General features: G+C 67.5%; 53 protein-coding genes and 2 pseudogenes. 31 read left to right on the top strand and 24 right to left on the bottom strand.

The window, feature by feature from the left end:
- The 3 genes and pseudogenes from AC27IO_RS03385 to azu all read right to left on the bottom strand — a co-directional run.
- Positions 1–2,458 (bottom strand): YgiQ family radical SAM protein (locus tag AC27IO_RS03385; RefSeq protein ID WP_498737297.1); only part of this gene is annotated, 2,458 nt, incomplete at its 3' end.
- A 167-nt stretch (positions 2,459–2,625) separates the two neighbouring features.
- Positions 2,626–2,835: a hypothetical protein gene (locus tag AC27IO_RS03380; RefSeq protein WP_284401284.1), complete on the bottom strand. Its 210-nt coding sequence runs from the start codon at positions 2,833–2,835 to the stop codon at positions 2,626–2,628.
- A gap of 131 nt (positions 2,836–2,966) precedes the next feature.
- Positions 2,967–3,418: pseudogene (gene azu, locus AC27IO_RS03375) on the bottom strand (azurin).
- Positions 3,419–3,604: 186 nt separating this feature from the next.
- Here azu and AC27IO_RS03370 point away from each other — a divergent pair.
- From AC27IO_RS03370 to AC27IO_RS03345, 6 genes and pseudogenes are all read left to right on the top strand, one after another.
- Positions 3,605–4,192, top strand: coding sequence for an IMPACT family protein (locus tag AC27IO_RS03370; protein ID WP_284403990.1), 588 nt, complete (start codon positions 3,605–3,607; stop codon positions 4,190–4,192).
- A gap of 98 nt (positions 4,193–4,290) precedes the next feature.
- Positions 4,291–5,704 (top strand): annotated as a pseudogene (locus AC27IO_RS03365) (dihydrolipoyl dehydrogenase).
- 99 nt (positions 5,705–5,803) lie between these two features.
- Positions 5,804–6,019: a YjfB family protein gene (locus tag AC27IO_RS03360; RefSeq protein ID WP_498737295.1), complete on the top strand. Its 216-nt coding sequence runs from the start codon at positions 5,804–5,806 to the stop codon at positions 6,017–6,019.
- Positions 6,020–6,152: 133 nt separating this feature from the next.
- Entirely contained in the window at positions 6,153–6,461 is a 309-nt protein-coding gene (locus AC27IO_RS03355) for a helix-turn-helix domain-containing protein (protein WP_272569110.1), read from the top strand.
- Between the two features lie 20 nt (positions 6,462–6,481).
- Entirely contained in the window at positions 6,482–7,795 is a 1,314-nt protein-coding gene (locus AC27IO_RS03350; RefSeq protein WP_317357998.1) for a type II toxin-antitoxin system HipA family toxin, read from the top strand.
- A 16-nt stretch (positions 7,796–7,811) separates the two neighbouring features.
- Entirely contained in the window at positions 7,812–8,855 is a 1,044-nt protein-coding gene (locus AC27IO_RS03345) for a phytanoyl-CoA dioxygenase family protein (RefSeq protein ID WP_498737292.1), read from the top strand.
- Between the two features lie 16 nt (positions 8,856–8,871).
- Here AC27IO_RS03345 and AC27IO_RS03340 read toward each other — a convergent pair whose 3' ends face one another.
- From AC27IO_RS03340 to AC27IO_RS03300, 9 genes are all read right to left on the bottom strand, one after another.
- Entirely contained in the window at positions 8,872–10,242 is a 1,371-nt protein-coding gene (locus AC27IO_RS03340) for a PQQ-dependent sugar dehydrogenase (RefSeq protein ID WP_498737290.1), read from the bottom strand.
- 203 nt (positions 10,243–10,445) lie between these two features.
- A complete protein-coding gene (locus AC27IO_RS03335; protein ID WP_317357991.1) occupies positions 10,446–11,441 on the bottom strand; it encodes a Bug family tripartite tricarboxylate transporter substrate binding protein in 996 nt (331 codons plus the stop codon).
- A gap of 26 nt (positions 11,442–11,467) precedes the next feature.
- Positions 11,468–12,523 carry an SMP-30/gluconolactonase/LRE family protein gene (locus AC27IO_RS03330; protein WP_498737287.1) on the bottom strand — a complete coding sequence of 352 codons (1,056 nt, stop codon included), beginning with the start codon at positions 12,521–12,523 and terminating at the stop codon, positions 11,468–11,470.
- A gap of 106 nt (positions 12,524–12,629) precedes the next feature.
- The gene (locus AC27IO_RS03325) at positions 12,630–13,730 is read right to left on the bottom strand and encodes a lactonase family protein (protein ID WP_498737285.1); all 1,101 of its coding nucleotides are present in this window, start codon (positions 13,728–13,730) and stop codon (positions 12,630–12,632) included.
- A 20-nt stretch (positions 13,731–13,750) separates the two neighbouring features.
- A complete protein-coding gene (locus AC27IO_RS03320; RefSeq protein ID WP_272569102.1) occupies positions 13,751–15,046 on the bottom strand; it encodes a TRAP transporter large permease in 1,296 nt (431 codons plus the stop codon).
- Between the two features lie 8 nt (positions 15,047–15,054).
- Entirely contained in the window at positions 15,055–15,543 is a 489-nt protein-coding gene (locus AC27IO_RS03315) for a TRAP transporter small permease (RefSeq protein WP_272569100.1), read from the bottom strand.
- Positions 15,544–15,647: 104 nt separating this feature from the next.
- A complete protein-coding gene (locus tag AC27IO_RS03310) occupies positions 15,648–16,619 on the bottom strand; it encodes a TRAP transporter substrate-binding protein (RefSeq protein WP_284401250.1) in 972 nt (323 codons plus the stop codon).
- A gap of 73 nt (positions 16,620–16,692) precedes the next feature.
- Positions 16,693–17,622: an SMP-30/gluconolactonase/LRE family protein gene (locus tag AC27IO_RS03305; protein ID WP_498737282.1), complete on the bottom strand. Its 930-nt coding sequence runs from the start codon at positions 17,620–17,622 to the stop codon at positions 16,693–16,695.
- A gap of 5 nt (positions 17,623–17,627) precedes the next feature.
- The gene (locus AC27IO_RS03300; protein ID WP_272569096.1) at positions 17,628–18,440 is read right to left on the bottom strand and encodes an NAD-dependent epimerase/dehydratase family protein; all 813 of its coding nucleotides are present in this window, start codon (positions 18,438–18,440) and stop codon (positions 17,628–17,630) included.
- Between the two features lie 65 nt (positions 18,441–18,505).
- Here AC27IO_RS03300 and AC27IO_RS03295 point away from each other — a divergent pair, with 65 nt between their 5' ends.
- From AC27IO_RS03295 to AC27IO_RS03250, 10 genes are all read left to right on the top strand, one after another.
- Positions 18,506–19,333 carry a FadR/GntR family transcriptional regulator gene (locus AC27IO_RS03295; RefSeq protein WP_284428461.1) on the top strand — a complete coding sequence of 276 codons (828 nt, stop codon included), beginning with the start codon at positions 18,506–18,508 and terminating at the stop codon, positions 19,331–19,333.
- Positions 19,334–19,486: 153 nt separating this feature from the next.
- Complete coding sequence (locus AC27IO_RS03290; RefSeq protein ID WP_272547750.1) at positions 19,487–20,458, top strand: Bug family tripartite tricarboxylate transporter substrate binding protein; 972 nt, start codon at positions 19,487–19,489, stop codon at positions 20,456–20,458.
- A 42-nt stretch (positions 20,459–20,500) separates the two neighbouring features.
- Entirely contained in the window at positions 20,501–21,412 is a 912-nt protein-coding gene (gene kdgD, locus AC27IO_RS03285; RefSeq protein ID WP_498737278.1) for a 5-dehydro-4-deoxyglucarate dehydratase, read from the top strand.
- 103 nt (positions 21,413–21,515) lie between these two features.
- Positions 21,516–21,971, top strand: a complete 456-nt coding sequence (locus tag AC27IO_RS03280) for a nuclear transport factor 2 family protein (RefSeq protein ID WP_498737276.1) — start codon at positions 21,516–21,518, stop codon at positions 21,969–21,971.
- Between the two features lie 132 nt (positions 21,972–22,103).
- Positions 22,104–23,072: a 2-hydroxyacid dehydrogenase gene (locus tag AC27IO_RS03275; protein WP_498737274.1), complete on the top strand. Its 969-nt coding sequence runs from the start codon at positions 22,104–22,106 to the stop codon at positions 23,070–23,072.
- Positions 23,073–23,120: 48 nt separating this feature from the next.
- A complete protein-coding gene (locus AC27IO_RS03270) occupies positions 23,121–24,455 on the top strand; it encodes an enolase C-terminal domain-like protein (RefSeq protein ID WP_498737272.1) in 1,335 nt (444 codons plus the stop codon).
- Positions 24,456–24,482: 27 nt separating this feature from the next.
- Positions 24,483–25,193: a TorF family putative porin gene (locus AC27IO_RS03265; RefSeq protein WP_498737270.1), complete on the top strand. Its 711-nt coding sequence runs from the start codon at positions 24,483–24,485 to the stop codon at positions 25,191–25,193.
- Between the two features lie 85 nt (positions 25,194–25,278).
- Positions 25,279–25,857 carry an RNA polymerase sigma factor gene (locus tag AC27IO_RS03260; protein WP_498737268.1) on the top strand — a complete coding sequence of 193 codons (579 nt, stop codon included), beginning with the start codon at positions 25,279–25,281 and terminating at the stop codon, positions 25,855–25,857.
- Between the two features lie 9 nt (positions 25,858–25,866).
- Positions 25,867–26,544 (top strand): anti-sigma factor family protein, encoded by a 678-nt coding sequence (locus AC27IO_RS03255; protein WP_498737266.1) that lies wholly within the window; start codon positions 25,867–25,869, stop codon positions 26,542–26,544.
- On the top strand, positions 26,541–27,860 hold the full coding sequence (locus AC27IO_RS03250) for a S8 family serine peptidase (protein WP_498737264.1): 1,320 nt from the start codon (positions 26,541–26,543) through the stop codon (positions 27,858–27,860). Before AC27IO_RS03255 ends, AC27IO_RS03250 begins: the two co-directional genes overlap by 4 nt.
- 128 nt (positions 27,861–27,988) lie before the next feature.
- Here AC27IO_RS03250 and icd read toward each other — a convergent pair whose 3' ends face one another.
- Positions 27,989–29,248 carry an NADP-dependent isocitrate dehydrogenase gene (gene icd / locus AC27IO_RS03245; RefSeq protein ID WP_498737262.1) on the bottom strand — a complete coding sequence of 420 codons (1,260 nt, stop codon included), beginning with the start codon at positions 29,246–29,248 and terminating at the stop codon, positions 27,989–27,991.
- 283 nt (positions 29,249–29,531) lie between these two features.
- On the opposite strand from icd, the gene AC27IO_RS03240 reads away from it, so the two are divergent.
- A complete protein-coding gene (locus AC27IO_RS03240) occupies positions 29,532–29,666 on the top strand; it encodes a hypothetical protein (protein WP_372588240.1) in 135 nt (44 codons plus the stop codon).
- Between the two features lie 130 nt (positions 29,667–29,796).
- Positions 29,797–30,285, top strand: coding sequence for a DUF192 domain-containing protein (locus AC27IO_RS03235; protein ID WP_498737299.1), 489 nt, complete (start codon positions 29,797–29,799; stop codon positions 30,283–30,285).
- Positions 30,286–30,380: 95 nt separating this feature from the next.
- On the opposite strand, the gene AC27IO_RS03230 is transcribed toward AC27IO_RS03235, so the two are convergent.
- The 3 genes from AC27IO_RS03230 to AC27IO_RS03220 form a co-directional block, all read right to left on the bottom strand.
- Positions 30,381–30,962 carry a superoxide dismutase gene (locus AC27IO_RS03230; RefSeq protein WP_272569080.1) on the bottom strand — a complete coding sequence of 194 codons (582 nt, stop codon included), beginning with the start codon at positions 30,960–30,962 and terminating at the stop codon, positions 30,381–30,383.
- Positions 30,963–31,109: 147 nt separating this feature from the next.
- A complete protein-coding gene (xseA, locus tag AC27IO_RS03225) occupies positions 31,110–32,429 on the bottom strand; it encodes an exodeoxyribonuclease VII large subunit (RefSeq protein ID WP_498737259.1) in 1,320 nt (439 codons plus the stop codon).
- 50 nt (positions 32,430–32,479) lie between these two features.
- Positions 32,480–32,818, bottom strand: a complete 339-nt coding sequence (locus AC27IO_RS03220) for a hypothetical protein (RefSeq protein WP_498737258.1) — start codon at positions 32,816–32,818, stop codon at positions 32,480–32,482.
- Here AC27IO_RS03220 and AC27IO_RS03215 point away from each other — a divergent pair.
- The 6 genes from AC27IO_RS03215 to adk all read left to right on the top strand — a co-directional run bounded on the left by AC27IO_RS03215 (position 32,805) and on the right by adk (position 36,755).
- Positions 32,805–33,434: a MotA/TolQ/ExbB proton channel family protein gene (locus tag AC27IO_RS03215; RefSeq protein WP_272569077.1), complete on the top strand. Its 630-nt coding sequence runs from the start codon at positions 32,805–32,807 to the stop codon at positions 33,432–33,434. The two genes, AC27IO_RS03220 and AC27IO_RS03215, sit on opposite strands and share 14 nt — an antisense overlap.
- Positions 33,435–33,469: 35 nt before the next feature.
- Positions 33,470–33,895 carry an ExbD/TolR family protein gene (locus AC27IO_RS03210; protein WP_487112808.1) on the top strand — a complete coding sequence of 142 codons (426 nt, stop codon included), beginning with the start codon at positions 33,470–33,472 and terminating at the stop codon, positions 33,893–33,895.
- A gap of 5 nt (positions 33,896–33,900) precedes the next feature.
- The gene (lpxK, locus tag AC27IO_RS03205; RefSeq protein ID WP_487112806.1) at positions 33,901–34,962 is read left to right on the top strand and encodes a tetraacyldisaccharide 4'-kinase; all 1,062 of its coding nucleotides are present in this window, start codon (positions 33,901–33,903) and stop codon (positions 34,960–34,962) included.
- Between the two features lie 19 nt (positions 34,963–34,981).
- Positions 34,982–35,164, top strand: a complete 183-nt coding sequence (locus tag AC27IO_RS03200; RefSeq protein WP_272547767.1) for a Trm112 family protein — start codon at positions 34,982–34,984, stop codon at positions 35,162–35,164.
- The gene (gene kdsB, locus AC27IO_RS03195) at positions 35,161–35,958 is read left to right on the top strand and encodes a 3-deoxy-manno-octulosonate cytidylyltransferase (RefSeq protein ID WP_284412923.1); all 798 of its coding nucleotides are present in this window, start codon (positions 35,161–35,163) and stop codon (positions 35,956–35,958) included. The genes AC27IO_RS03200 and kdsB overlap by 4 nt, the downstream gene beginning before the upstream one ends.
- Positions 35,959–36,098: 140 nt before the next feature.
- The gene (gene adk / locus AC27IO_RS03190) at positions 36,099–36,755 is read left to right on the top strand and encodes an adenylate kinase (RefSeq protein ID WP_284412921.1); all 657 of its coding nucleotides are present in this window, start codon (positions 36,099–36,101) and stop codon (positions 36,753–36,755) included.
- A 70-nt stretch (positions 36,756–36,825) separates the two neighbouring features.
- On the opposite strand, the gene AC27IO_RS03185 is transcribed toward adk, so the two are convergent.
- Positions 36,826–37,794, bottom strand: coding sequence for an asparaginase (locus AC27IO_RS03185; protein ID WP_284428474.1), 969 nt, complete (start codon positions 37,792–37,794; stop codon positions 36,826–36,828).
- An 84-nt stretch (positions 37,795–37,878) separates the two neighbouring features.
- Between AC27IO_RS03185 and lexA the strand changes: the two genes are divergently transcribed.
- Both lexA and AC27IO_RS03175 read left to right on the top strand, forming a co-directional pair.
- A complete protein-coding gene (gene lexA, locus AC27IO_RS03180) occupies positions 37,879–38,553 on the top strand; it encodes a transcriptional repressor LexA (RefSeq protein WP_284401200.1) in 675 nt (224 codons plus the stop codon).
- Positions 38,554–39,163: 610 nt separating this feature from the next.
- Positions 39,164–39,286, top strand: a complete 123-nt coding sequence (locus AC27IO_RS03175) for a hypothetical protein (RefSeq protein WP_498737253.1) — start codon at positions 39,164–39,166, stop codon at positions 39,284–39,286.
- Positions 39,287–39,493: 207 nt separating this feature from the next.
- On the opposite strand, the gene hrpA is transcribed toward AC27IO_RS03175, so the two are convergent.
- Positions 39,494–43,690, bottom strand: a complete 4,197-nt coding sequence (gene hrpA / locus AC27IO_RS03170) for an ATP-dependent RNA helicase HrpA (RefSeq protein ID WP_498737251.1) — start codon at positions 43,688–43,690, stop codon at positions 39,494–39,496.
- Positions 43,691–44,034: 344 nt separating this feature from the next.
- Here hrpA and AC27IO_RS03165 point away from each other — a divergent pair, with 344 nt between their 5' ends.
- From AC27IO_RS03165 to argA, 3 genes are all read left to right on the top strand, one after another.
- Positions 44,035–44,277, top strand: a complete 243-nt coding sequence (locus AC27IO_RS03165) for a hypothetical protein (RefSeq protein ID WP_284412915.1) — start codon at positions 44,035–44,037, stop codon at positions 44,275–44,277.
- 126 nt (positions 44,278–44,403) lie between these two features.
- Complete coding sequence (locus tag AC27IO_RS03160) at positions 44,404–45,765, top strand: NAD(P)/FAD-dependent oxidoreductase (RefSeq protein WP_498737249.1); 1,362 nt, start codon at positions 44,404–44,406, stop codon at positions 45,763–45,765.
- Between the two features lie 88 nt (positions 45,766–45,853).
- Positions 45,854–47,200, top strand: coding sequence for an amino-acid N-acetyltransferase (gene argA / locus AC27IO_RS03155; RefSeq protein WP_284412906.1), 1,347 nt, complete (start codon positions 45,854–45,856; stop codon positions 47,198–47,200).
- Positions 47,201–47,228: 28 nt separating this feature from the next.
- Here the strand turns inward: argA and bla are convergent, their stop codons facing one another.
- A complete protein-coding gene (gene bla, locus AC27IO_RS03150; RefSeq protein ID WP_498737247.1) occupies positions 47,229–48,155 on the bottom strand; it encodes a class A beta-lactamase in 927 nt (308 codons plus the stop codon).
- 129 nt (positions 48,156–48,284) lie between these two features.
- Between bla and AC27IO_RS03145 the strand changes: the two genes are divergently transcribed.
- On the top strand, positions 48,285–49,163 hold the full coding sequence (locus tag AC27IO_RS03145; RefSeq protein WP_498737245.1) for a LysR family transcriptional regulator: 879 nt from the start codon (positions 48,285–48,287) through the stop codon (positions 49,161–49,163).
- 52 nt (positions 49,164–49,215) lie between these two features.
- The gene (trhO, locus tag AC27IO_RS03140) at positions 49,216–50,889 is read left to right on the top strand and encodes an oxygen-dependent tRNA uridine(34) hydroxylase TrhO (protein ID WP_498737243.1); all 1,674 of its coding nucleotides are present in this window, start codon (positions 49,216–49,218) and stop codon (positions 50,887–50,889) included.
- 72 nt (positions 50,890–50,961) lie between these two features.
- On the opposite strand, the gene AC27IO_RS03135 is transcribed toward trhO, so the two are convergent.
- From AC27IO_RS03135 to AC27IO_RS03115, 5 genes are read right to left on the bottom strand one after another with little or no spacing between them, the layout of a single operon-like run.
- A complete protein-coding gene (locus AC27IO_RS03135; protein WP_487089755.1) occupies positions 50,962–51,495 on the bottom strand; it encodes a disulfide bond formation protein B in 534 nt (177 codons plus the stop codon).
- 46 nt (positions 51,496–51,541) lie between these two features.
- Complete coding sequence (locus AC27IO_RS03130; protein ID WP_272569061.1) at positions 51,542–52,666, bottom strand: sulfate/molybdate ABC transporter ATP-binding protein; 1,125 nt, start codon at positions 52,664–52,666, stop codon at positions 51,542–51,544.
- A 13-nt stretch (positions 52,667–52,679) separates the two neighbouring features.
- Positions 52,680–53,606, bottom strand: coding sequence for a sulfate ABC transporter permease subunit CysW (gene cysW / locus AC27IO_RS03125; RefSeq protein WP_284403923.1), 927 nt, complete (start codon positions 53,604–53,606; stop codon positions 52,680–52,682).
- Entirely contained in the window at positions 53,603–54,490 is an 888-nt protein-coding gene (gene cysT / locus AC27IO_RS03120; protein WP_272569058.1) for a sulfate ABC transporter permease subunit CysT, read from the bottom strand. Before cysT ends, cysW begins: the two co-directional genes overlap by 4 nt.
- Positions 54,491–54,493: 3 nt before the next feature.
- Positions 54,494–55,504, bottom strand: coding sequence for a sulfate ABC transporter substrate-binding protein (locus AC27IO_RS03115; protein WP_498737239.1), 1,011 nt, complete (start codon positions 55,502–55,504; stop codon positions 54,494–54,496).
- Positions 55,505–55,694 lie beyond the last annotated feature (190 nt).

The raw sequence follows: 55,694 nt of genomic DNA, 5'->3' as shown, positions 1-55,694 counted from the left end.
CGGGCGCGGCGGCGCCGGAGGGCTCAGCGCCCCTTGCGGAACGTTTTACCGGAAGAGGTCCGCCGGCGGGCTTGCCGGCTAGGCCGGCGCGGGGCGGCAGGCCGGTGTGCTGGGTCAGCATGCGGCCGGCCACGGGCTGCTGCGCGGCCTTGTTGAACGCCACGCCCTTGGCCGGCGGCGCCTTGCGTTGTGGCGCCACCGGGGCCACGGTGCTGTTCTTTCGGCGCGCGCTCTGGTAGCTGCCGTCCGTCATCGGCTGGAAGGTCGGGATCAGGTGGTGCTTGCCGTTGCCGATCAGGTCGGCCCGGCCCATGGTCTTCAGCGCCTCGCGCAGCAGCGGCCAGTTGTTGGGATCGTGGTAGCGCAGGAAGGCCTTGTGCAGGCGCCGGCGCTTTTCACCGCGCACGATGTCCACCGCCTCGCTGTCGCGGCCGATCTTGCGCAGCGGATTCTTGCCCGAGTGGTACATGGCCGTGGCCGTGGCCATGGGGCTCGGGTAGAAGGTCTGCACCTGGTCGGCACGAAAGCCGTTCTTCTTGAGCCAGATGGCCAGGTGCATCATGTCCTCGTCGCTCGTGCCCGGGTGCGCGGCGATGAAGTACGGGATCAGGAACTGCTTCTTGCCCGCCTCTTCGCTGAACTGCTCGAACATCTGCTTGAACTTGTCATAGCTGCCGATGCCCGGCTTCATCATCTTGGTGAGCGGACCCTGCTCGGTGTGCTCGGGAGCGATCTTGAGGTAGCCGCCCACGTGGTGCTGCACCAGCTCCTTCACGTATTCGGGCGACTTCACGGCCAGGTCGTAGCGCAGGCCGGAGCCGATCAGGATCTTCTTGATGCCCTTGAGCGCGCGGCCGCGGCGGTAGATCTTGATGAGCGGGCCGTGGTCGGTCGTGAGGTTCTGGCAGATGCCCGGGTACACGCAACTGGGCTTGCGGCACGCGGCCTCGATCTCCGGGCTCTTGCAGCCCAGCCGGTACATGTTGGCCGTGGGGCCGCCTAAGTCGGAGATGGTGCCGGTGAAGCCGCTCACCTTGTCGCGGATGTCCTCGATCTCCTGGATGATGGAGTCCTCGGATCGGCTCTGGATGATGCGGCCTTCGTGCTCGGTGATCGAGCAAAAAGTGCAGCCGCCGAAGCAGCCGCGCATGATGTTCACGCTGAAGCGGATCATCTCCCACGCCGGGATCTTGGTCACGCCGTCGTGGCTGCCGTTCTCGTCGGCGTAGCTCGGATGCGGGCCGCGCGCGTAGGGCAGATCGAACACGTAGTCCATCTCGGCCGTGGTCAGCGGGATGGGCGGCGGGTTGATCCACACATCGCGCGCCGTCGGGCCTTCGCCGTGGGCCTGCACCAGGGCACGGGCGTTGCCGGGGTTGGTCTCGAGATGCAGTACCCGGTTGGCGTGGGCGTAGAGCACCGGGTCGCTCCTGACCTGCTCGTAGCTGGGCAGGCGGATCACGCTGCGCTCGCGCGGCGGCACCTTGAGCTTGGCCTTGAGGTTCGGGTTGGCCACGAACAGCATCGGCTGGATGGCGGGGTTGGGCTCGGCGGATTTCGAGCCATTTTGCCCTTGCGCCCTAGTATCCATTGGCATGGATGCTATCGAATCAGGAGCATCCTCCTTGCTGCAGGTGCTGCCTTGGGCGGCGGCCTGCTCGCTGGTCGTCATGTAGGGGTTGACGTGCGCCTCGACGCGGCCGGGCTCGTCCACGCTGGTGGAGTCGATCTCGAACCAGCCCTGGCCGGTTTCGTCGTCGGAGCGGCGCACGAAGGCGGTGCCGCGCACGTCGGTGATCTGCTCCACGGGCTCGCGCGCGGCCAGGCGGTGGGCCACTTCGACGAGCGCGCGTTCGGCGTTGCCGTACAGCAGCAGATCGCACTTGGCGTCCACCACGATGGAGCGGCGCACCTTGTCGCTCCAGTAGTCGTAGTGGGCGATGCGGCGCAGGCTGCCTTCGATGCCGCCCAGCACGATGGGCACGTCCTTGTAGGCCTCGCGGCAGCGCTGGCTGTACACGATGGCCGCGCGGTCGGGGCGCTTGCCGCCCACGTCGCCAGGAGTGTAGGCGTCGTCGCTGCGGATCTTCCGGTCGGCGGTGTACCGGTTGATCATGGAATCCATGTTGCCCGCCGTCACGCCCCAGAACAGGTTGGGGCGGCCCAGGGCCTTGAAGGCATCGGCGCTCTGCCAGTCGGGCTGGGCGATGATGCCCACGCGAAAGCCCTGCGCCTCCAGCGTGCGGCCGATCACGGCCATGCCGAAGCTGGGGTGGTCGACGTAGGCATCGCCCGTCACCAGGATCACGTCGCAGCTGTCCCAGCCGAGGCGCTCCATCTCGGTGCGGCTCATGGGCAGGAACGGGGCCGTGCCGAAGCGTTTCGCCCAATAGGGGCGATAGCTGGTCAGCGGCTTCGCGGCGCGCGCGAAAAAGGAAACGTCAACGGGGGCGTTCATGGAGGGCAAGGCGTGGGGAAGCCGCGATTTTAGGCTTTCGGGCCTTTCCTGTCGAAACCGAAGGCCAAGGCGCGTGCCCGCGCCCTGCGCCGCAGGGGGTCAGCCGCGGGTGGCGAGCGGCTTGGCGGCGGTCTCGGTGCGCGGCGTGGCGGGCCCCGATCGGCCCTTCACCATTCGCCGGAGGCACGCACCCGCTGGTCCAGATCCGGTGCGGGCGGCTCGCCGTAGGGCGAGTGCAGTTCGGTGGCTCTGGCGGTCCAGGCGGTAGGAATAGCGGCCAAGGCGCCCTCCTCCACGCGGCCCGGCCCGTTGGCACCGGCCAGGGCAGCGGGAAACACCATGGCGTTCATCACGTGGGTCAGCGCAGCGGCAAGCATGGCGGGTCCTTTTCATGCGGGGTTGCCGCCAGCGTATGGCGGCGGGGTGACTGTTTCGTGTCAACGAAAAAGGGCCCGCCGAAAAGGGAGCCCTTTGTGTGCCAACGGCCACACCGTCGGGAAGCGAAGGGTTATTTCGCCAGCGTCAGCGTGCCCTTCATCAGCGCGGAATGGCCGGGAAAGGAGCAGAAATAGGCATAGGACTCGCCGGCCTTGAGCGCCTGGGTGGAGAACGTCACCGAATCGCTCTCGCCGCCGCCCACGATCTTGGTGTGCGCGATCACCCGGGCGTCCGCGTCCTTCACGTAGTTCTTGGCGCCCCGGCGGCGATGCCATCCGTGGCCACGGCCTGCAGGTCGGCGGCCTTGCTCAGCACCCAGTTGTGGCCCATGGCGGTCTTGGGAAGCTTGCCCACGTGCTTGAGCTTGACGGTGAATTGCTTGCAGCTTTGCGGCACCGCGAGGGTCGCCTTGTTGAATTGCATCGCATCGTTGCCGTCGATCTCGGCCGTGCAGTCGGCGGCCCAGGTGGGGCCAGCCGCCAATACCAGGGCCAGCGCCGCAAATTTCCAGTGGTTTGCCATGAGGTCTTCCTTCTTCATAAAACAGGTGCTTGCGCCTGGCGTTGCCGGGCTGCTCCATGCAGCCGGGCGAAGCAACAGCGCGATGCAGGGAGCGTATGCGCGGGGCCCCTGCAGCGCCTTGAGGTGCATCAAGCCTTGTGCCGAACGCCGTCCATGGACCCGGCGTGCAGTTAAGCTCCGCCGCCCATGCCCTACACCGTGCGAACCCCCACCCACAGCGAACTGGTCATCAAGAAAAGCCGGTTCATCGGCTGCGTGCAGCCCATGGCGGACCGCGCGTCGGCCCAGGCCACCGTCGATGCGCTGTGGCAGCAGCACCCCGGTGCCGCGCACGTCTGCTGGGCGCTGCTGGCGGGCGGCCAGTCGGCCGCGGTGGACGACGGCGAACCCGGCGGCACCGCGGGCCGGCCGATGCTGGAGGTGCTGCGCCACCAGGACCTCGAAGGCGTGCTGGCCACCGTGGTGCGCTATTTCGGCGGCGTCAAGCTGGGTGCGGGCGGGCTGGTGCGGGCCTACACCGACACCATCGCGCAGGCGCTGCTGCCGGCCGAGAAGGTGCCGCTGCAGCGCATGGTGGCGCTGCAGTGCGAGGTGCCCTACGCCCTGGAGGGCCTGGTGCGCCGCGAGGTCGAGGCGGCCGGCGCCACGCTGGGCGAGGTGGCCCACGGCTCGCTGGTGGCCGTGCGCATCCAGTTGCCTCAGCCGCAGGAGGCGGCGTTCGTGCAGCGGCTGAACGACGCCTGCCAGGGCCGGATCGGCTGGATCGCGCCGTAGCGCCGCCATCGCCTGCGCCGAAAGTGCCCTGCACCTACAGGCCCCACCCTGCGGCCCGGGGACACTCAGCCATTCGCCACCCCTGAGGAGATCGACCCATGAGCCCACCCCTGGACGCCATCATCATCGGCGCGGGATCGGCAGGCCTTGCCGCGTTGCGCGAGGTTCGCAAACGCACCGACCGCGTGCGGATCGTCAACGATGGCCCCTGGGGGACCACCTGCGCGCGGGTGGGCTGCATGCCCTCCAAGATGCTGATCGAAGCGGCCAACGCCTACCACCGGCGCCACGCATTCGACACCTTCGGCCTGCGCGGCGGGGGACGGCCTCTCCGTCGACATGCCTGCCGTGCTGGAGCGCGTGCGCGCCCTGCGCGACGAGTTCGTGGCGGGCACCGAGAAGGCATCGGCGGTCGGCGACCAGGGCATTTCGGGCCACGCGCGGCTGCGCGGCCCGGGCACGGTGGAAGTGGGAGGCAAGACCTACCATGCCCGCAGCGTCATCATCGCCACTGGCTCGCGCCCCATCATTCCCGAGGAATGGCTGGCGTTCGGCGACCGCATCCTGACCACCGACACCCTCTTCGAGCAGCCCACCCTGGGGCCGCGCGTGGCGGTCATCGGGCTGGGACCGCTGGGCGCGGAACTGGCGCAGGCCCTGTCGCGGCTGGGCGTGGAAGTGGCGGCGTTCTCGACCGGGCCATCGCTGGCCGGGCTGTCCGATCCCGACATCCTCGGTGCGCTGAAGGACGTGCTGAAAGACGAATTCGTCGTCAGCGTGGGCGAGGAGGCCCGCTTGCGCGAAGTGCCGGGCGGCATCGAGGTCAGCAACGGCAGCACCACGGTGGTGGTGGACCAGGTGCTGGCGGCCATGGGGCGGCGGCCGAACACCGAACACCTCGGCCTCGATACCCTGGGCATCCCCCTGGACGCGCACGGCAAGCCGCCCGTGGATGCGCGCACCATGCAGATCGCGGACCTGCCCCTGTTCATGGCCGGCGATGCCGACGACCGCCGGCCGCTGCTGCACGAGGCCTCCGACGAGGGCCACATGGCCGCACTGAACGCCATGGCACCCGAGCCGCAATGCTTTCGCCGGCGCACGCCGCTGTCCATCGTGTTCACCCAGCCCAACGCGGCGGTGATCGGCCAGGCCTGGAAGGACCTGAAAGAAGGCGAATTCGTGACGGGCTCGGTGGATTTCTCCCGCCAGGGCCGCGCGCGCGTGGCGCAGCACAACCAGGGCCGCCTGAACGTGTATGCGGAGCGCGAAAGCGGCCGCATCCTGGGCTCGGAGCTTTGCGCCCCCAGCGGAGAGCACATGGCGCATCTGCTGGCGCTGGCCATCGACCGGTCACTCACGGTGCAGGACCTGCTGCGCATGCCGTTCTACCACCCGGTCCTGGAGGAAGGCCTGCGCACCGCGCTGCGCGATGCGGCTTCGCACCTGCCCAGCGGCAGCGCTTCGGACCTGTCGGCCTGCTCCGCCTATGGGGCCAGCGCGCTCGATTGAATATTCCGCACCCGCCCGGGCTTCAGTTCCGGGCGGGGGTGCCGAAAAGGGAGGGGTCTTTGCCTTCGCCTCATCCCGAGGCCTCAACAGGAGCACCCCATGGATGTCGCGCTTTCCCAGTCGGTCGCCAACACCGCAACGGCCATGGCCAGCCAGAAGAATTCCGATGCCCTGAACATCCGGGTGCTGAAAAAGGCGCTGGACACGCAAGAGGCCTCCGCCACCTTGCTGATCGAATCGATGAAGCAATCGATGCCCCAACCGGCACTGGCCACCTCCGGCGCGCTGGGCACCCAGGTCAACACGTTCGCCTGAGCCGGCGGCCTCGAGGGGCCGGCGCTTTACGGGGAGGCGGTCTTATGGTGAAAGCCGCCATCTGATTCACCCAAACCACCGGCAGGTGAAACTTGGAATACTCTTTTAGCCAAAAAAGAGTATAAACAGGATCATGACCAACGATCTGATCCACAGCCTGACCGTGGCCCGAAAGGCCAGCCAGCTCACCCAGGCGGAGCTGGCCGAACGGGCAGGCCTCTCGCGCATGACGGTGCAGCGCACCGAAGGGGGCGACCTGGACCCCCGCTATTCCACCCTGACGGAAATGGCCCGCGTGCTGGGGATGGACATCATCGCCGTGCCCAGCACCCTTCGGCCGAGCCTGCAGGCCTTCATCCAGTCGGGCGGCAAATTCCTGGGACAGCCCCAGGGCGTGGATGCCCCGCCTTCGGTGATCGACAGCCTGCGCAAAGAAGGCTGAGCGCGGCCGGCTGACCCGCCATGAGCACCTCCATCCGCTACCTGCGCCTGTACCTGCACCGCCCGGCCGGCCAGGGTGCCGGCCGCATGGCGATCGGCTACCTCTCGCAGTACGGCGACATCCTGCGCGTGTCGTTCGATGCCAGCTACATCAACGACCCCGGCCGCCCCACCCTGTCGCTCAGCTTTCAGGGCGAGACCGAGGCCGCCACGCAGCAGATCCTGGCTTCGGCGCGCGACGCCCGGCTGGTGCGCACCGATGGCCGCTGGCCGGTGTACTTTCAGAACCTGCTGCCCGAAGGCCACAACCGCGAGCGCCTCGCGCGCGAGCGCGGCTGCACGCCCGACGACGAGTTCGAGCTGCTGGCCGCCGCGGGCCACGATCTGATGGGCGCGCTGGAGGTGGAGCCCGTACCCGCACAGGACGGCGTGCCCGACGTGGTTCGCCACTGGCACACCACCCAGGGCCTGGACGTGCTGGAGCCGGGCTTCGTCGAATACCCCGTGGAGGACGCGGCCTCGCTGCCCGGCGTGGTCACCAAGTTCAGCGCGGTGCAGGAAGGGCGGCGCTACACCGTGCACCGCAAGGGCGCGGCCGGCAGCGTGATCCTGAAGCTGCCCACCACCGCCCACCCCGACCTGGTGGCCAACGAACACGCCGGCTACCAGCTGTGCCGGGCGCTCGGCCTGGACTGCGCCCAGGCGGATGTCATCACCCGCGCCGAGGCCGATCTGCCCGATGCAGTGCCCTTCGACGAGATCCTGGCCGTGCAGCGGTTCGACCACCTGCCCGGCGGCCAGCGGGTGCACATGGAAGAGTTCAACCAGGTGCTGGGCTACACGCCGCGACAGAAGTACGGCAAGGGCATCCTGCAGGACTACGCCACCATGCTGCGCGTGCTGGACCGCCTGAGCCACCAGCCCGTGCACGACACCCGCGAGTTCCTCGCCCGCATGGTCGCCTTCATCCTCATGGGCAACACCGATGCGCACCTCAAAAACTGGGCGCTGGTCTACCCTGACGGGCGCGCACCGCAGCTGTCGCCGCTGTACGACCCCGTGTGCGTCGCCGCGTTCTTCGAGGGCATGCCCGAAAGCCAGTACGCGGTGAACCGGGCCATCGACAAAACCCTGCGCGCCTTTTCATGGGACGACATGGAGGGGCTGATCAAGGCCGCCGGCCTGCTGCGGGCGCCGCGCCATCTTGCGCTGCTGCGCGATTCGGTGCGCCTGGCCCAGCAGACATGGCCCGAGCGCATCGCCGACGCACCGCCCGCGATGCGCCGGTCGGTCGCGGAGCGCCTGGCAGGCGGTGTCGCGCTCACACGGAACTGAAAGCACAACTCCCAGCATGACCAACCCATCATTGAACCGAGCCGATCCCCTTTGCCCGCCCGGCGAGCGCGGCGCCTTGCAGGTGCCCTACCTCAAGCGCTGCTGGTCACGCTGGATGGCGGCGCGCCAGGGCCTGCCCACGGGCGAGTACGCGGAATCCCATCGCACGCAGATCGTGCTCGCGGCAATGGGCCTGGGCCTGGAGCAGACCATGCAGCACGTGCTGTGGCATGCGCCGGAGTTCGCGGACTTCGAGGACTGGATCGTGCGCACCGCCGGGGCGCCCGATGCCGCCACCATCGCCCGCATCCAGGCGCTGGTGGACGGCGGGCCCGTGCCCGACGCCGTGGCCCGGCTGCATGCCCAGGTCGACGCCATGCCGCCCGTCCTGGATGCCGACGACCTGGCGCACTGGGACGAGCACGGCTACGTGATCGTGCGGCAGGCCGTGGCGCCCGACGACAGCGCCGCCGCGGCGCAAGTGGTGTGGGATGCGGTGGGCGCCACGCCGGACGACGTGGAGTCGTGGTACCGCAACGCCCCGCGCAACATCATGGTCCAGCTGTTCCAGCACCCCGCGTTCGACGCGAACCGCCGGGCGCTGCGCATCCACAAGGCGTTCGCGCAACTGTGGGGCACCGCCGACCTGTGGCGCAGCACGGACCGTTGCGGTTTCAATGTGCCGGAGCGCCCCGGCCACCCTTACCAGGCGCAGGGGCTGCACTGGGATGTGAGCCTGGAGCCACCCATTCCGTTTTGCACCCAGGGCATCCTGTATCTCACGGACACGCCGCCCGAACAGGGCGCGCTCACCGTGGTGCCGGGCTTTCACCGCCAAGTGGAAGGGTGGCTGGCCGGACTGCCGCCGAACGCCGATCCGCGCAGGCAGGATTTCCAGGCGCTGGGCGCCCGGCCCATCGGCGCGGGGGCCGGCGATCTGGTGATCTGGCAACAGGCGCTGCCCCACGGCGCCAGCCCCAACCGCGGTGCGCGGCCCCGTCTGGTGCAGTACATCAACATGATGCCCGCCGACGTGCCGATTCAGGCGATCTGGCGCTGAGCAGCCTCCACCATCCCTATCGGGGTGTGCCCGAAACCCGCCAGATGGCGTTGCCCACGTCATCGGCCACCAGCAGCCCGCCGCGCGCATCCAGCGCCACGCCGACGGGACGGCCATAGGCATCGCCTTCGGGGCTGAGGAATCCGGTCAGCACGTCGATCGGCTGGCCCTTGGGCTGGCCGTTCTCGAACGGCACGAAGACCACCTTGTAGCCACTGCGCGGCTTGCGGTTCCACGAGCCGTGCAGACCCACGAAGGCCCCCTGGGTCAGTTGCTGCGGCAACCCGTTGCCGGCCCCCGAGAAGGCCAGCCCCAGGGGCGCCACGTGGCTGCCCAGCGCATAGTCGGGTGCGATGGCCTTGGCGACCTGGTCCGGCTGGGGCGGCTTCACCCGCACATCCACATGCTGGCCGTAGTAGCTGTAGGGCCAGCCGTAGAACGCGCCCTCCTTCACCGAGGTGAGGTAGTCGGGCACGAGGTCGCTGCCGATCTCGTCGCGTTCGTTCACCACCGTCCACAGCGCGCCGCTGCCGGGGGCCCAGCCCAGGCCGTTCGGATTGCGCAGGCCGCTGGCGAAGATGCGGTGGGCGCCGCTGGCGCGGTCCACCTCCCAGATGGCGGCGCGGCCTTGCTCGGCCTCGATGCCGTTCTCAGCCACGTTGCTGTTGGAGCCCACGGTCACATAGAGCTTGCGGCCGTCGGGGCTGGCGATGAGGTTCTTGGTCCAGTGGTGGTTGAACGGCAGGCCGGGCAGGTCCACCACCTTGGTGGCGGGCGCGGTGATGGTGGTCTGGCCCGCCATGTAGGGAAAGCGCACCACCGCATCGGTGTTGGCGACGTAGAAGTCGCCCCCCACCAGCGCCATGCCGAACGGGGAATGCAGGCCCTGCAGGAACACGCTGCGCGTTTCCGCAACGCCATCGCCGTCGGTGTCGCGCAGCAAGGTGATGCGGTCGGCCGACGGCGCGCCCGAGCCCGCGCGGCCCATGACCTTGCCCATGACCCAGTTGCGCACGTTCTTCACCAGCCCCTGGTCTTCCTTGGGCTTGGCCGGCGTGTTGCTCTCCGCGACCAGCACGTCGCCGTTGGGCAGCACGTACACCCAGCGCGGATGGTCCAGCCCCTTGGCCAGCGCGGTGACCTGCATGCCCGCCATGGGCGTGGGCTGCATGCCGTCGGGCCACCCCTTGGCGGGTGCGATGTGAACGGTGGGGATCAGGGTCTTGTGGGGTTCGGGCAGCGTGGGCGACGGGCCCACGCCGGCCTCGGGCGGCAGCCGCGCCGTATCGCCGCAGCCGGCCAGGGCCCCAGCCAGCGCGCAGCCCAGGACGGCGACAGGCCAGCGGGCGGTTGAAAACGGGGGGAGATGGGAGCGTCGCGCGTGCATGGGAGAACCTGCCTTCTGTGCTGTGTTGGGGTGCCGATCGCGGCGGATGCGCCGCGATGCGGGCCAGTGTGCCGCGCTGGCACCACCGCCCCTGTCAGCCATGGGCGCGAACGCGCCGGACGGGTCTCCCATCCCCTCCCCTCTCCGGCATGCAGCGGGCCCGGGCGCCAGGGCACCGGGCCTCGTCAAGCCACCGCGCGGTGTCAGTCCACCTTGATGTTGGCAGCCTTGATCACCTGCGCCCACTTGGCGACTTCGGCCTTCTGGAAGGTGGCGATCTGCGCGGTCGTCATGTCGGCCGGCTCCATGCCGAAGCTCTTGAGGCGGGTCTGCATGTCCGGCTGCGCGAGGATCTTGCGGATTTCGGTGTGCAGACGGGTCACGACCGGCTCGGGCGTGCCGGCGGGTACGAAGATGGCCTGCCACGACTGCACCTCGAAGTCGGCCAGGTCCTTCAAGCCGGATTCGGCCACGGTGGGCACGTCGGGCATCGAGCCCAGGCGCTTGGCCGAGGTGACGGCAATGGCGCGCAGCTTGCCGCTCTGGATGTGCGGCGCGGCCACGACGGTGGTGTCGAACATCATGTCCACCTGCCCGCCGATCACGTCCTGGATGGCCGGACCGCTGCCCTTGTACGGCACGTGGGTGAACTTCACGCCCGACTTGTAGGCCAGCAGCTCCAGCGCCAGATGCTGCGAGGTGCCGGTGCCGGCCGAGGCGGACGACAGGCCGCCCGACTTGCCGCGGGCCGCGTCCAGCACGTCCTTCAGGGTTTTGTAGGGGCTGCTGGCCGCCACCACCAGCACCACCGGGTTGGTGCCGATGAGCGTGACGGGCGCGAATGACTTCACCGGGTCGTAGCCCAGCTTCGGGTACAGGCTCACGTTGATGGCGTGTGAGCTGATGGTGCCGCCCAGCAGCGTGTAGCCGTCCGGTGCCGCGCGGGCCGCGATTTCCGAGCCGACGCTGCCGCCCGCCCCGCCCTTGTTGTCCACCACCACGGTCGTGCCCAGGGCAGTGCCCAGCTGCTGGCTGATCAGCCGGCCCAGCGTGTCGGTGGTGCCGCCCGCCGCGAACGGTACAAGGTAGGTGATGGTCTTGCCCGTGGGCCAGGTGCCCTGCGCGAAAGCGGGCAGGCCGATGAAGCTGCCGGCGGCGGCCGCAGCGGCCGCGGCGGCGATGAAGGTTCTGCGTTGCATGTGCGTTGTCTCCTGGTTTTGAAAAATCAGACCGCTCCGCGTGTTTCCACGTAGAGCGAATAGATCGAGTGGCTGCTGGCCATGAAGAGGCGGTTTTTCTTGGGGCCGCCGAACACGAGGTTCGGGCAACGCTCGGGCAGGCGGATGTGGCCGATGGCCTTGCCGGACGGGTTGAACACCATCACGCCGTCCAGGTCCGCGGCGACCGAGTCGGCCGCGCCCGTGCTGCCCCAGCCGCACCACAGGTTGCCGTCTTCATCGACCTTGAATCCGTCCAGCGCGCCCGCCCCGCCCTCGATCAGCACGGTCGGGTTGGCCAGACCCTGGCGGGCGGTGACGTCGTAGCGCACGATCTGGCGGCGGTTGTCGGCGGTGCGCGCCACGAGGTAGAGCTGCTTTTCGTCCGGCGTGAACGCCAGACCGTTGGGAAAGCGCGCCTCCAGCACGCGATCCAGCCGGCCGGAAGGATCGATGCGGTACAGCGCATGCGGAAGCTCGGAGACGGCCTTGTCGCCCTCCCAGTGGCCGCCGATGCCGAACGGCGGGTCGGTGAACCAGATTGAGCCGTCGCTCGGGCAGACGATGTCATTGGGCGAGTTCAGGCGCTTGCCCTCGAAGCGGTCGGCCAGCACGGTGATGCTGCCGTCGTACTCGGTGCGGGTCACGCGGCGGGTCAGGTGCTCGCACGCCAGCAGCCGGCCCTGGCGGTCGCGGCCCAGGCCGTTGGAGAAGTTGGAGGGCTGGCGGAACACGCCGGTCTGCCCCGTGGCCTCGTCCCAGCGCAGGATGCGGTTGTTGGGAATGTCGGAAAACAGCAGGTAGCGCCCATCGCCGAACCACACCGGGCCTTCGACCCAGCGAAAGCCGGTGGCGATCTGCTCCACGCTGCTGCTGAACAGGCGGTACTTGGCGAATGACGGGTCCAGGATCTGCACCGAGGGATCGGGGTAGCGCTGCTGCGGCTTGAAGTCGAACGCCTGGGCCTGCGCGAGGCCCGTGGCCGTGGCGGCCAGCGCGCCGGCCATGAAACGGCGGCGCGATGGCGGGGTCTGGGGGGTGGCGTCTTGTGTCGCTCTTTGCATGGGTTTTGTCTCCGGTCGTGTTTTCAGGAAGCGCGGCGGGCCCCAGGTCCCGAAGCCGCGCGGGCGGGCAGGCGCATGCGTGCCCACGCACCAAGGCGTCGATGCTTCACGGCAGGTCGACGATCTCGACCCAGTTGGGGTTCTTGCCCGCAGCCACGCGCGTGGGCGTGCCCGGCACGCCGGTGGCTGGATCGATGGGGTGCAGCGACACGCTGTGCGAGTCCTGCCCCGCCGCGATCAGGAAGCGCCCCGAGGCATCGACGGCAAAGCCGCGCGGCGACTTCTCGGTCGGCACCTGGCCGAGCGGCTCGAGCTGCCCGGTGGCCGCATAGACGCGGAAGGTGGACAGCGTGCTCGACGTGCGCTCGGACGCATACAGCGTGCGCCCATCGGGCGACAGGTGCAGGTCGGCCGCCCAGGGCTTGCCGGTGAAGCCTGGCGGCAAGGTGGTGGTGCGCTGCACCTCGCGCAGCGTGCCGCGCTCGGGGTCGTACGCCATCACGTGCAGGGCCGCGTCCAGCTCGTCCACCACGTACATATACCGCTGCGCCTTGTCCCAGACGAAGTGGCGCGGGCCGGCCTTTTCCGGGGCCACCGCGGTCAGCGCCGGCTCGTTGGCGGTCAGCTTTCCGGTGGTGGCGTCGAAGCGCCAGCTCGACAGATGGTCACCACCCAGGCTGGTGGCGAACACGTAGCGGTTGGCCGCGTCGGCATGGATGGCGTGCGCGTTGGGCGCCGTGGGAATGAGCTGCTGCACCGCACCCACCAGCCCGTCCTTGTCGATGCTGTTGACGGTGATCTTGTGGCCCGGGTAGGACGCGGCGAACAGCCAGCGGCCGGTGGCATCGGTGTCGATGTTGGCCATGCTGTCCGCCAGGGCGGCCTCGCCCTGCTTCTTCAGGCGGCCGCTGGCCGGATCGATGGCCAGCGTCACCACGCGAAAAGGCTGCGAGCGCAGCGCCACGTACAGCTGGCGCTTGTTGGGCGAGACCGCCATGGGCATGGCCTGGCCGCCCACGGTCACGGTCTCCACCGGCTGGAGTTGGCCGGCGGCGCGATCCAGTTCGTACACCGAGATGTCCTGGCTGTCGGCGTTCGACACATAGACCCAGGTGGCGGCCGAGGCCGCGCCGCTGGCCGCCATCAGCGCGGCGGCGGCCACGGGGGCCAGCGCCACCGCGCGCAGGAAGGAAGAAGAAATCGCCATGGATCGCTCTCTTTCCGGGGTCACTTGACCACCATGAACATGCTGGGCAGCCAGGTCGAGAAGGCTGGCACGAAGGTCACGAGGGCCAGCGCGAAGATCAGCGCGCCGTAGAAAGGCCAGATCGTGCGCATCACCGTGCCCACCGACACGCCGCCGATTGCGCAGCCCACGAACTGGGTGGTGCCCACGGGCGGCGTGTTCAGGCCCAGCGCGCAGTTGATCAGCATGACGATGCCGAACTGCACCGAGCTCATGCCGTAGTGCTGGGCGATGGGCAGGAAGATCGGCGTGCACAGCAGGATGGTGGCCGCCATGTCCAGGAACGTGCCCAGCACGAACAGGATGATGTTGATCAGCAGGAAGATCACCCACGGCGTGCTGGTCACCTGCGACAGCATCTGGCCCGTGAGTTCGGCCACGCCGTATAGGCTGATGAGGTAGCCGAAGGTGCTGGAGATGCCGATCAGCAGCAGGATCACGCCCGTGGTGCGCACCGCCTTCGAGGCCGCCTTGATGAAGTGCTCCCACTTCAGCGTGCGGTACAGGAACACGGTCAGGCCCAGCGCATACAGCACGGCCACGGCCGCCGATTCGGTGGCGGTGAAGATGCCCGAAAGAATGCCCCCCAGGATCAGCACGACGATGAACAGCCCCGGCAGCGCGGCGGCGAACGAACGCCCGACGATCTGCCAGCCCGGGAACGTGCCCGCGGGGTAGCCGCGCTTGACGGCCACGAGGTAGGCCGCGGCCAGGTTGCTGATGGTGAGCACCAGCGCGGGAATCAGCGCCGCGAGGATCAGCGCCGCGATGGACACCTTGCCGCCGGCCGCCAGCGAATAGATGATGAGGTTGTGGCTGGTGGGCATGAGCGCCCCCACCAGCGCCGCGTGCGTCGTCACGTTGACGGCGTAGTCGGCGTGGTAGCCCTCCTTCTTCATCATCGGGATCATCACGGCGCCCATGGCCGACACGTCCGCCACCGGCGAGCCCGAGACGCCGCCGAACAGCGTGCAGGCCACCACGTTGGACATGCCCAGCCCGCCGCGCACGTGGCCCACCAGGTTGCGCGCGAAGTTGACGATGCGGTCGGCGATGCCGCCGTACAGCATCAGCTCGCCCGCGAAGATGAAGAACGGAATCGCCAGGAACGAGAAGATGCCCATGCCCGAGGTCATCTGCTGGAAGCCGACCTCCAGGGGCAGGCCTTCGTACAGCAGGGTGGCCAGGGCCGACAGGCCGATGGAAAACGCCACGGGCACGCCCAGCAGCAGGAACAGCGTGAACGACACGCTCAGGATCAAAAGTGGCACGGTCATGGTTTTTCTCAGCCCCAGGCAGGTTCGACTTCGCGGCCCTGGGCCAGCGCGATGATGTGTTCGATCGAGAACATCACGATCAGGACGCCCGCGATCGCGGCCGGCACGTATTTCCAACCTTCGGAGATCCACAGCGTGGGCAGCCGGTAGTCCCACACCGACTGCGCGAGCGACGCGCAGCTGTAGGCCATCACGGCGCCGAACACGAGCACCAGCGCATGGATGAGGTATTCCATCTTCAGGCGCAGCCAGTCGGGCGCCAGCACCAGGAACGATTCGAGCCCGATGTGGCCGGCATCGCGCACGCCCACCGCCACGCCGAACATGGTGACGTAGATCACCAGCAGCAGGGCCAGGCTTTCCGCCCAGGTGGGCGTGTTGTTGAGCACATAGCGTCCGAACACCTGCCAGCTCACGGCGCAGATCACTGCGACCAGGCCGAGGATGCCCAGCCACATGCAGACGCGGGCGAGCGTGCGGCAAATTTGGGTATACATGTTGTTATGAGTAAAAAAGGCCCCTGGCGCAATATCCACTAGGGCACCATGCTATTGATTTAAGAGCAAAAAAAGCCCACTTCAGGAAGTGGGCAGAAAGGGACTTACTGGGTGTCCTGAACGCGCTTGACCAGGTCCTTGAGCTTGGCGTCCGGGATGAACTTGTCGTACACGGGCTTCATCGCGGCCTGGAACGGGGCCTTGTCGATTTCGATGATCTCGGCACCGCCAGCCTTCACCGTCGCCAGCGACTTGATCTCGCGCTCGGCCCATTGCTTGCGCATGTAGGGCACCGACTCCTTGGCGGCCTGGCGGATCCAGCCCTGCTCTTCGGGCGACAGGCGGTCCCAGGCGCGCTTGGAGAACAGCAGCATCTCGGGGGCCATGGAGTGCTCGGTCTTGGTGTAGTACTTGGCCACCTCGAACGAACGCGAGCTCTCGTACGTGGGGTAGTTGTTCTCGGCCGCGTCGATCAGGCCGGTCTTGAGGCCCGTGTACACCTCGCCCATGGGCATGGGGGTGGCGTTGGCGCCCATGGCCTCCAGCATCGACACCCACAGGTCGGACTGCTGCACGCGCACTTTCAGGCCCTTCATGTCGGCGAAGCTGCGCACGGGCTTCTTGGCGGTGAACATCGAGCGGGCGCCGCTGTCGTAGTAGGCCAGGCCCACGAAGCCCTGCTTTTCGCAGGCCTTGAGGATTTCCTCGCCGATCGGGCCGTCCAGCACCTTGTGCAGATGCTCGACCGAGCGGAACAGGAACGGCATCGTGGGCACCACGGTCTCGGGGCAGATGTTGTTCATCGCGCCGATGTTGATGCGCACCAGCTGCAGCGCGCCGATCTTGGCCTGCTCGATGGTGTCCTTCTCGCTGCCCAGGGCGCCGTTGTTGAACACCTTGATGGTGTGCTTGCCGCCCGACAGGGCTTTCAGGCGCTCGCCCATGAACTTGACCGCCGTCACGGTCGGGTAGTCGTCAGGGTGGATGTCCGCGGAGCGCAGCTCGGTCGCCTGCGCGGCGCCGAAGCCCAGTGTGAGCGCGGCCAGGGTGGCCAGGGTGGTCTTCAGGAATTTCATTTGTCTGCCTCGTCTCTTTTGCTGTTGGAAATACGTTTTGGGGGAGAAATCGGTAGAGGGACCCCGGCCCCGTTCAGACAGGGGCGGTGAATTCTGGCTCCGGCACGCCCTGCGTACCCGGGCGCAATGCGAAGACACCGCCGGCCAACGGCTGGTCCGACAGGTCCACGCCTGCGGGGCGGATGGAGGTGACGTACAGCGTGTCGAGCTGCGGACCGCCAAAGGCGCACATGGCGGGCTTTTTCACCGGCACGGCCAGGGAACGGTCGAGCCGGCCATCGGGGGTGAAGCGGTGCACCAGGCCCGCGTCGTTGCCACAGATCCAGTAGCCGCCATCCACATCGATCGCCGCGCCATCGGGGCGCCCCGGCAGCGGATTCATGTCGGCGAACAGGCGCCGGCGGCTCGGCGCGCCGGTCTCGGTGTCGTAGTCGAAGGCCCAGATCGCCTGCACCTGGGGGTGCGAATCGGACAGGTACATCGTGCGCCCGTCGGGGCTGAAAGCGATGCCGTTGGGCACGATCAAATCGCCCAGCGCCAGGTCGGTGCCTGCGCCGGCCGCCAGCTCCTGCGCACCGAACCGGTACACCTTGCCCACGCGGGCGGCGGCGCCCATGTCCTGCAGCATGGTGCCGGCGATGAACCGGCCCTGGCGGTCACAGCGGCCGTCGTTGAAGCGCATGCCCGCCCGGGCGTGGTCGGCCGTGGCCAGGCGCTGCGCCTGCAGCGGGCCGGATGCGGCACCGCCCGGCGGCAGGTCGAGCTGGAACCAGCCGCTTTCCAAACCGGCAAGCCATCGACCGGGCTGCCCGGCCCAGGGAGCGATGCAGGCGACCATCTCGGGGGCCTTCCACTGCGCCTGCTCGCCGGTCTGCGCGGACCAGCGGTGCAGCACGCCCTGGGGAATGTCGGCCCAGTACAGCGCCTGCCCGGCAGCGCGCCACACCGGGCTCTCGCCCGTCGCGCAGCGCGCATCCAGCACCAGTTCCGCGCTGGCGTTCACGGCGGTCATCCTTCGAACGGGCCCTGGGCCGTGAAGGCCCCGCCCTGGTAGATGGCGGCCGGGTCGGTCGGCGCGGGTGCGGGCTGGGCCTCGACCTGGGCACGAAAGGGTTCGGAGCTGTCCTTGGGCGTGAATCCCAGGTGCGCTGCCGCATGGTTGTCCCACCACAGATCGCGGTTGGCGGAGGCGCCATACACCACGGTGTGGCCCACGTCCGGGGTGAACAGGGCCTTTTCGACGAGCTGGGTGAGGTCGTCGTAGCTCAGCCAGGAGCTCATCATGCGGCGGTCGCGCGGCGCAGGGAACGAGGAGCCGATGCGCAGGCTCACCGTCTCGATGCCGTAGCGGTCGAAATAGAAGCTCGCCATGTCTTCGCCGAACGACTTGGACAGGCCGTAATAGCCGTCGGGCCGGCGGCGCGCGTTGGCGTCGATGCGCTCGTCCTGGCGGTAAAAGCCCGTCACATGGTTAGAGCTGGCGAATACCACGCGGCGCACGCCGTGGCGACGCGCGCCCTCGTAGATGTGGAACACGCCCTTGATGTTGGCTTCCAGGATCTGCTCGAAGGGCCGCTCGACCGATACCCCGCCCAGGTGCACGATGGCGTCGCAGCCGGCCACCAGCGCGTCCACCGCAGCCTTGTCGGCCAGATCGCAGGGCACTACTTCTTCATCGGGGCCACGCGAAGGGGCCAGGGTGGAGATGTCGGACAGCCGCAGCACCTCGGCATACGGGCGCAATCTTTCGCGCAACACCTGGCCCAGGCCGCCTGCGGCGCCGGTCAAAAGAAGACGGGGTAAACGGGACGGCTGGCTCATGAAGCTCCTCTGGCTAGTATTTGTCATATGTTGTCATACAACGTTCAGCGATTATCATCACCGCCATGGCCGCACCGATAAAGGGATTACCCGCATACCCCGCCCCCACCGAATCAACGGCCCCGAACCTGTCCCCGGCCCCGGTCCGGCGCGCCCGCGGACTGGCCAACGCCGTGGTGGAAGACTTCTCTGGAAAGATCCGCGACCGGCTGCTGACGCCGGGCGACAAGCTGCCCACCGAATCGGAAATCATGCGCGCCCACGACGTGAGCCGCACCGTGGTGCGCGAGGCCCTGTCCAAGCTCCAGGCCGCCGGCCTGGTGGAAACACGGCACGGCATCGGCACCTTCGTTCTGCCCCCGCGCGCCGGCGGCGTGTTCCGCCTGGACCCGTCCGAACTCACGGCGTCGGTGGACGTTCTGGCCGTGCTGGAACTGCGCATCAGCCTGGAAACCGAGTCGGCCGGCCTTGCGGCCATGCGCCGCAGCGAAACGCACCTGCAGGCCATGCGACAGGCGCTGGACGACTTCGAGCGCAACGTGGCCATGGGCGGCGACACGGTGGGGCACGACTTCCGCTTTCACCTGCAGATCGCCGAGGCGACGGGCAACCCGTACTTCGCCGACATCATGAACCACCTGGGCACCACGCTGATTCCGCGCACCCGCATCTCGGGCATCCGCAACGCAGTGCGGGGCCACGAATACCTGAGCCGGGTGAACCGCGAGCACGAAGAGATCTATTCGGCCATCGCCCGCAAGGACCCCGAGTCGGCGCGCGCGGCCATGCGCATCCACCTCACCAACAGCCGCGAGCGCCTGCGCTTGGCGCAGGAGGCGGCCAAAACACCGCCGGCTCCGGTGCAAGCCCCCGCCGCCACACCCGAAGCCTGAAACCCAGCCACTCGCCCAAAGGCCGGGCAGCGCGGGTCATCGTTAACCCGAAGAGCCGCGGAAAAGCATCCTCCGGCGCTTGTGTCTTGCCATTTTTAAGTTGTATGATGACGTACAACAAAAAGTGACCCAACCCAAGCAAGGAGACATGCAATGACTTTGAACCGCCGCCACGCCATGGTCTATGGTGCCGCCGCCCTGGCCAGCACCACGGCCATGGGCCAGACCGCCAATTGGCCCACCAAAACGTTGCGACTCATCGTGCCCTACCCGCCCGGCGGCAGTTCGGACATCATTGCGCGCGCCATCAGCCAGCCGCTGTCGGACCTGCTCAAGCAGAACGTCATCGTGGAAAACAAGCCCGGCGCCAACGGCAACCTGGGCGCCGACTTCGTCGCCAAGGCCCAGCCCGACGGCTACACCATGCTGCTGTGCGACGTGGGGGCGCTGGCCATCAGCCCCTCGGTCTATACCAAGCTACCATTCAACCCCTCCAAGGACCTGCGTGGCGCGACCATGCTGGCCTACTCGCCGCACATGCTGGTGGTGCACCCGTCCGTGCCCGCCAACAACCTGAAGGAACTGATCGCCCTGTCCAAGACGGCCGACCTGAATTTCGCCGTCACCGCCACGGGCAGCGCACCGCACCTGGCCGGCGTGGCGCTGGAGCGCGCCAGTGGCGCCCGCTGGCAATATGTGCCTTACAAGGGCGGCGTGACCGCCATCCAGGACACCATGGCCGGCCAGACCCAGGTGCTGATGAACGGCATGCTCGCCACCCTGCCCCACGTGCAAAGCGGCAAGCTCAAGGTGCTGGCGCTGTCCAAGGCCACGCGCATGCCGCTGCTGGCCGATGTGCCCACCATTGCCGAGCAGGGCATCCCCGGCTTCGAGTCCGGCACCTGGCAAGGCATCCTCGTGCCGCGCGGCACGCCCGATCCGATCGTGCAGCGCCTGAACACGGCCCTCATCTCCGTCATCCGCACGCCGGAAATCCGCTCCCGCCTCGCGGGCCAGGGCGCCGAGGTCGTGACCATGGCCTCCGCCGAGCAAGACAAGTTCTTCGAGAAGGAGCGCGCACGCTGGGCCAGTGTGGTGTCGGCGGCGCAGATCCGACTCGACTGATTTTTCACTTTTCCCTTTTTCCACCCACTACCCCGTACCGCCATGCAACCTCAAGAACTCAAGACCATCATGGGCTCCGGCCTCCTGTCGTTCCCGCTCACGGACTTCGACGCCCAGGGCCAATTCAACGCCAAGGGCTACGCGGAGCGCCTGGAATGGCTGGCCCCCTACGGTGCCAGCGCCTTGTTCGCGGCAGGCGGCACGGGTGAGTTCTTCTCGCTCACGGCGGACGAGTATCCCGGCATCATCAAGACCGCCGTGGACACCTGCCGCGGCAAGGTGCCGATCATCGCCGGCGCCGGCGGTCCCACCCGCTTTGCCATCCAGTGCGCCCAGGCGGCCGAGAAGGCCGGCGCCCACGGCATCCTGCTGCTGCCGCACTACCTGACGGAAGCCGGCCAGGAAGGCCTGGCCGCGCACGTCGAAGAGGTGTGCAAGAGCGTGAAGTTCGGCGTGATCGTCTACAACCGCGGCCAGAGCCGCTTCACCCCCGAAACGCTGGCACGCCTGGCCGAGCGCAACGCCAACCTGGTGGGCTTCAAGGACGGCGTGGGCGACATCGAACTGATGAACTCCATCTACATGAAGATGGGCGACCGCTTCGCTTACCTGGGTGGCCTGCCGACTGCCGAGGTGTATGCCGCGGCCTACAAGGCACTGGGCACGCCGGTGTATTCGTCGGCCGTGTTCAACTTCATCCCCAAGACGGCGATGGACTTCTACAAGGCCGTGGCCAACGACGATCTGGCGACGCAGCACCACCTGCTGCGCGAGTTCTTCATGCCTTACCTCGAACTGCGCAACCGCATGGCCGGCTATGCCGTCAGCATCGTCAAGGCCGGCGCGAAGATCGTCGGCCACGACGCCGGCCCCGTGCGCGCCCCGCTCACGGACCTCAAGCCCGGCGAAATGCAGGAACTCAAGACACTCATCGACAAGCTCGGCCCGCAATAAGGCGCCGCGGCTGAAGATCCGGCGCCCGGCCGTGCACGGGCGCCGGTGGGTCAAGCCATCCGCACGGGGCATCCATAAAACCACACCACAACGGAGACAAGAGATGTACAAGAAACTGTTCCTTGCGGCGGCCACGGCCGTCACCCTGCTGGCCCTGGGCGGCTGCGCCACGGCACCGGCCGGCGCCGCCGATGCGCCGCAGTCGGTCGCCACCGCGGCCGAGCGCCTGCGGATCGCCATGATCGACCCGACCCCCGCCGCGCTGAACCAGTTCGTGGCCGACGACCTGAGCTATGGCCACTCGGGAGGCCGGGTGGACACCAAGGCCAGCTTCATCAGCGACCTGCTCGACGGCAAGTCCGACTTCGTCACCATCGTCATCAGCGACCAGACCATCAAGGTGGTCGGCGACGTGGCCATCGTCCGCCACACCCTGACGGCCGATACCAACGATTCGGGCAAGCCCGGCAAGGTGCAGATCAAGATCCTGGGCGTCTGGCAAAAGCAAGGCGCCGATTGGAAGCTGCTGGCCCGCCAGGCCGTCCGCGCAGCGCCCTGATTCCCCCCCGACGAGGAGGCCGCGCGTGCGGCTTTCTCGTGGGGCTTCGAATCCTTTTTGCTCCCTGCGACCGCTTTCACACACCGGCCTGCACCCCAAGGCCCTGGATGCGCCGCCGTACCATCCCCGCCCATGAGCACCACACCCCGGCCCCGCCTCCTGCAAATCGCCCGCCTGCCCCTGCCGGCGCTCGAAGCCGACCTGGCTGCGCAGTTCGACATCGTTTGCCTGTCCGACCAACCCGATCCCGCCGCGTTCCTTGCCGAACGCGGCGCCGACTTCACGGGCGTGGTCACCTCCGCCTCCATTGGCCTGAAACGGGAGGTGATCGATGCCTTGCCGAGATTGCGGGTCATCAGCAGCTTCGGCGTGGGGTTCGACGCGCTGGCCATCGCAGCGGCCAGCGCGCGGGGCATCCAGGTGGGCTACACGCCCGGCGTCTTGAACGATTGCGTGGCCGACCTGGCGTTTGCCCTGCTGCTGGATGTGTCGCGCGGCGTCAGCGCCAGCGACCGCTTCGTGCGGCGCGGCGACTGGACCACCGCCCGGTTCGCACCCCAGACCCGGGTGTCCAGCAAGCGCCTGGGGCTCGTCGGCATGGGCCGCATCGGGCAGGCCGTGGCCGAACGGGCCTCGGGCTTTCGCATGGAGGTCGGCTACCACAATCGCCGGCCCAGCGCCCAGTCCGCCCTGCCCTATTTCGACTCGTTGCTGGAACTGGCCCGATGGGCCGACTACCTGGTGCTGACCGTGACCGGAGGGGCGGAAACCCGCCATCTGGTCGATCGCGCCGTGCTGGAGGCCCTTGGCCCCCGAGGTTTTCTGATCAACGTGGCACGGGGCAGCGTGGTCGATGAGGCCGCCCTGATCGACGCCCTGGCAGAACGCCGCATCGCGGGCGCGGGCCTCGACGTGTTCGAAAACGAACCATCGGTACCAGCCGCGCTGCTGGCGCTGGACAACGTGGTCCTGACACCGCACACCGCCAGTGCCACCCATGAAACCCGCCGCGCCATGGCCGACATGGTGCTGGACAACCTGCACGCCTTCTACGCCACGGGTGCTGTCCGCGCCCCGGTGCCCAGCACCGGGACGGCTTGAACCCACTTCGCTCCGCCACTCTCCGAAGCCACACCCATGCCCACTGCCATGCACACCCCCACCGTCACCGAAGTCCGCGTCATTCCGGTCGCCGGGCGCGACGGCATGCTGCTCAACCTGAGCGGCGCGCACGCCCCGTTCTTCACGCGCAACCTGTTCATCCTCACCGACAGTGCCGGGCGCACCGGGGTCGGCGAAGTGCCGGGCGGCGAAAAGATCCGGCAGGCCCTGGAAGATGTCCGGCCCCTGCTCGTCGGGCAGCCGGTGGGCAACCACCTGGCGCTGCTGCAGCAGGTGCAGGCCGCCCTCGCAGGGCGCGACAGCGGCGGACGCGGCCTGCAGACGTTCGACCTGCGCATCGCCATCCACGCCGTCACCGCCGTGGAGTCGGCCTTGCTCGACTTGCTGGGCCAGCACCTGGGCGTGCCGGTGGCCGCACTGCTCGGAGAAGGCCAGCAGCGCGACCGCGTGGAAATGCTGGGCTACCTGTTCTTCGTGGGCGATGCCGGCCAAACCGATCTGCCCTACGTGCGCGCCCAGGATGTGGATGCCACCGAGAGCGATTGGAGCCGCGTGCGCCATCTGCAGGCCCTCACGCCCGAGACCATCGTGCGCCAGGCCGAGGCCGCGCACGCACGCTATGGTTTCAACGACTTCAAGCTCAAGGGAGGCGTGCTGCGCGGCGAGGACGAAGTCCTGGCCATTCGGGCGCTGCATGAGCGCTTTCCCAAGGCGCGCGTCACCCTCGACCCCAACGGCGGCTGGCTGCTCAAGGACGCCGTTCGCCTGTGCCGGGACCTGCACGGCGTGCTCGCCTATGCGGAAGACCCCTGCGGTGCCGAAGACGGCTTTTCGGGCCGCGAGATCATGGCCGAGTTCCGCCGCGCCACCGGGTTGCCCACGGCCACCAACATGGTGGCCACCGACTGGCGCCAGATGGTGCATGCGCTCTCGCTCCAGTCGGTCGACATTCCACTGGCCGACCCGCACTTCTGGACCATGGCCGGCTCGGTGCGCGTGGCCCAGACCTGCCGCGACTGGGGCCTGACCTGGGGTTCGCACTCCAACAACCATTTCGACGTGTCGCTGGCCATGTTCACGCATGTGGCGGCTGCGGCCCCGGGCAAGGTCACGGCCATCGACACCCACTGGATCTGGCAGGATGGCCAGGGCCTGACCCAATCGCCGCTGCAGATCGTGGACGGGCATGTGACCGTGCCGACCACCCCGGGCCTGGGCGTTCAGCTCGACATGGCGGCCGTGGAGCGCGCGCACCAGCTCTATCTTCAGCATGGGCTGGGCGCACGCGACGACAGCATCGCGATGCAGCACCTTCACGCCGGCTGGAAGTTCGATCCCAAGCGCCCTTGCCTCGTTCGCTGACCCGCAAGGCTGGCCTAAACTGCTGTCATGCCTTTTTCACACGCATGGCCTGACAACACCGCCCGAAGCCTGCTGCCCTGGATCTTTTTGGGAGCAACAGCCGGCTGCGGCGCGCAGACCCGTGATGTCACCGGTGAAATCGCCGTCAGCAGCGACCTTACCGAACGGGGTTTCCAGACGCCCATCAAGCGCCCCATCGTCCAGGGGCTGCTCACGCTCTACGATGCGACGGGATGGTCGGCCGGCGCCGTACTGGGAATGCAGACCAACGGCCGCCGCTACGGCCGGGCGATCGTCCGCCTCGCCTACGACGGTGTGCTGTCCAATGACTGGCAGTACCAAGCCGTCACCCAGTACTACGCCTATCCGGACAACCCCACCGCCCAGTTGCTGGACCGGCTGGAAACGGCCCTGAGCTTCAGCTATCGCGATCTGATCACGGCAGGTGCGTCGGTATTTCGATATCCCCACACCCGGAATGCCGCCCGGCCCATGCGGTGGGCCGTGGATCTGGGCGGTCGGCTACCGATCGACGAGCAATTTTCCTTGACGGGCACCATCGGGCTGGCCGAGGTCCGCCCGCAAGACCGTTATGCGTATGGCAGCGTCGGCGCCGCCTGGCGCCAAGGCCCCTGGCGCGCCTCACTCAGCTATTTGGCAACCGACAGTCGGGCCCGACCGTTGTCCCCCGGCAACACTGCAGGCCACTGGTCGTTCATGTGGGCCCGTTCTTTTTGAAGCATCCGCAACCTTTTGGTGCATTGCAGGCACACACGTCGCAAGATTCCACCTTCCAAGACGCTCATCCGCCCGCTTCTACGCCATGGCTGCCCTCTCCTTTCCCGACGATTCAGCCGATCTCGAACTGCTGCATGGCATCGCGTCCGGCGATCGCGCGGCCCTGGCAGCACTGTACCGGGCGTACCACCGCCGGCTCTGCCAGTTTCTGACCCGCCTGACCCGCCGGTCCGACCTGATCGAAGAGGTCATCAACGATTGCTTCTGGATCGTCTGGCAAAAAGCGGGCAGTTTCCGTGAAGAGTCGAAAGTCTCCACTTGGATCATGGGCATCGCCTATCGCTGCGGGCTCAAGGCCCTGCGGCAGGCCGGGGGGACGGACATGCTCTCCATTGCGGACGACGATCTGGAAGTCCAGCCCAATCTGGCCACTGACCCCGGCGAAGCGAGAGAACTGCGCAACTGGCTGGACAAGGGCATGGAGCGGCTCTCGGTGGACCAGCGGCTGGTACTGGAACTAGCCTATGCCGGCGGGCATTCGCTGGAAGAAATCGCCGTCATCACCCAGTCACCCGTCGGAACCGTCAAAGCGCGCATGTTCCACGCGCGAGTGAAGCTGCGCAACTTGCTGCCGGCCTTGGCCACCCGCAGCACCGCTCAATAGGATTGCACCATGCCCTCCCGTTTTCCTGATTCCCCAAGCCAGGACCGCTCCCATCTACTGACCCAGGAGGCCCTGCCCTGGATCGTCAATGGCCGTGCCAGCGATGAACAGCGTGCGGAAGTGGAAAAGCACCTGGCACAGTGCGCCGACTGCCGGGACGAACTCCAGACGCAGCAGCAGGTGCAGGCCGCCATGGCATTGGCCCCCAGGCGCATGCCCGATGAACAGGCGGGCCTGGCCAAACTGCTGGAGCGCATCGAAATGGACGCCCTTTGCGATCAACCGCTACCTAAACCCATGGCAGGTGCACGCCGGCACGGTGGCCGGCTCACCTATGCACTGGCCACCTTCGCCGTTTTGCAAGCCGTTGCCTTGGCCTTCATGGGACATCGCTTGTCCGAACAGGAACCATCGGCGTTCCAGACATTGAGCAGCCCCCCAGCCCCGGGCATTGCGGCCGTTGGCCAGCCAAACGCCATCCGCGTCGTTCCCGATGGACGCATCACGCTGGCAGACTGGAAGGCGTTGCTGGATTCGCTGAACCTGCAGGTGGTCAGTGGTCCCAACGCGATGGGGGCTTATGCGGTGTCTGCGAAAGACATGCGCCAATCAAATACCCAGGCCCTGGAGCGGCTGCGGAGCACCCCGGGAATGCAGATGGTCGAACCCATCGGAGGCCCGCCATGACCACCCGTCTTCTGACTGCGGCCTTGCTGCTGGCATGCACACTGTCCGGTTGCAGCAGCGTGCCGGCGGACCCCCCTCCCGACGCTAGGACGCTGCAGCCCTCCGGTGAGGCGGGCATGCGTGCCGACAGCACCCGCTACATCATCGTGGCGGTTCCCAATCCGCTGGAACATGTACCGGGCCGCGCGGGCACCAGCCTTTCCAGCTACGGCGCCCCGCCGCGCTACACCATGGGCAACCGCGCGGCAAGGACAGTCCAGGCCATCGCCGTGGACTACGGCCTGCGGGAAGTGACTGCCTGGCCAATCCCGCCGATGAATGCGCACTGCGTGGTGTTCGAGATCAGCGCCACCGCGTCCCGCGACGCGCTGCTGCACGCGCTTTCGCGCGATGCCCGCGTGCAACTGGCGCAGCCCCTGCAGGACTTTTCGGTCAACGCAAGCCCCGAGCCGGAGACTTCAGCCGTGGCCTACAACGACCCCTACATGCCCTTGCAACAGGGCTTTGTGGACATGCAGGTGGCACGGGCGCACAAGCTCAGCACCGGCAAAGGAGCGCACATTGCCGTGATCGACACGGGCGCGCAGACGGAGCATCCGGAGTTGCGCGGGCAGATCGATGCCGCCTACAACCTCGTCGATGAAAATGCCGTGGGCTTTCAGCAAGATCAGCACGGTACCCAGGTCGCGGGCATCATCGCCGCGGCGGGCAACAACCTGCAGGGCATCGTCGGTGTCGCACCCGAGGCAAAGGTGAGCCTCTACAAAGCCTGCTGGTATCCGGCACATCAGCCAGCAGCCGGCGCACGCTGCAATTCGTTCACTCTCGCCAAGGCGCTCGTGGCCGTGATGTCGTCCGATGCGCGCACCATCAACATGAGCCTGGGAGGCCCTGAGGATCCGTTGCTCGGCACGCTGCTGGGCCAACTGGTCAAACAGGGCCGTGCGGTGGTCGCCGCGCTTCCGTCCAACGGAGAGCGCACGGGTTTTCCTGCCGGCGTGCCCGGCGTGATCGTCGTGGGAATGGCCGACAACGCCAATCTGGCGGCCAAGGGTGTTCTGGCTGCGCCCGGAAAAGACGTGCTCACGCTGCAGCCCCAGGGGCGTTACGACTTCGCCACAGGCTCTTCGATGGCTGCGGCCCACGTGAGCGGGATGATTGCATTGCTCCAATCCAGCGCCCCGCAACTCGACCTCACGACCATTAAGAACCTCCTGCTGGACAGCGAAAAAAGTGTGGGCAGGCCATGGATGGTCAATGCCGAGCGGGCGCTGGAATCCCTGCCGAACCAAGGCCAGCGGCTGGCAAAACGCTGACCAGCCACCGACCAGCCATTCATCTGCCAGAAACGCGCCCTGGCCAAAAGAAAACCCTCCAAATCCGGACAGGACTTCGAGGGTTTCCGCACCAGTAAGCCGATGCCTCTCGGCACCCGCCCAAGTGATTACATGTTGTCGATCATGACCTGGCCAAAGCCAGAGCAGCTCACTTGCGTCGCGCCTTCCATGAGACGGGCGAAGTCATAGGTGACCTTCTTGCTGGCGATCGACTTCTCGATGGACCGGATGATCAGGTCGGCAGCTTCCGTCCAGCCCATGTGACGCAGCATCATTTCGGCCGACAGGATTTCAGAGCCGGGATTCACATAGTCCTTGCCGGCATACTTCGGCGCGGTGCCGTGCGTGGCTTCGAACATCGCCACCGTATCGGACAGATTGGCGCCAGGAGCGATGCCAATGCCGCCCACCTGGGCCGCCAGCGCGTCAGAGATGTAGTCGCCGTTCAGGTTGAGCGTGGCCACCACGCTGTACTCGGCGGGGCGCAACAGGATCTGCTGCAGGAAGGCGTCCGCAATGCTGTCCTTGATGGTGATGTCCTTGCCCGTCTTGGAGTTCTTGAACTTCATCCAGGGGCCGCCGTCGATCAGCTCGGCACCGAATTCCTTTGCCGCCAGCGCGTAGGCCCAGTCACGGAAGCCACCTTCGGTGAACTTCATGATGTTGCCCTTGTGCACGATGGTCACGCTGGGCTTGTCATTGTCGATGGCATACTGGATCGCCTTGCGCACCAGTCGCTCGGTGCCTTGGCGGGACACGGGTTTGACACCAATGCCGGAAGTGTCGGGAAAACGGATTTTCTTGACGCCGAACTCTTCCTGCAGGATCTTGATGAGCTTTTTGGCCTTTTCGGACTCGGCTTCAAACTCGATCCCGGCGTAGATGTCTTCCGAGTTCTCGCGGAAAATCACCATGTTGGTCTTTTCGGGCTCCTTGACCGGCGAGGGCACGCCCTTGAAATACTGGATGGGGCGCAGACAGACATACAGGTCCAACTCCTGGCGCAGCGCGACGTTCAGCGAACGGATGCCACCGCCCACGGGCGTGGTCAACGGGCCCTTGATGGACACCACGTAGTCGCGCACGGCGTGCAGCGTCTCTTCCGGCAGCCACACGTCGGGGCCGTAGACCTTGGTTGACTTTTCGCCAGCGAACACTTCCATCCAATGGATCTTCTTCTTGCCACCATAGGCCTTTGCCACGGCAGCGTCCACGACCTTGAGCATCACGGGCGTGATATCGAAACCAGTGCCGTCGCCCTCGATGTACGGAATGATGGGCTGATCCGGCACGTTCAATGACATGTCGGCGTTGACGGTGATTTTCTGGCCTTCGGCTGGCACCTTGATGTGCTGGTAGCTGCTCATTGAACGGGTCTCTCCGGTGAAACGATGAAGGGGCTTCAGCTGGTTAGGCAAACGCGGTACAGCCAGCAATTCTAAGCCTTAAAAAAATCACATATTTCCTGTCAACGGCCCCCGTGACGGCGCCGTTGTGGAGGTGCTTCGCGGCACTTCGCGCGGCTCCCATCCGAACCTCTTCAAGGAATTGGCATATATGAAAAAACTCCTCGCTGTCCTGGTTGCTGGTCTGTTCGCCGCTGGTGCTTTTGCACAAGGCGCAACGCCAGCCGCACCGGCAACCCCCGCCGTGACTTCCGCCCCCAGCGCCGAGCCAGCCGCCCCCGCCCCCAAGGCGCACGCCAAGGCCAAGGCCAAGAAGCCGGCAGCCCACAAGGTCGCCCACAAAAAGGCCACCAAGAAGCACGCCAAGACGGCTGCCTAAAGAGTAAGCACCATCGTCGGCAAGGCCGTCAGCCCGCGCCGACGCCCTCCAAAAAAGCCCGCCTCCGCGGGCTTTTTTGCCTTTGGCTGCTACCCTTTCGATTCCCATTGCATTTATGGAAAGCCGGATGATGAAATCCTTTCTCGTGCGCGCGGTGGACGGCTCTGAAAAAGCCCTTGCCCCGCTTTTGGCTGCGCTCGTCCTCTCCGTCTGTACGGCGGCAGGCGCCCAGGAATCACCCCAGATGAACCTGCAGCGCGTTGAACTGGGTGCCGGCATGCACCGCATCGACGCGCAGGTCGCGGTGTCTCCACAAGAGCGGCAGATCGGCCTCATGCATCGCAAGGAGATGCCCCAGCAGGAAGGCATGCTGTTCGTGTTCGAAGCGCCTGCCGTCCAGTGCTTCTGGATGAAAAACACGATCCTGCCCTTGACCGCCGCTTTCGTCGCGGACGACGGCACCATCGTCAATCTGGCGGACATGAAGCCGCAGACCGAGGACTCTCACTGCTCGGAGAAGCCGGTGCGTTACGTGCTGGAAATGAACCAGGGCTGGTTCTCGAAAAAGGGAATCAAGGCGGGCTTCAAACTGTCCGGCACGCCCTTTGCCCGCCGCTGACCGGCGGAGCACGCCCGCAAGCCTGCCCTTACGGACAGGGGACATGCCAAAACAAAAACGGCCCAAAAGGGCCGTTTTCATTGGGCGCGGAACGCTCAGGCGAAGTTGCTTTCGGCAAATTTCCAGTTCACCAGTTTGTCGAAGAAGGTTTCGACGAACTTGGGGCGCAGGTTGCGGTAATCGATGTAGTACGCGTGCTCCCACACGTCGACCGTCAGCAGGGCCTTGTCGGCCGTGGTCAACGGGGTGCCGGCCGCGCCGGTGTTCACGATATCGACGCTGCCGTCGGCCTTCTTCACGAGCCACGTCCATCCAGAGCCGAAGTTGCCCACGGCACTCTTCACGAAAGCTTCCTTGAAGGCGGCATAGCTGCCCCACTTGGCGTTGATGGCATTGGCCAGGGCGCCGGACGGCTCGCCGCCGCCGCTGGGAGCCATGCAATTCCAGAAGAAAGTGTGGTTCCAGATCTGGGCTGCGTTGTTGTAGATGCCGCCACTGGACTTCTTCACGATTTCCTCAAGCGTCATGCTCTCGAATTCCGTGCCCTTTTGCAGATTGTTCAGGTTCACCACGTAGGCGTTGTGGTGCTTGCCGTGATGGTATTCCAGGGTTTCCTGGCTGTAGTGAGGCGCCAGTGCGTCGATCGCATAGGGCAACGGTGGCAGGGTATGTTCCATGGTGCAGTCCTTCGTGGGTTGAAATTCTTGGAATGGGACCGCTGCCCTCCAGGGGCTGGCGCGGTCCGAACGGGCATTGTAGAAAGTAATAGCAGCGCCTGCTGTAGGCGAGGGCCAATGGCAGAAAAAGCGCCCCAACCGCTCCATTCACAGCAACCGGCGCGGTGACACCTGCAGATCGATCTCACCATCGGTCACCGCCGCCCGGACGGCGTCGCCTGGCCGCACCTGGGCCACCTTCGTCACCGGCTGGCCTTGCGCATCGGTGAGCAGTGCATAGCCCCGCTGCAGGACGAGATGCGGATCCAGCAACTGCAGGCGCAGCGCCGCACGCTCCAGCCGTTCGGACTGGCGGCCTATTCGCCGCTGGAGCATTTGCGGCAACTGTGCCTCCAGCGCTTGCTGCTGCTGAGTCAGGCGCTGCATTTTCAGTAGCACACTGTGGCGCATGCGCTCCGCCAGCCGTGCCAGACGCGTCTGCTGGCGCGCCACCAGGCCGGAAGGCCGTCCCAGGCGCTGGGCCACCAGGTCCAGGCGTTGATGGCGCACATCGAACTGCGCCTGAACACCGTCCGACAAGCGATCGGCCAACAGATCGATGGCGCCCAGCCAGACGGCCCGTGGCTGGGAGATGAGTTCAGCGGCGGCGGTCGGCGTCGGTGCGCGCAGATCGGCGCAAAAATCGGCAATCGTGAAGTCGGTTTCGTGCCCGACACCGCAAACCAACGGCACCGGACTCTGGACGATGGTGCGAGCCAACTGCTCGTCATTGAATGCCCACAGGTCCTCCATGGACCCGCCGCCCCGCACCAGAAGGATGACATCGATGGTGCACGGGGGCTGGCGGGCCGCCGTGCCCTGCGCCCCGTTGCCCGCGTCCACCAGTGCGTAGAGCTTGGACAGCGCGGCCCGCATCGACGCCGGCGCATTGGCGCCCTGCACCAGCGCGGGCACCAGCGTGACCGGAATGTGCGGCACGCGCCGGCGCAGGGCGGTCACCACGTCGTGCAGGGCCGCCGCGCCCGGGGAAGTGACCAGGCCGATGCCACGTGGCATCAACGGCAAGGGCCGCTTTCGCGCGCTGTCGAAAAGCCCTTCGGCCTCCAGTTGCGACTTCAGCCGCAGGAACTGCTCGAACAAGGCACCCTGGCCGGCCCGCTGCATGCTTTCGACGATGAGCTGCAGATCGCCGCGCGCCTCGTACACCCCCAGGCGGCCGCGCAACTCGACCAGTTCCCCGTCCCGCGGAGCGAAGTCGAGCAACAGGGCGGCACGGCGGAACATGGCGCAGCGGATCTGGCCCTGGCCGTCCTTGATCGTGAAATAGCAATGCCCACTGGACGCGCGTGAAAAGCCCGTGATCTCGCCCTGCACGGCCACGGGATTGAACCGGGCCTCCAGGGTGTCAGCAATGGCGCGGCATAGCGCCCCAACCTGCCAGATACGTGGCGCCGTTGCGAGGTTCATGGCCTCAGACACCGATGGAGCAAGGGGTTGCAGGCCATTGCCAGGAGGCACTAGTCCACAGCGCGCGAGGATGGCTGATTGGCCCTGTACACAGGCGCCCATCCCCGCGCATCGCTAGCAGATACGTGCAACCCCTTGATTTCAAACGTTTTTTTTGGTGCGTTATTTTTCATCAATCTGTCAAATTCACGGGCTGGAGCCGCTTGGCGGGCCATCGCAGCCCGGTTGCCCACAAAGTTATCCACAGAAAATGTGGGTGACGACAGGGGATGGGAAGGCGCAGAACGGGCCGGGCCGGCCGGCTGTTTTTCGGCACGGACCACCGCATCAACTGGGCCATAATCGCGGATTGCTTCCATCTGCGCGGAGAGAGAATTGCTGTCGATCATACAAGCCGCAGGCTGGCCGATCTGGCCCTTGATAGCCTGCTCCGTCCTGGCGCTGGCACTCGTCGTGGAGCGCTTCATCGCCCTCAAAACCGCGCGGGTCGCACCTCCCAAGCTGCTGGATGAAGCGATCACCGTGTCTTCCCGCTCCGTTCCCACACCCGATGTGGTGAACCAGCTGGCGCAGAACTCCGCGTTGGGTGAGGTGCTGGCCAGCGGCCTGCGCACGCTCAACAGCAATCCGCAAAGCACCGAGGCCGACGTGCGCGCTGCGATGGAGAGTTCCGGCCGGGCCGTGGCGCACCGCCTCGAAAAATACCTCAGTGCGTTGGCCACCATCGCGTCCGCCGCCCCGTTGCTGGGCCTGCTGGGCACGGTGATCGGCATGATCGAGATATTTGGCTCCCAAGCGGGGGCCGGTCAGTCCGGCGGCGGCAACCCGGCCCAGTTGGCACAGGGCATTTCCATTGCGCTGTACAACACGGCGTTCGGCCTGATCGTGGCCATTCCGGCGCTGATCTTCTGGCGGTACTTCCGCAGCCGCGTGGACGCCTATCTGCTGACCCTCGAATTGGCCTCCGAGCAGTTCGTGCGGCACATCAGCCGGCTTCGCAAGTGAATCATGGCCCACACCACCCCATCGGCTGAACGGACATGAACTTTCGCTCCCGCCCCACCGAAGCGCCGGAAATCAACCTGATTCCGTTCATCGACGTGCTGCTCGTGGTGCTCATCTTCCTGATGCTGTCCACCACCTACAGCAAGTTCACCGAACTGCAACTGACCCTGCCCGTGGCCGATGCCGAGCAGCAGCGCGACCATCCCAAGGAAGTGATCGTGGCCGTCGCCGCGGATGGCCGCTATGCCATCAACAAGCTGGCGGTCGAGGGCAAGAGCGTGGACGTGGTGGCCCAGGCATTGGCCGCGTCGGCCAGCGCCGGCAAGGACAGCGTCGTCATCATCAGTGCCGACGCCAATTCGCCGCACCAGGCCGTGGTCACCGTCATGGAAGCCGCGCGCCGCGTGGGCCTGTCGCAGATCACCTTCGCCACCCAGTCCACGGCCAGCGCCGGCAAGTAGCCGCGATGGCTGCCGCCGGGCCGCAGCCGCCCTCTGCACCCTCTTCCACCGCCCCCCATACCCAGGCACCCACCCTGCAAGCGGCCTGGAAACGGCGTGGGCCGCTGGCTTGGGCGCTGTGGCCGTTGTCCTGTCTGTATCGGATCGCGGTAGCCATTCGGCGAGCGCTTTATCGGCTGGGCCTCCTGCGCGCCGAGCGCGTGGCGGTGCCGGTGATCGTCGTGGGCAACGTGATCGCCGGAGGGGCGGGCAAGACCCCGGTCACGCAGGCCATCGTGCGACATCTGGTGGCGCGCGGATGGCAGCCTGGCGTGGTGTCGCGCGGCTACGGGCGGTCCACCGACGACTGCCGCGAAGTGTGCACGGACAGCCGCGCGACCGAAGTGGGCGACGAGCCTTTGCTGATCGCGAAGCGCACGGGCGTTCCCGTGTTCGTGGCGCGGCACCGGGCGCAGGCGGCGCGCGCACTGCTGGCACAGCATCCCCGCACCGATGTGATCGTTTGCGACGACGGCCTGCAGCATCTGGCGCTGGCCCGCGACATTGAAATCTGCGTATTCAACGACGACGGCGTGGGCAACGGATTCCTCCTGCCGGCCGGACCGCTGCGCGAACCCTGGCCACGCCAGGTCGACTGCGTGCTCCATGCCGGACGGGCTCCGGCCGGCGCATCGCCGGCGTTCTCCCTGAGACGCTCGCTCGGGCCCGACGCCATGCGTGCGGACGGCAGCACCGTGCCCCTGGCGCAGTGGCGCGGCCAGCCCTTGCACGCCGTGGCCGCCATCGCCAGGCCACAGGAATTCTTTGCCATGCTGCGGGCAAGAGGACTCACGCTGCAGCGGACCACCGCCTTGCCTGATCACTATGATTTTGATAGCTGGAAAGACAATCAAAACACAGGCATGACGCTGGTTTGCACCGAAAAGGACGCCACCAAGCTGTGGCGACTCCACCCCCAGGCGCTGGCCGTGCCGCTGCACCTGGAAATCGACAGCGCTTTTTTCTCCCTGCTGGACGAGCGGTTGCGGGCTGCCGCACGCCGCTCGCTATCATCGCCCTCCGACTGACCCCGAAGCCACTACCGCCATGGATCCCAAACTGCTCGAACTGCTGGTCTGCCCCGTCACCAAGGGCTCGCTCACTTTCAACCGGGAGCGGCAGGAACTGGTGTCGCGCAGCGCCCGCCTGGCCTACCCGGTGCGCGACGGCATTCCGGTGCTGCTCGAAAACGAAGCACGCACCCTGACGGACGAGGAGCTGGAGGCGTGACCGCGCCCGCCACGCCCTTCACCATCCTGATACCGGCGCGGCTGGCCTCCACGCGGCTGCCCGACAAGCCGCTGGCCGACATCGCCGGGCTGCCCATGGTGGTGCGCGTGGCGCAACGCGCGGCGCAAAGCCAGGCCACGCGCGTCATCGTGGCGGCGGACGATGCCCGCATCCTCGCGGCCTGCCAGGCGCATGGCGTGCAGGCCCTGCTCACGCGGCCCGACCATCCGAGCGGCAGCGACCGCCTGGCCGAGGCCTGCGAACAGCTGGGTCTGGCAGGCGACGACATCGTGGTGAACGTGCAGGGCGACGAGCCGCTGATCGACCCCGCGCTGATCGATGCCGTGGCCGCCCTGCTGCCGGCCCGCACGGACGCCAGCATGGGGACCGCCGCCCATGCCATCGGCACGCTGGCCGACTACACCAACCCCCATGTCGTGAAGGTCGTGCTCGATGCGCGCGGTCTCGCGCACTACTTCAGCCGGGCGCCCATTCCGCATGCACGCGACCATGCCGGCGCTGCCTGGTGGACGCAGGGGCCCGATGGCGCGGCCACCGGCGTGCCGCCAGGGTATGCGCCGCTGCGCCACATCGGCCTCTACAGCTACCGCGCCGCATTCCTTCGGCAGTTTCCGGCCCTGCCGCCCGCGCCCACTGAAGCGGTCGAGGCACTGGAGCAGTTGCGGGCGCTGTGGCACGGCCACCGCATCGCCGTGCATGTGACCGCTTCGGCACCTGGCCCCGGCGTGGATACCCCCCAGGATCTGGAACGCGTGCGAGCGCTGTTTTCCTAGCGTTTTCAGAGTCCCCGCCGTGTCAGGAAAGCGCGTGGACCCGCGTGCTATCCTTGCCCGCGATCAGAGCGCCGCATCCCGGGCCGGAGGCAAGCCCGTGGCCAGTGGCGCCAGCCGAATTCAACACTTAGAGGACATCCATGAGACTGATTCTTTTGGGCGCACCCGGCGCCGGAAAGGGCACGCAGGCCGCATTCATTTGCCAGAAATACGGTATTCCGCAAATCTCCACCGGTGACATGCTGCGCGCCGCCGTCAAGGCAGGCACGCCGCTGGGGCAGCAGGCCAAGGCCGTCATGGATGCGGGGGCGCTGGTCAGCGACGACCTCATCATCAATCTCGTGAAAGAGCGCATCGCACAGCCCGACTGCACGTCCGGCTTCCTGTTCGACGGATTTCCCCGCACCATCCCGCAGGCCGACGCCATGAAGGCCGCGGGCGTCAAACTCGACTATGTGCTCGAGATCGACGTGCCCTTCGATGCCATCATCGAACGCATGAGCGGCCGCCGCTCTCACCCGGCCAGCGGTCGCACGTACCACGTCAAGTTCAACCCGCCCAAGGTGGAAGGCAAGGACGACGTGACCGGCGAAGACCTCATCCAGCGCGAAGACGACAAGGAGGCCACCGTCAAGAAACGCCTGGATGTGTACAGCGCCCAGACCCGTCCTCTGGTGGAGTACTACTCCAGCTGGGCCAAGGCCGATCCGGCCGGCGCTCCCAAATACCGCGCCATCAGCGGCACGGGCAGCGTGGAAGAGATCACCCAGCGTGCGCTGGCCGCACTGGCCGGCTGATTGCCGACTGAACCCGCACGGCACCTCGGCCGTGCCTGGAACGCCCCGCCCTCTGCGGGGCGTTGCCATTTCAGGGGCGACGAGGCCGGGCGAGCAGATCGAGCAGCAGGCTGATGCGGGCCTTCACCGGGCTCAACCCCTCCGAGTGGGGCAAGGCGTCCCCCGGCTTGGGCAGCACCCGGCCCAGCGGGCAGCGGGTGGCCACGCGCACTTCCACACCGCTCTCGTGCGCGCGCTCCAGCGCCTTGGCCAGGGCATGGTGCAGCGTGCCGTTGCCCGTCGCCGCCACCACGAGGCCATCCACGCCGTCGAGCACCAGCAGATCGACGATGCGGCCGTCGGCGCCGACATGGTTCATGAGCACCTCCACCCGCGGCCACAGGTAAGTGTTGGCGATGTGGTGAAGCGCATCCAATCGCGGAACCGAAGGGGCCGGCCAGCCATGGGTCAGGCGAACCGCGCCCTCCTCCACCCAGCCCAGCGGCCCGGCGTCTCCTGAACTGAAGGCATCCACGCGATAGGGGTGCACTTTCTGCACGTCGCGCGCGGTGTGGATCGTGCCTGCCACTACCGCCAGCACCCCGCGCGCCCCGGGCGTGGCCGCTACCGCCACCGCATCGAGCAGATTCTGCGGACCGTCCGGCGCGATCGCCGTTGCCGGCCGCATGGCGCAGGCCAGCACCACGGGGCGTTCGGCAGTGTCCAGGACCGAGTCCAGGAACCACGCCGTCTCCTCCAGCGTGTCGGTGCCGTGCGTGACCACCACCCCGCGCACATCGGGATCGGCCAGCAACTGCGTGCATCGGTGGGCCAGTTGCCGCCATACGGCGAAATCCATGTCCTTGCTGTCGATCTGCGCGATCTGCTCGGCTTCGATCCGGCCACGGGCCGCCTGCGCCAATCCAGGAATCGCCTCCAGCAACTGCCCTACGCTCACCTGCCCGGCGGTATAGCCGATGTTGTCTCCGGCCTTGGCGGCCTTGCCCGCGATGGTTCCGCCGGTGCCCAGCACCACGATTTTTCCTGTGCCCACTTGCACGCTCCAAAAAACTGGTTAAAAATACAGTGACTGGATTAAAAAACAGGCCTCTCCCTGCCTATCCGTTCAGCACCGGAGTCACTCATGTTCGACAGTCCCAAGCTCACCGCCCGCCAGCAACAGATCCTCGATCTGATCCAGACCGCCATCTCCCGCACCGGCGCGCCCCCCACCCGGGCGGAAATCGCCGCCGAGTTCGGCTTCAAGTCCGCCAATGCGGCCGAAGAGCACCTGCAAGCCCTGGCCCGCAAGGGCGTCATCGAACTGGTCAGCGGCACGTCGCGCGGCATCCGGCTGCGCAGCGACACGGTGCGCTCCATCAATGCCGCCCGCGGCACCCAGTTCAACCTGCCCATTCCGGGCCTGTCGCAGCTGTCGCTTCCCCTGGTGGGGCGGGTGGCTGCAGGGTCGCCCATTCTCGCGCAGGAACACGTCGACCAAACCTACAGCGTGGAGGGCAGCCTGTTCCAGCACAAGCCGGATTACCTGCTCAAGGTGCGCGGCATGTCCATGCGCGATGCGGGCATCATGGACGGCGACCTGCTCGCCGTGCAATCCACCCGCGAGGCGCGCAACGGCCAGATCATCGTGGCCCGGCTGGGCGACGACGTCACCGTCAAGCGCCTGCGCCGGACGGCCACCGCCATCGAGCTGCTGCCCGAAAACCCCGACTACCCCGTCATCACCGTGCATCCGGGCGAGCCTTTCGAAATCGAAGGGCTCGCAGTGGGCCTGATCCGCAACACCATGCTGATGTAGCCCGCTGCACACCGCCGCAGGTGGCGGGCGTCTGGCGGCCAGGGGCAAGAAGCCCTGGTCAGCCAACCCTGCGGCAGTGTGTTTTTCCTCGGCAATCCTGCCTGTGTTCAACCCCCTCGCACTTCGCTGGAGTTTTCACATGGGATTTGCCCTGCTCGCTTTTTCTTCTTTTTCGCAACCGCTGAATGCTTTGGCGCGGTGGCTGCGCGCGCCCGCCTGCCGCCCTCCGCGCCAGGACCGCAGGGCCGTCGCAGGCCAGCCAGGCGGCGGCGCCAGCGGCAGAGGCACGGTGCATGCCGTGGCCCCGGGCCTCCATGCCGACGCCATCAGCCCGTCCGCCACGCGGCCGGCTGCCATCGAACCACTGCCATGCACCGCCTTGGAAAGTGCGGCGGCAGAGGGCCTGCCGTGTCCTCCAGCGCTCGCCCCCCTGCCACGGCGCTTCGTGGTGGTTCGGCCGCGGCAGGCACCGCCCGAGCAGCCCGTTTCAGCATGGTCCCCCACACTGGCGGTAACCCCGTCTGCACGGTCATGGCCCAGCACCAGCGCCAATGACAGTGGGGCATTTGCGGGTTGCAGCCGCCCCAGGCCTGCTGCGCGCCCGCTGCGCGTGCTGGATCGCCGCGGCCCCGGTGCGGCGGCGCGCTTGCTGATCTCCGGCCGCATGGCCGATGTGTGCGCGGAACTGGACCGCCTCGTGCGGGCCGAGGCGGCCTTGCAGACGCCCCATTGAGGCCGCACATCCCAGCCGCAATGAAAGCCCGGCAACCCTGAAGCACCCGGAGGTGCCTGGTGGGTGCCTGGTGGGGGTTCGGGGGAAGCCGCTACGCGATGAATGGGGCCGAGCAGGGTTGGGCGAGTCATCCACCATGGGTCCCCGTGCCCCGCCGCCCACCGTACCGATGTCGATGCGAAGCGCCGCGCAGCCTGGCTGCCGGCCTCAACTGTTGAGTTGCGCCCAGAGCTTGTCCAACCGCTTCACGCTCACCGGCTGCGGGGTTCGCAGCTCCTGGGCGAAAAAGCTCACCCGCAACTCTTCCAGCAGCCAGCGCAGCTCCTGCATGCGCGCATCCACCGCGCCCTTGCGTTCGGCCACCAGGCGCCAGTAGCGCTGCTCCTGCGGGCGCAGTTCGGCCAGCTTGGTGGCGTCGCGCGCCGGATCGGCGCGGTATTTGTCCAGCCGCAGCGTGATCGCCTTGAGGTAGCGGGCAAAGTGCGCCAGTTGCGCCCACGGTGCCGCGGCCAGGAACGCCTTGGGCATGAGGCGCTGCAACTGCTGCTGCGCGTCCTGCACGGCTTCGGGTGCGTTCTTGGTGTCCTTGATCTTGCGCGCCGCGGCGGCGTACTCCAGCAAGATCGTGCCGGCGAGCCGCGCGACCTCGTTGGCGATCAGGGTCAGCCGGCCGCGTCCCTCGTCCACCCGGCGCTTGAACGCGGCCTCATCGGTGGGCAACGGGTCGAGCAGGAAGGCCCGGTCCAGCGCCACGTCGATGATCTGGCTGCGCAGTTCTTCCTGCGTGCCCAGCGGCATGTAGGCCACGGCCATCTTCTGCAGGTCGGGAATGTTCTTTTCCAGGTACTTGAGCGCGTCCTTGATCTGCAGCGCGAACAGGCGGCGCAGGCCCGCACGGTGCCGGGCGGCGGCCAGTTCGGGCTCGTCGAACACCTCGATGGTGACGGCATCGCCACCGTCGATGAGCGCGGGAAAGCCGATCAGCGTCTGGCCGCCCTTGCGGATTTCCATCAGCTCGGGCAGCTCGCCAAAGGTCCATGCGGTGTGGCGCTGGCCGGCGGGCGCCTGCCGGGCCGAAGCGGCGGCTGGCGAGGAAGCGGCCGGCGCCGTCACCGCCGCAGGGCCGCGGCGCCCCGCTGCAGCGGGAGGCGCTTCACTTTTGATAGCAGAATGCCCTAGTACTTCTTGCGCTGGAGCCTGTTTTTCTTCAAAACCCTTGGCATCGCCGCCCAGCTTGAGCCCCGCCAGGGCCTGGAAGGCGCCGCGCGCCTTCGCACCCCATTCGGCCTTGAGGGCACCCAGGTTGCGCCCATGACCGAGCTGGCGCCCGTGTTCATCCACCACGCGGAAGTTCATGAACAGGTGCGGGCTCAGCATGTCGAGCTTGAAATCGGCCCGCTTGACGTCGAGCGAGGTCTCATCGCGCACCTGCTTGAGCAGCACCTCGACCAGGCTGCCGTGGCCGAAGCGTTCGGGCGTGCCGAGCAGCCCGGCCAGCCGGGTTGCGCTGTCGGGCAGCGGCACGAACCGGCTGCGGGGGCGCTGCGGCAGGCTCTTGAGCAGGGCCTGGATCTTGGGCTGCAGCATGCCGGGCACCAGCCATTCGCAGCGCTCGTCGCTCACCTGGTTGAGCACGAACAGCGGCACGGTGACCGTGATGCCGTCGCGCGCATCGCCCGGCTCGTGCAGGTAGCTCGCGGCGCAATCCACGCCGCCCAGCCGCACCGTGCGCGGGAAGGCATTGCCGGTGATGCCCGCGGCCTCGTGGCGCATGAGTTCTTCGCGCGTCAGCTTGAGCAGGTCGGGGTTCGACGCGCTCGCCTCGCGGTACCACGCCTCGAAGCTGTACCCGCTGCACACGTCGGCCGGCAACTGCTGGTCGTAGAAGGCATAGATCAGCTCGTCGTCCACCAGCACGTCCTGTCGGCGCGACTTGTGTTCGAGCTCTTCGACCTTGGCGATGAGCTTGTGGTTGGCGGCCAGAAAAGGCAGACGGGTTTCCCACTGCCCGCCGATCAGCGCCTCGCGGATGAAGATGTCGCGCGCCGCATAAGGGTCCACCTTGCCGAAGTTCACCCGCCGGTTGTTGTAGATGACGATGCCATACAGCGTGGCGCGCTCCAGCGCGTTGACCTCGGCCGCCTTCTTTTCCCAATGCGGGTCGAGCAGCTGCTTCTTGAGCAGGTGCCCGCCCAATTGCTCGATCCACTGCGGCTCGATGGCCGCGATGCCCCGGCCGAAGAGGCGCGTGGTCTCCACCAGCTCGGCCGCGACGATCCAGCGCCCGGGCTTCTTGGACAGGTGCGCGCCCGGGTGCTTGTAGAACTTGATGCCGCGTGCGCCCAGGTACCAGTCGTCCTCGTCGCTCTTGACGCCGATGTTGCCCAACAACCCGGCCAGCATGGACAGGTGGATCTGCTCGTAGCTGGCAGGGCGGTCGTTGATGCGCCAGCGGTGTTCGGTCACCACGGTCAGCAATTGCGTGTGGATGTCGCGCCACTCGCGCAGTCGGCGCACGCTGATGAAGTTCTGGCGCAACAGCGATTCGTACTGGCGGTTGCTGAGCTTGTGGGTGGGCGCAGCCGCTGCGGCCTCGGTGGCCGCCGGCGGAGCCACGGCCGCCGCGGCCATGCGCTGTGCCACGGGCAGCACGGCCTGCGATGGCGCGCCCTTGCGCGCGGCCTGCTTCTGCATGCGCGCCGACGGCAGGGTGGGCGCGCCACCGCGCGCTTCGTTGATCCACTTCCACAGCTTGAGGTAGCCGCTGAACTCGCTCTTTTCGTCGTCGAACTTGGCGTGGGCCTGATCAGCCTGCTGCTGCGCATCCATGGGGCGGTCGCGCACGTCCTGCACGCTCAGGGCGCTGGCGATGATGAGCACCTCGTCCAGCGCCTGGCGCTCGCGCGCCTCCAGGATCATGCGGCCCACGCGCGGGTCGAGCGGCAGGCGCGACAGCTCCTGGCCCATCGGCGTGAGTTCGTTGGAGTCGTCCACCGCACCCAGCTCGCCCAGCAACTGGTAGCCGTCAGCGATCGCACGGCCCGAAGGCGCCTCGATGAAAGGGAACTGCGCCACGTCGCCCAGGTGCAGCGACTTCATGCGCAGGATGACGCCGGCCAGCGAGGACCGCAAAATTTCTGGGTCGGTGAACCGGGGCCGGCCGTTGAAGTCGGCCTCGTCGTAGAGCCGGATGCAGATGCCGTTGGCCACGCGGCCGCAGCGGCCCGCGCGCTGGTTGGCGGCGGCCTGGCTGACGGGCTCGACCATCAGCTGTTCCACCTTGCTGCGGAAGCTGTAGCGCTTCACGCGCGCGGTGCCGGCGTCAATCACGTAGCGGACGCCGGGCACGGTGAGCGAGGTCTCGGCCACGTTGGTGGCCAGCACGATGCGCCGGCCCGTGTGCCCGTCGAAGATGCGGTCCTGCTCGGCCTGCGACAGCCGCGCGAACAGGGGCAGCACCTCGGCATTGCGCATCACCGGCTGGTGCGCCAGGTGCTTGCGCAGGTGGTCGGCGGCCTCGCGGATCTCGCGCTCGCCGGGCAGGAAGACGAGGATGTCGCCGCCCGCGTTGCCGGCCCACAGCTCGTCCACGCCGTCGGCGATGGCTTCGTTCAGGCCGTAGTCGCGCGACTCTTCGAATGGACGCCAGCGTTGCTCGACCGGAAAGGTCCGGCCCGACACATAGATGATCGGCGCGGGAATCAACTCCGCGCCCTGCGGCCCGGCTGCCTGCGCCGCATCGCCCTGCGGCCCCTCGCCGGACCTGGAGCGGCCGGTCAGGCGCCGCGGCAGCGCAAAGTGCTTGGCAAAGCGGTCGGCATCGATGGTGGCCGAGGTGACGACCACCTTCAGGTCGGGCCGGCGCGGCAGGATCTGCCGCAGGTAGCCCAGCAGGAAGTCGATGTTCAGGCTGCGCTCGTGCGCCTCGTCGATGATGAGCGTGTCGTAGGCCTTGAGCAGCGGGTCGGTCTGGGTCTCCGCCAGCAGGATGCCGTCCGTCATGAGCTTGACCGAGGCGTCGCGCGACAGCCGGTCCTGGAACCGCACCTTGTAGCCCACCACGTCGCCCAGTGGGGTCTGCAGCTCTTCGGCGATGCGCTTGGCCACGCTGCTGGCGGCGATGCGGCGCGGCTGCGTGTGGCCGATGAGCTGGCCTTTCTGTCCCGGCGCGGCGTTGCATTTGCCGCGCCCCAGTGCCAGCGCGATCTTGGGCAGTTGTGTGGTCTTGCCCGAGCCGGTCTCCCCGCACACGATGATGACCTGGTGCTCCCGCATCGCCGCCATGATTTCGTCGCGCCGCGCCGAGACGGGCAGCGACGGCGGGAAGGTGATGCGCAACGGCGCGCTGGGCGCCCCGGCGGCGGAGGAAGAAGGGGAAGAAGAGGAAGGCGCGGATTCGGTCATGAAGGGCTGCATTATCCGAGCCCGCCGTTGGCCCTGCACAACAAGGGCCGCCAGGGGCCGCGGCACGCCTTGCCACGCCCGCAAAGCCGCTTTGATAATCGCGCCTTCGCTTCACCAGCGCCGCAACGAGCACCCTTGCGGCGCACCTTTCAGGAGCTGTCTTTCCATGCCTTATTTGTTCACCCCCCCTCACTGAACACGGTTCCTCGCCCCGGCTGAACCGTGTCGCTCACACACCGTTCAGCCAAGGTGGCTGCGCTCCCCCGCCCCATTCGAATGGGGGGTGCGCCGCACGAAAGCCCTGGCTTGCTCAGCCGGGGCTTTTTGCTTTTCAGGAATCGCACATGAGTGCTCAGAAACGTTCCCGCGCCTTCCAGCAAGGCCGGGTCAAGGCCTTGCGCCGCATGAAGCAGCCGATGGTGCTGCACCTCGAAGCCAGCGCACCGCCGCGCAACCCGGTGGCCCGCGCGCTGGCGGCGCGCGGCACCAGCGCCGCGGCAGGCAAGCACATCCGCAGCCAGGGCGCGCAGCGCCGCGCCGACCGCATGGCGCTGCAGCGTGCCGTGCGCCGCGGCGAGGACGGCTGATTCGCCGGTGCTTACCGGGCACCAGGCCGGCAGGGCACCGTGGACCGGACCCTTTCGTGGAAAAATGGCACGACCGGGTCCGGCCCACACCCCCTCTCCTCCTCGCTGCCCTGCGCAGCCGCACACATGCCCGCCACAGCCTCCGCCACTCCCGCCCTTGCCGAACACGCCACCCAGGCCAGAGCCACCGGGCCTGCCGACCGGCGCCGGCACGTCGTGGTGATCGGAGCCGGCATCGTGGGCACGGTGTGCGCGATCGAGATGCTGCGCTCCGGCCGCCAAGTCACGCTGCTCAACCCCCATGCCCCCGCCGGCGAAGAAGCCACGAGCTACGGCAATGCGGGCTGGCTGTCTTCCCATTCCATTCTTCCGCCCGCAGGGCCCGGCATGTGGAAGCAGGTGCCTGGCTACCTGCTGGACCCGCAAGGCCCGCTCACCGTGCGCTGGGGCTACCTGCCCCGCGCCCTGCCGTGGCTGTGGCGCTTCTTGCGCTCGGGCCGCACGCCTGCGCACGTGGCCCGCACCGCGCATGCCCTGCGCCAGTTGCTGCGCGATGCGCCGGCGCTGCATGCCCGGCTGGCCGGCGAAGCCGGCGTCCCGCATCTGGTGGCCCAGCGCGGCCTGCTGCACGCCTACCGCTCGCGGGCGGACTTCGAGGCGGATGCGCTGGGTTGGCGGCTTCGCGGCGAGGAAGGCATCGCGTTCGAGACGGTGGAAGGCGCCAGCCTGCGCGCACAGGAGCCCGACCTGGCCCCGGCTTACGGCTTCGGCGTGCGCGTGGCCGAAGCCGGCCACTGCGCCAACCCCGGCGCCTACCTCGCGGCCCTGGTGGCCCATGCGCAATCCCTCGGCGCGCGCTGGGTCACGGGCCAGGCCACCGGGCTGCACATCGAGGCAGGCCGCCTGCACGCCGTGCGGACCGACCAGGGCGACCTGCCCTGCCAGGGTGCGGTCATCGCGGCGGGCGCCTATTCGCGGCCGCTGGCGCTAGCCGCCGGCGACCGTGTGTGGCTGGACACCGAGCGCGGATACCACGCGATGCTGGACGTGCAGGCCCGCGCCGGGGAGCCCGCGCCCGCCGGCCCCCGCACCTCCACGATGGTGATGGACCGCAAGCTCATCGTGCACCAGATGGCGCACGGCCTGCGGGTGGCGGGCCAGGTGGAGATCGCCGGCCTGCACGCCGCACCCGACTGGCGCCGCGCCCGCATCCTGCTGGGACACCTGTTCGATCTGTACCCTTCGCTGCCCCGCGCCGCGCTGGAGGACGGCGCCCGCTTCTGGATGGGCCGGCGTCCGAGCACCAGCGACGGACTGCCCTGCATCGGCCCCGCCAGCGCCTGCGCGGACCTCATCCATGCCTATGGCCACGGCCATGTGGGCCTGGGCGCTTCGGCCCGCACGGGACAGGTGGTGGCGCAGTGCATGGACGGGCAGCCTCCCGAGATCGACCTGGCGCCGTTCCGTCCGCAGCGATGGCGACGATAATTCGGCCGCAGCGGAAAACGCCCCCGCCCTCCCCACGCAACCTGCGCCGCTCCGCAGGGTGCAGTCCCCGCTCTCTTCACCTTTCGCCATGTCCGCCGTCTTCAACTTCACTTTCGTCCCCTGGTTCCGCTCGGTGGCGCCGTACATCCACAAGTTCCGCCACCAGACCTTCGTGATCGGGCTCACGGGCGAGGCCATCGCGGCCGGCAAGCTCCAGGCCATCGCGCAGGACCTGGCCATGATCCAGGCGATGGGCGTGAAGATCGTGCTCGTGCACGGCTTTCGCCCGCAGGTGAACGAGCAGCTCGCGGCCAAGGGGCATGCCGAGAAGTATTCGCACGGCATCCGCGTCACCGATTCGGTGGCGCTCGACTGCGCGCAGGAGGCCGCGGGCCAGTTGCGCTACGAGATCGAGGCCGCCTTCAGCCAGGGCCTGCCCAACACACCGATGGCGGGCTCCACGGTGCGCGTGATCTCCGGCAACTTTCTGACGGCGCGGCCCGTGGGCATCGTGGACGGGGTGGATTTCCAGCATTCGGGCCTGGTGCGCAAGGTGGATGTGGCGGGCATCCGGCGCTCGCTCGACATGGACGCGCTGGTGCTGCTGTCGCCCTTCGGCTTCTCGCCCACCGGCGAGGCCTTCAACCTGACGATGGAAGAGGTCGCGACCTCCGTGGCGATCGCGCTCAAGGCCGACAAGCTGGTCTTCGTGTGCGAAGTGCCCGGCATCCGCATGAACCCCGACGAGCCCGAGAGCGACGACAACCCCATCGACACGGAGCTGCCGCTGGCCCAGGCCCGGCAGATGCTGGCCCGCGTGCCGCCCAGCCAGCGGCCGACCGACACCGCGTTCTATCTCCAGCACTGCGTGAAGGCCTGCCAGAACGGCGTGGAGCGCAGCCACATCATTCCTTTCGCGGTGGACGGTGCGCTGCTGCTGGAGATCTACGTGCACGACGGCATCGGCACCATGGTGGTCGATGAGAAGCTGGAAGAACTGCGCGAGGCCACGCCGGACGACGTGGGCGGCATCCTGCAACTGATCGAGCCGTTCGAGAAGGACGGCACGCTCGTCAAGCGCGACCGCACCGAGATCGAACGCGACATCGCCAACTACACCATCATTGAACACGACGGTGTGATCTTCGGCTGCGCGGCGCTCTACCCCTATCCGGAGGGCAGCACGGCCGAGATGGCGGCCGTGACCGTTTCACCGCACAGCCAGGGCACGGGCGACGGCGAAAAGCTGCTCAAACGCATCGAGCAGCGGGCGCGGGGGATGGGCCTGACCAGCCTGTTCGTGCTCACCACGCGCACCATGCACTGGTTCATCAAGCGCGGCTTCCAGCCCGTGGACCCCGAGTGGCTGCCCGAAGCCCGCAAGCGCAAGTACAACTGGGACCGCCGCAGCCAGGTGCTCGTCAAGAAACTGTAGGCGGCGGCCCGGCCTGCGACCACACCGCTCAGGCGGCGACCGCCCGGGCCACCTGGCGCGCCACCTCGGCGATGGTGGCATCGCGCTTTTCCGGCGTGGCGGTGGTCTGGGTGATGTAGCAGGTGACCACGATGGGCGCACCGCCGCCGGGCGGCCATAGCACGCCGATGTCGTTGGACGAACCCTGGTTGCCCGTGCCCGTCTTGTCGCCCACCCGCCAGCCCAGCACGCCGGCACGCAGCCGCTTGTCGCCCGTCTTCGTGGCCACGATCCATTCGACCAGCTGGGCACGCGAGGCCGGGCTCAGCGCATCGCCCAAGGCCACCTTGCGCAGCGACTGCAGCATGGCCTGCGGCGTGGTGGTGTCGCGCGGATCGCCCGCGATGGCCTCGTTCAGCGTGGGCTCGGTGCGGTCCAGCCGCGTCACCGTGTCGCCCAGGCTCCGCGCGAAGGCGGTGAAGCCCTGCGGGCCGCCGTGGCGCGACAGCAGCAGGTTGGCTGCGGTGTTGTCGCTCAGCGTGACGGTGCCTTCGCACAGCTCGCCGACCGTGATGCCGACGTCGCCCACCCGCTTTTCCGTCACCGGCGAATAGGCGACGAGCGCCGACGCGTCGAAATGCACCCGGCGGTCCAACGCCTCCTGGCCCCGGTCGACCCGCTCCAGTATCCAGGCAGCCAGCAGCAGCTTGAAGGTGCTGGCCATGGGAAAGCGCTCGTCCTGGCGCCAGCCCAGCGACAGCCCGGAGCCGGTGTCGAGCATGGCGACCCCGAGCCGCGCCTTGGGGTGGCCGTCCAGTGCCGATTCAAGCTGCCGCATAGCGGCCTGCCAGGCCACCTCCCGCGCGTTGCGCTGGCCCGCTGGCGCGGCAGCATGGGCCGGGCCGGCCCACAAGGCGGCCGTCGAAGCGGCGGCCACGGCGGCGAAGAGATCAAAGGAAAACTGGCGTCTTTGCATGGAATGAACCTGTCGTTGAAAGCAAGAAGACCCGAACGATAGAGACATGTCGGCCAGAGCACCATCGACAATAATCGGGAAGAGCCCCAAGAAAAACTGCTTGCTACTTGCCTGCCTGATTCCGACGCCATGCACCTGCCCCTCAATGCCCTGCGCGCCTTCGAGGTCTCGGCGCGCCACCTCAACCTCACCCGTGCAGCCCAAGAGCTGTGCGTGACCCAGACCGCGGTCAGCCAGCACATCCGCAACCTCGAAGAGCGCCTGGGCAAACCGCTGTTTCGGCGCCTGCCGCGTGGACTGGCATTGACGGACGAAGGCCTGGCCCTGCTGCCGGTGCTGGCCGATGCGTTCGGCCGCATTGCCGGTGCCCTGGAGCAGTTCAGCGACACCCGCCCCCGCGAAGTGCTCACCGTCGGCGCCGTGGGCACCTTCGCCGTGGGGTGGCTGCTGCCGCGGCTGCGCGAGTTCCAGCAGGCGTGCCCCTTCGTGGACCTGCGCCTGCTCACGCACAACAACCGGGTGGACATCGCGGGCGAGGGACTGGACTGCGCCATCCGGTTCGGGGACGGCGCCTGGCATGGCACCGAGGCCGACCGCCTGCTGGAAGCGCCGCTGTCCGCCATGTGCGCGCCCTCCATCGCCCCCCGGCTGCGAGCGCCGGCCGACCTGGCGCACGAATCGCTGCTGCGTTCGTACCGCGCGGACGAGTGGGCCGCCTGGTTCAGCGCGGCCGGTGTGCCCTGCCCGCTCGTGCGGGGCACGGTGTTCGACTCCTCCCTGGCCTTGGCCGAGGCCGCCGCGCAGGGTGCAGGCGTAGCGCTGCTGCCGGTGCGGCTTTTTCAAAGGGAGTTGCAACAGGGGCGGCTCGTGCAGCCCTTCGGCACGCGCATCGCATTGGGTGCCTACTGGCTCACGCGCTTGAAATCCCGCCCGCCCAGTGCTGCGCTGCAGGCCTTTCGCGGCTGGCTGCTGGCCGGCTGCGGCAGTCCTTCGAGCAACCCGGCCTGATCGGCCGCCCGCGCCCCGGCCGTTCCAGATGCCCCGCTATCATCGCCACCCCATGCCCGAGATCCTCACCGCCGCCCTCTACCATTTCGTCGATCTGCCCGACTGCGCCGCACTGCAGCCACCACTGCAATCCGTGTGCGAGGCCCATGGCGTGCGGGGCCTGCTGCTGCTGGCGCCAGAGGGGATCAACGGCACGATCGCAGGGGAGCCCGCAGGCGTGCGGGCCGTGCTGGCCTGGCTTCGTGCCGATGAGCGGCTGGCCGGCCTGCGCCACAAGGAGGCGCTGGGCGACCGCATGCCGTTCTACCGCATGCGGGTGCGGCTCAAGCGCGAGATCGTCACCCTGGGCGTGACCGGACTGGACCCGGCACGGAATGCCGGCACGCACGTGCCGCCGGCGCAATGGAACGCCCTGATCGACGACCCCGAGGTGGTGGTGATCGACGTGCGCAACGACTATGAAGTGGGCATCGGCAGCTTCGCCCGGGCCATCAACCCGCGCACGCGCAGCTTCACGGAGTTTCCGGCCTGGGTGGAGCAGCAGCGCGCGCCGGGCGGCGTGCTGGCACACCGGCCCAAGGTGGCCATGTTCTGCACGGGCGGCATCCGGTGCGAGAAGTCCACCGCCCTGCTCAAGTCGCAGGGCTTCGACGAGGTGTTCCACCTGGACGGAGGCATCCTGCAGTACCTGGAAGACGTGCCCGCCGAAGACAGCCGCTGGCACGGCGATTGTTTCGTGTTCGACGAACGCGTGTCGGTGGGCCACGGCCTGTCCACGGGCCGGCACCAGTTGTGCCGGTCCTGCCGCATGCCGCTGGGCGAGGCCGAACTCGCATCGCCCCAGTACCGCCCCGGCGTGAGCTGCCCCTATTGCCATGGCACGCGCACGCCCGAGCAGGAGCGCGCCCTGGCCGAGCGCGAGCAACAGATGGTGCTCGCGCGGCAGCGCGGGCAGGACCACATCGGTGCGCGCCTGGGCTCCTCCGGTGTGGCGCAGTCCGATGGTCAACCATCGGACGCGCCCAGCGGCCTGCCCGTGCTGTATTCCTTTCGCCGCTGCCCCTACGCCATGCGGGCCCGCATGGCGATCGCGGCCAGCGGGCAGGCCTGTGAATTGCGCGAGGTGGTATTGCGCGACAAGCCGCAAGCCCTGCGGGACGCATCGCCCAAAGCCACGGTGCCCGTGCTGGTGCTGCCCGATGGCCAGGTGCTGGAACAAAGCCTGGAGATCATGCGCTGGGCGCTCGCTCGCCACGATCCACAGGGCTGGATGGCCGAAGATGCCGCAGCGGCCCGGGACACCGATGCGCTCATCGCGGCCTGCGACGGCACCTTCAAACAGGCCCTGGACCGCTGCAAGTACCCGAACCGCTATCCGCAGCAGACCGGCACGGGGGACGGCGTGGAGGACGCGCCAACGCCCCAGGCCACCGCCACCGCGTTCCTGACCCAGTGGGACGAGCGGCTGGCGCAACACGCCTTCCTGTGCGGCCCGCGGCCCACGCTGGCCGACGTGGCCATCATGCCGTTCGTGCGCCAGTTCGCAGGCATCGACGCCACGGACTGGCAGGCGGGCCCCTGGCCCCATGTGCGAAAGTGGCTGGCAGCATGGGAGGCCAGCACGGCGTTCACGCAGGTGATGGACAAGATGGCGCCCTGGGTGCCCGGAACCCGGGGCCCGGTGTTTCCCGCCCAGGAGCCCATGGCAGCGCCAGCACCGATCTGACGGATTTGCAACGCCCAAGAAAAAGGCGCCTGTTCAAGGCGCCTTTTTCATTCAACGGGGTTCAGGCCGGTTTCAAGCCGCAGCCAGCGGGCGGCGATTGGCACCCGCTCGCCCGCCGCGGGCCAGCAGCACCAGCAGCACGACGGCCATGAGCACGAAGCAGATGAACGACCAGTTGGCGATGGAGCCTCCAAGAAAGGTCCAGTCCACCGCGGCGCAGTCGCCCGAACCGCGGAAGATCATGGGGATCGCGCGGCCGATGGGGAAGTGCTCGATCATTCCGTAGAAGTCGCGACCGCAGGTGGCGATCTCGGGCGGGTACCACTGCAGCCAGCTTTGCCGCGCCGCCACGAAGGCGCCGAATCCCGACGACAGCAGCGCCAGGACGGCCCACGACATCCACCAGCCCCGGGTGCCCCGGGCGCTGGCCAGGGCCGCAAACACGGCGACCCCGATGAGCGCATAGCGCTGCACGATGCACATCGGGCAGGGCTCGAGCCCCACGACATGCTGCAGGTACATGCCAAAAGCCAGCATGGCCACGCAGGCCGCCGCGATGAGGCCCAGCACGCGGCGGGGCGCGGCATCCAACCAGTTCAACACCATTGTTCTTGTCCTTGAAGGCCGCGGTCGGCAGCCCTCGAAGGCTGCATCAGATACCGGCGGCGTGGTCCAGAAAAACGCGGGCGCGGCGCGGTGTGACCACCAGCGTTTCACCCTCCCTGAAACCCATCTCCCGGTACTGCTGCGCAGGAATTTGCGCTTCGATCACCGAGTCGGGGCTCGCATTGTCCGCTGGTTTGTGGTCGGCATCGGGAATAAGTTCCAGCCGCGCGATCGGCCCCACGACGATGGCACGGCTGAGCTGCGCGACGATGCCGCGCGGGCGCCCGTCGGCGTCCACGCCCTCGCCGGGCGAGTAGCGCTGCACGTCCAGATCGTGCGGACGCACATAGGCAAAGGCGCTGGCGTTCTGGGCGCCCGCATGCTCGGGCGAATCGATGGCCATGCCCTCCACGTGCACCAGCCCTTCGTGGGCGCGGCCGCGAAACAGGTTCACGTCGCCCAGGAAACCATAGACGAACGGGCTGGCCGGCTGGTCCCACACCTCCTGGGGCGAGCCGCTCTGCTCGATCCGGCCCTGGTTGATGACCACCACGCGGTCGGCCACTTCCAGGGCTTCCTCCTGGTCGTGGGTCACGAAGATGCTGGTCACGTGCAGTTCGTCGTGCAGGCGGCGCAGCCACCGGCGCAGCTCTTTGCGCACCTTGGCATCGAGCGCGCCGAAGGGCTCGTCCAGCAGCAGCACCTTGGGCTCCACCGCCAGGGCGCGCGCAAGGGCGATGCGCTGGCGCTGGCCGCCGGACAGTTGCGACGGATAGCGGTCGGCCAGCCAGTCGAGCTGCACGAGCTTGAGCAGGTCGGTCACCTTCTGCTTGATCTGCGCATCGCTCGGGCGCTCGCCGCGCGGCTTCACGCGCAGGCCGAAGGCGACGTTCTCGAACACCGTCATGTGCCGGAACAGCGCGTAGTGCTGGAAGACGAAGCCCACGCCACGGTCGCGCACGTGCACGTCGGTGGTGTCCTCGCCCGAAAAATGGATAGTGCCCACGTCGGGCGTCTCCAGCCCCGCGATGATGCGCAGCAGCGTGGTCTTGCCGCAGCCCGAGGGGCCGAGCAGCGCGATCAGTTCGCCGGACTGGATGTCCAGGCTCACGTCGCGCAGTGCCTGGAAGCTGCCGAACTGCTTGCTGATGTTGCGGATTTCAATGCTCATGGTGTGCTTTCGTTCAGCGCGCGCCCACGGCGGCGGGTGCGGGGCGCTCGGGCGGCAGCGCGGCCGCGGCCTTGCGCTCCTGCTCGTTGCGCCATTCGGCAATGGACTTGATGACCAGCGTGACCAGTGCCAGCAGGGCCAGCAGCGAGGCCGCAGCGAACGCCGCCACGGACTGGTATTCGTTGTAGAGAATCTCCACGTGCAGCGGAATGGTGTTGGTCTGCCCGCGGATGTGGCCCGAGACGACCGACACCGCGCCGAACTCGCCCATGGCGCGCGCATTGCACAGGATCACGCCGTACAGCAGGCCCCACTTGATGTTGGGCAGCGTCACGTACCAGAAGGTCTGCCAGCCGCTCGCGCCCAGCACGATGGCCGCCTGCTCCTCGTCGCTGCCCTGGGCCTGCATGAGCGGAATCAATTCGCGCGCGATGAACGGGAAGGTCACGAAGATGGTCGCCAGCACGATGCCCGGCACGGCGAAGATGATCTTGACGTCGTGCGCCGCCAGCCAGGGGCCGAACCAGCCGTTGGCGCCGAACATCAGCACGTACACCAGGCCGGCCACCACGGGCGAGACGGAAAACGGCAGGTCCACCAGCGTGGTCAGGAACGCCTTGCCCCGGAACTCGTACTTGGCGATGGCCCAGGCCGCCGCCACGCCGAACACCAGGTTCAACGGCACCGCGATGGCCGCGGTGATGAGGGTCAGCCGGATGGCGGCCCAGGCATCGGGCTCCTTGAGCGCCGCCACGTAGGCACCGAAGCCCTTGCGCAGCGCCTCGGTGAACACGGCGGCCAGCGGCAGCACGAGGAACAGCAGCAGGAACGCGAGCGCGATGCCGATCAGCGTCCAGCGCACCCAGGGGGCCTCGGTCGTGCCGGCCTGGGCGCGGCGCACCACGTTGCGCCCGCCGGAGTTGGAAGCGGTGGAAGTCATGCCGGGGCTCCTGCGTGGCGGCGCTGCCAGGCCTGCAATGCGTTGATGACGAGCAGCAGCGCGAAGGAGATCACCAGCATCACCACCGCGACCGCCGTGGCGCCCGCGTAGTCGTACTGCTCCAGCTTGCCGATGATGATGAGGGGCGTGATCTCGGAGATCATGGGCATGTTGCCCGCGATGAAGATGACCGAGCCGTATTCACCCACCGCCCGCGCGAACGCCATGGCAAAGCCCGTGAGCAGCGCCGGAGTGATCGCAGGCAGGATGACGCGCGTGAAGATCTGCCAGCGCGTGGCGCCCAGGCTGGTGGCGGCTTCTTCCAGCTCCTTCTCGGCGTCTTCCAGCACCGGCTGCACCGTGCGCACCACGAAGGGCAGCCCGATGAAGATCAGCGCGATCACCACGCCGGCGGGCTTGAAGGCCAGCTGGATGCCCAGCGGCTCCAGGTACTGCCCGACCCAGCCGTTGCCGGCCAGCAAGGCGGTGAGCGAAATGCCCGCCACCGCCGTGGGCAACGCGAACGGCAGGTCCACCAGGGCATCGACGATCTTCTTGCCCGGAAAGCGGTAGCGCACCAGCACCCAGGCGATCAGCAGGCCGAACACGAGGTTGACCACCGCCGCGATGAACGACGCGCCGAAGGTGAGCCGGTAGGACGCCAGCACGCGCGGCGCGCTGATGGCGGTCCAGAACTGGTCCCAGGTCAGCGTGAAGGTCTTGAAGACCAGCGCCGACAGCGGGATGAGCACGATGATGCTCAGGTAGAAGATGGTGTAGCCCAGCGTCAGGCCGAAGCCGGGCAGAACCCGCTTCGGGCTGCGCCGGGCCCCGCCCGTGGACGCCACGGCGGCGCCGGGCAAGGCAGAGGTCGCAGCGTTCATGTCTTACTTGGCGCCGGGGGTGTAGAGCTTGTCGAACTGGCCGCCGTCGTTGAAGTGCACCTTCTGTGCCTCGCCGAGGGAGCCGAAATACTTGGCCACGGTGAACAGCTTGACGGGCTTGAACAGGTCGGCGTGCTTTTTCAGCACCGCTTCGGAACGCGGACGCAGCGCGTGGCGGGCCGCGATCTCCTGCGCCTCATCGGAGTAGAGGTAGTCCAGATAGGCCTTGGCCAGTTCGCCCGTGCCTTTCTTGGCGACGGTGCGCTCGACCACCGCGACTGGGTTTTCGGCCAGCACGCTGCTGGAGGGGTACACCGCATCGACCTTGCCCTTGCCGAATTCGCGCTCGATGGACAGCACCTCGGATTCGAACGTGATCAGCACATCGCCCGTGTTGCGCTGCAGGAAGATGCTGGTGGCATCGCGCCCACCCTTGCCCAGCACGGGGACGTTCTTGAACACCTGGCCCACGAACTCAGCGGCCTGGGCGTCGGTGCCGCCCTTCTCGCGCACGCTGCCCCAGGCCGCCAGGTAGGCGTAGCGGCCGTTGCCGCCGGTCTTGGGGTTCACCACGACGACCTGCACGCCGGGCTTGGCGAGATCGTCCCAGTCCTTGATGTTCTTGGGGTTGCCCTTGCGCACCAGGAACAGCATGGTCGAGGTGGTAGGCGATGCATCGTTGGGAAAGCGCTTGGCCCAGTCCTTGGCGACCACGCCGTTGGTGGCGAGGAAGTCGATGTCGGTCGTGGTGTTCATCGTGACCACGTCGGCGTCGAGGCCGTCGTTCACCGCACGGGCCTGGGCGCTGGAGCCGCCATGGGCCTGGTCGATCTTCACGTCCTTGCCGGTGGTCTTCTTGTAGTGGGCGGCGAAGGCGGGGTTGTAGTCCTTGTAGAACTCGCGGGCCACGTCATAGGAAGCGTTCAGCAGCGTGGACGTCTGTGCCGACGCGACGCCGCCAGCGACCAGGGCCACCATGGCCAGGAAAGTCTTGAGTTTTGTCCGGGAAGTCATGTCTGCGCCCTCGTTACTGAAAAAGTGAAACCGATTGTGGGCGGCAGCGCTTAAAACTCAAAAGAATATATTCTTGTTAATTAATCGATTTCCAGAATATAGAACCCCGGCAAAACCAAGGGGCGGCATGGTGGATTTCAGCCAAAAATGCCTCCAGCGCAATGGGTACTATGGCGTTTAGCTACAAAAA

It is taken from the genome of Acidovorax sp. KNOB132 (assembly GCF_057541515.1).
Note: the sequence above shows the minus strand (reverse complement) of the source record. Positions and strands in the feature narration are given on the sequence as shown.

Coding starts and splice junctions, on each gene's coding strand:
- AC27IO_RS03380 (WP_284401284.1), bottom strand. CDS start 2,835: ATGCTTGCCGCTGCGCTGACCCACGTGATGAACGCCATGGTGTTTCCC.
- AC27IO_RS03370 (WP_284403990.1), top strand. CDS start 3,605: ATGCCCTACACCGTGCGAACCCCCACCCACAGCGAACTGGTCATCAAG.
- AC27IO_RS03360 (WP_498737295.1), top strand. CDS start 5,804: ATGGATGTCGCGCTTTCCCAGTCGGTCGCCAACACCGCAACGGCCATG.
- AC27IO_RS03355 (WP_272569110.1), top strand. CDS start 6,153: ATGACCAACGATCTGATCCACAGCCTGACCGTGGCCCGAAAGGCCAGC.
- AC27IO_RS03350 (WP_317357998.1), top strand. CDS start 6,482: ATGAGCACCTCCATCCGCTACCTGCGCCTGTACCTGCACCGCCCGGCC.
- AC27IO_RS03345 (WP_498737292.1), top strand. CDS start 7,812: ATGACCAACCCATCATTGAACCGAGCCGATCCCCTTTGCCCGCCCGGC.
- AC27IO_RS03340 (WP_498737290.1), bottom strand. CDS start 10,242: ATGCACGCGCGACGCTCCCATCTCCCCCCGTTTTCAACCGCCCGCTGG.
- AC27IO_RS03335 (WP_317357991.1), bottom strand. CDS start 11,441: ATGCAACGCAGAACCTTCATCGCCGCCGCGGCCGCTGCGGCCGCCGCC.
- AC27IO_RS03330 (WP_498737287.1), bottom strand. CDS start 12,523: ATGCAAAGAGCGACACAAGACGCCACCCCCCAGACCCCGCCATCGCGC.
- AC27IO_RS03325 (WP_498737285.1), bottom strand. CDS start 13,730: ATGGCGATTTCTTCTTCCTTCCTGCGCGCGGTGGCGCTGGCCCCCGTG.
- AC27IO_RS03320 (WP_272569102.1), bottom strand. CDS start 15,046: ATGACCGTGCCACTTTTGATCCTGAGCGTGTCGTTCACGCTGTTCCTG.
- AC27IO_RS03315 (WP_272569100.1), bottom strand. CDS start 15,543: ATGTATACCCAAATTTGCCGCACGCTCGCCCGCGTCTGCATGTGGCTG.
- AC27IO_RS03310 (WP_284401250.1), bottom strand. CDS start 16,619: ATGAAATTCCTGAAGACCACCCTGGCCACCCTGGCCGCGCTCACACTG.
- AC27IO_RS03300 (WP_272569096.1), bottom strand. CDS start 18,440: ATGAGCCAGCCGTCCCGTTTACCCCGTCTTCTTTTGACCGGCGCCGCA.
- AC27IO_RS03295 (WP_284428461.1), top strand. CDS start 18,506: ATGGCCGCACCGATAAAGGGATTACCCGCATACCCCGCCCCCACCGAA.
- AC27IO_RS03290 (WP_272547750.1), top strand. CDS start 19,487: ATGACTTTGAACCGCCGCCACGCCATGGTCTATGGTGCCGCCGCCCTG.
- kdgD (WP_498737278.1), top strand. CDS start 20,501: ATGCAACCTCAAGAACTCAAGACCATCATGGGCTCCGGCCTCCTGTCG.
- AC27IO_RS03280 (WP_498737276.1), top strand. CDS start 21,516: ATGTACAAGAAACTGTTCCTTGCGGCGGCCACGGCCGTCACCCTGCTG.
- AC27IO_RS03275 (WP_498737274.1), top strand. CDS start 22,104: ATGAGCACCACACCCCGGCCCCGCCTCCTGCAAATCGCCCGCCTGCCC.
- AC27IO_RS03270 (WP_498737272.1), top strand. CDS start 23,121: ATGCACACCCCCACCGTCACCGAAGTCCGCGTCATTCCGGTCGCCGGG.
- AC27IO_RS03265 (WP_498737270.1), top strand. CDS start 24,483: ATGCCTTTTTCACACGCATGGCCTGACAACACCGCCCGAAGCCTGCTG.
- AC27IO_RS03260 (WP_498737268.1), top strand. CDS start 25,279: ATGGCTGCCCTCTCCTTTCCCGACGATTCAGCCGATCTCGAACTGCTG.
- AC27IO_RS03255 (WP_498737266.1), top strand. CDS start 25,867: ATGCCCTCCCGTTTTCCTGATTCCCCAAGCCAGGACCGCTCCCATCTA.
- AC27IO_RS03250 (WP_498737264.1), top strand. CDS start 26,541: ATGACCACCCGTCTTCTGACTGCGGCCTTGCTGCTGGCATGCACACTG.
- icd (WP_498737262.1), bottom strand. CDS start 29,248: ATGAGCAGCTACCAGCACATCAAGGTGCCAGCCGAAGGCCAGAAAATC.
- AC27IO_RS03235 (WP_498737299.1), top strand. CDS start 29,797: ATGAAATCCTTTCTCGTGCGCGCGGTGGACGGCTCTGAAAAAGCCCTT.
- AC27IO_RS03230 (WP_272569080.1), bottom strand. CDS start 30,962: ATGGAACATACCCTGCCACCGTTGCCCTATGCGATCGACGCACTGGCG.
- xseA (WP_498737259.1), bottom strand. CDS start 32,429: ATGAACCTCGCAACGGCGCCACGTATCTGGCAGGTTGGGGCGCTATGC.
- AC27IO_RS03220 (WP_498737258.1), bottom strand. CDS start 32,818: ATGATCGACAGCAATTCTCTCTCCGCGCAGATGGAAGCAATCCGCGAT.
- AC27IO_RS03210 (WP_487112808.1), top strand. CDS start 33,470: ATGAACTTTCGCTCCCGCCCCACCGAAGCGCCGGAAATCAACCTGATT.
- lpxK (WP_487112806.1), top strand. CDS start 33,901: ATGGCTGCCGCCGGGCCGCAGCCGCCCTCTGCACCCTCTTCCACCGCC.
- AC27IO_RS03200 (WP_272547767.1), top strand. CDS start 34,982: ATGGATCCCAAACTGCTCGAACTGCTGGTCTGCCCCGTCACCAAGGGC.
- adk (WP_284412921.1), top strand. CDS start 36,099: ATGAGACTGATTCTTTTGGGCGCACCCGGCGCCGGAAAGGGCACGCAG.
- lexA (WP_284401200.1), top strand. CDS start 37,879: ATGTTCGACAGTCCCAAGCTCACCGCCCGCCAGCAACAGATCCTCGAT.
- hrpA (WP_498737251.1), bottom strand. CDS start 43,690: ATGACCGAATCCGCGCCTTCCTCTTCTTCCCCTTCTTCCTCCGCCGCC.
- AC27IO_RS03165 (WP_284412915.1), top strand. CDS start 44,035: ATGAGTGCTCAGAAACGTTCCCGCGCCTTCCAGCAAGGCCGGGTCAAG.
- AC27IO_RS03160 (WP_498737249.1), top strand. CDS start 44,404: ATGCCCGCCACAGCCTCCGCCACTCCCGCCCTTGCCGAACACGCCACC.
- argA (WP_284412906.1), top strand. CDS start 45,854: ATGTCCGCCGTCTTCAACTTCACTTTCGTCCCCTGGTTCCGCTCGGTG.
- bla (WP_498737247.1), bottom strand. CDS start 48,155: ATGCAAAGACGCCAGTTTTCCTTTGATCTCTTCGCCGCCGTGGCCGCC.
- AC27IO_RS03145 (WP_498737245.1), top strand. CDS start 48,285: ATGCACCTGCCCCTCAATGCCCTGCGCGCCTTCGAGGTCTCGGCGCGC.
- trhO (WP_498737243.1), top strand. CDS start 49,216: ATGCCCGAGATCCTCACCGCCGCCCTCTACCATTTCGTCGATCTGCCC.
- AC27IO_RS03135 (WP_487089755.1), bottom strand. CDS start 51,495: ATGGTGTTGAACTGGTTGGATGCCGCGCCCCGCCGCGTGCTGGGCCTC.
- AC27IO_RS03130 (WP_272569061.1), bottom strand. CDS start 52,666: ATGAGCATTGAAATCCGCAACATCAGCAAGCAGTTCGGCAGCTTCCAG.
- cysW (WP_284403923.1), bottom strand. CDS start 53,606: ATGACTTCCACCGCTTCCAACTCCGGCGGGCGCAACGTGGTGCGCCGC.
- cysT (WP_272569058.1), bottom strand. CDS start 54,490: ATGAACGCTGCGACCTCTGCCTTGCCCGGCGCCGCCGTGGCGTCCACG.
- AC27IO_RS03115 (WP_498737239.1), bottom strand. CDS start 55,504: ATGACTTCCCGGACAAAACTCAAGACTTTCCTGGCCATGGTGGCCCTG.